The following is a 57671-nucleotide window of genomic DNA, read 5'->3' as shown; positions in this document are numbered from 1 at the left end:
CACCCAGCACCACAGGAGCTTCAGCATGCGCAACACCCGTTCCCTGACCCGCCGCACGGTCCTGGCGGCCGTCTCCGTCACCGCCGCGTTCACTCTCGTCGCCTGCGGGACCGACGGCGGCGACGGGTCCTCCTCGGCGGCCTCGTCGCCGGCCTCGTCGCCGGCGTCGTCCTCGTCCGCCGGCGCCCCCGACGCCGCCGGCGCGCACAACGGCCAGGACGTGTCCTTCGCGCAGGGCATGATCCCCCACCACCGGCAGGCCCTGGACATGGCGAAGCTCGCCGCCGGGCGGGCCGCCTCCGCTCAGGTCAAGGACCTCGCCTCGCGCATCGAGAAGGCCCAGGACCCGGAGATCAAGACCATGAGCGGCTGGCTGACCTCGTGGGGCGAGAAGGTCCCGGCGGCGTCCGACTCCATGGCCGGGTCGATGCCCGGCATGGACCACTCGGGCGAAAGCGCGATGCCCGGCATGGACCACTCGGGCGGGAGCGCGATGCCCGGCATGATGGGCGCCTCCGACATGGACGAGCTGTCGAAGGCGTCCGGCAAGGACTTCGACGCCATGTTCCTGGCCATGATGGTCCGTCACCACCAGGGCGCCGTCGACATGGCCGCCGTCGAGAAGAGCAAGGGCGCGTACGGTCCGGCCAAGTCCATGGCCGGCTCCGTCGTCACCGCGCAGACCGCCGAGATCGCGGAGATGAAGAAGCTGCTCGGCAAGAACTGACCCGCGCGGGCCGGGGAGGGAGCGGCGTGCGGCGCGGTGGTCCGCGCCGGTCCCTCCCCGGATGCGACCGGAAGGATAGCCTCGTCCCGAATGAGGGGATACGGGGGAATCGCCTGCCGAGTCGACGAGCCGAGGAGGTTCCCATCGCCGGGACGAAGCCGGAGGCGACCACCGCGTCCGCCCCGAGCCAGCCGCCGGAAGCCGACCTGCTGCGAACGATGCTGCGCCGGCCCGAATACCTCAAGGCGCTGGTCTTCTGCGGTCTGATCGGTGTTCCGGTGGCCCTGATCGCCTTCTGGTTCCTCGTGACGCTCGACCAGCTGGAGCGGCTGATCTGGACGGACTGGCCCAAGGACCTGGGCTGGAAGCAGGCTCCGTGGTGGTGGGGGTTCCCCCTGCTGCTGGTGGCCGGCTTGGTCGTAGGGCTGGTGGTCTCGCGGCTTCCCGGGCGGGGCGGGCACATCCCCGCGGGCGGTCTGCACTCGGGCGGGGTCACCAAGGAGGCGCTGCCCGGCGTGCTCGTCGCCGCGCTCGTGGGTCTGCCGCTCGGCGTCGTGCTCGGCCCCGAGGCGCCCCTGATCGCCCTGGGCGGCGGACTGGCGCTGCTCTTCGCGAGCTTCGTGCGGGCCCCGCAGACGGAGGCGAGCACCGCGCTGCTCGGGGCGGCCGGCGCCGCCGCGGCCATCTCCGCGCTCTTCGGCAATCCGCTGGTGGGCGCGGTCCTGCTGATGGAGGTGGCCGGGGTCGGCGGCCCGCAGCTGTTCGCGGTGATGCTGCCGGTGCTGCTGGCCAGCGGGGTCGGAGATCTGGTGTTCACCGGGTTCGTCCGCTGGACGGGCCTGCGGACGGGGAGCCTGGACATCGGCCTGCCCAAGCCGCCGCCGCTGGACTGGGCGGACATCCTGTGGGTGCTGCTGATCGCGCCGGCGCTCGCCTTCCTGATCCACTGGATCTTCGTGGGCGGGAGGTTCACCGCCGGTTGGGTGACGTCCTGGACGGTGCGCAACACCACGCTGTGCGCGCTCGGCGCGGCCGGCTGCATCGCCCTCTACGCCGTCTCCACCGGCCGCTCCCCCGCCGAGGCCGCGCTGTCCGGGGAGAGCGCCCTGGCCGATCTGGCGCAGAACGCGACCGCCTGGTCCGTGGGCGCGCTCGTGGCGGTGCTGGTGTTCAAGGGGCTCGCCTACTCACTCTGCCTGGGCAGCCTGCGCGGCGGTCCGGTCTTCCCTGCGCTGTTCCTCGGCGGGGCGGCCGGCGCCCTGCTGGCGCCGCTGCCCGGCTTCGGTCTGGTGCCGGCGATGGCGGCCGGGATGGCGGCGTCCGTGACGGCGGCCCTTCGGCTGCCCGTCAGCGGCGCGCTGCTGGTCGTCCTGCTGCTCGGCAACGTGGACACGGTGGCGCTCGTGGTGCTCGCGGCGGTGGTGTCCTTCGCCGTGACCCAGCTGCTGCCGCAGGGGCCGGGCATCCCGGCGTTCAGCGGGCCGCGAGCCGGTCGAGCGCCTCGTCGAGGGTCGTCGCCGCCATGATGAGCGACAGATGGGTGAAGGCCTGCGGGAAGTTGCCCAGTTGCTCCCCGCTGGGGCCGATCTCCTCCGCGAACAGCCCGACATGGTTGGCGTAGGTGTGCATCTTCTCGAAGGTGTAGCGGGCCTGCGGAAGGCGGTCTGCGCGCGCCAGGGCGTCCACGTACAGGAAGGTGCACAGGCTGAACGTGCCCTCCGAGCCGCGCAGTCCGTCGGGTGAGGCGGCCGGGTCGTAGCGGTAGACCAGGCTGTCCGAGACGAGCCGCTGGTCGATGGCGTCCAGGGTGGACAGCCAGCCGGGGCTGCGCGGGGCGATGAAACCCACCCGGGGCGCGAGCAGCAGCGAGGCGTCCAGGACGTCGCCGCCGTAGTGCTGGACCAGCGCCTGCTCCTTCTGGCTCCAGCCGCGCTCCATGACCTGTTCGAGGATCGCGTCGCGGGCCCGGATCCAGCGCTGGGTGTCACCCGGCCGCCGGAACTCCTCCACCAGCTTGAGGCAGTTGTCGAAGGCGGCCCAGCACATCACCCGGCTGTAGGTGAAGTCCTTGCGCCCGCCGCGGGTCTCCCAGATGCCCTCGTCGGGCCGGTCCCAGTGGTCCGAGAGCCAGTCCATCAGGCGGGCCAGGCCCCGCCAGCCGTGGTAGCCCACCTGCTGGCCGATCTGCTCGATCCCCTCCGACATCGCGTACAGGGCCTCGCCGTAGATGTCGAGCTGCAACTGCTCGGTGGCCGCGTTGCCGGCGCGCACCGGACGGGAGCCCCGGTAGCCCTCGAAGTGGTCGAGGGTCTCCTCCGTCAGATGGGGGTCCCCGTCGACCCGGTACATGATCTGCAGCGGTTCACCGGTGGCGCCCTCGCGGGCCGCCAGCCGCTCCCCGAGCCAGTGCACGAACTGGTCGGCCTCCTCGACGAAGCCGAGGTCCAGCAGGGCCCGCACCGACAGCGAGCCGTCGCGCACCCAGGTGTAGCGGTAGTCCCAGTTGCGTTCGCCGCCCACCTGCTCGGGCAGCCCCATCGTCGCCGCGGCGACCGGGGCGCCGCTCGGGGCGTAGGTGAGCAGCTTGAGGGTGATGGCCGAGCGGTTCACCATGTCCGGCCAGCGCCCGCGGTAGCGGGACGTGCGTACCCAGCGCTGCCAGTAGTCGATGTCGTCCCACATCTGCCGGGTGACCGAGTCGGCGGTCGGCGGGGGCGGCGCCTCGCCGTCGCGGTCGCAGACCGTGAACACGGCGGCAGCCTCCTGGCCCGCGTTCAGGGTGACCGTGCCCCGCACGTCGTTCCCGTCCTGTTCCAGTGGGAAGGTGGCCTGCAGGTACGCGGTCGTGCCCGGCGCCCGGAAGACCGCGCCGGCCGCCGTCCCGCCGGCCTCGCCGCTACCGCCGGTTCCGTTGGTTCCGTTCGTCAGGTCGAGGGTGTGGTCGCTGCGGGCGTAGTCGAAGCGCGGGCGGCACTCCAGGGCGAAGCGCACGGTGCCGCGCACGGTCCGCACGACCCGCACCACCGTGTGCCGGTCGGACGGCGTCCGGGTGCGGATGACGGGCATGTGGTCGATGACCTCGCCGACCCCGTCCGGGGAGAGGAACCGGGTCACCACCACGGCGCTGTCCGGGTAGTAGATCTGCCGGCGCGTCACCTCGGAGTGGGTGGGCGCGAACAGGAAGTGGCCGCCGCCGTCGTGGTCCAGCAGGGCCGCGAAGACGCTGGGCGAGTCGAAGCGCGGGGCCGCGAACCAGTCGATCACCCCCTCCGAGGTCACCAGGGCGGCGGTCTGGAGGTCCCCGATCAGCCCGTGTTCGGCGATGGGCGGGTAGCGGTCCATCTCATGGTCTCCCTCGGGTCGCTCGACGCCGTCTCACGCCGACTGGGCCTGGACGCGTCCCGCCTTGACGGCGTCGAGGAGGGCCTGGTGGTCCTTCTCGTTCTGGTCGGCGTACAGCTCGGCGAAGGTCGCGAGCGCGCGGTCGAAGACGTCGCCGCCCCCGAGATAGGCGGCGATCGCGATGCGGTCACCGGAGCGGGCGTGGGCGCGGGACAGAGTGGCGCCGCAGAGCCACGCGAACAGGGACATCCGTTTCGGCGACATGTTCTCCGTCACGGCGATGCCCTTCATGTCCCTGAGCTGGCGGACGTAGAAGTCGCGGCGCCGGCCGTCGATGCCGGTGGTGCGCTCCCAGCCGAGGAAGATGTCGCTGGTCGCCTGCATCAGCCGCTGGCCGGCGACGACCCGTTCGCCCTGGGTGCGGTACCCGCCGGGGCCCGCATAGGGGGCCAGCACGGACTCGTCGGCCTCCTTCGCCTGAAGGAACAGCGGGTCCTCGTCGTCCTTGCCGAGCAGCAGCACGATCCAGCAGCGGGTGCCGACGCTGCCCACGCCGACGACCTTGCGGGCGACGTCGGCGACGCGGTAGGTCTCCAGCAGGAAGCGGCGGTCTGACTGCAGGGACTGGCTGTACCGCTCGACGAGGCGGCTGATCTCGGTCTCCAGCGCGCCGCTCTCGGCCTTCGGCAGCAGGCTTTCGAGGCGGACCAGGAGCGGCGGGTCGTCGGCGATCCTGCGCTGTCCGCCGACGACGTGGGTGAGCTTGTCGAAGACCTGGAGCGTGTCGTGCGCGCGGGCCTTCTCGCGGGTCGCGTCCCAGCGTTCGCGGGTGTCGGCGTCGAGGTGGGGGGCGAACGCCTTCTGCAGTTCGTCCGCCTCGAAGCGGGTGTACCAGACGTCGAGATTGCCCAGGCCGGCGAACTCCCGCATCCGCTCGCGGTACGACCGTACGGCGGTCCGCACCACGGAGGCCCGCTCCTTGGCGCTGAAGCCGTTGGCGCGGCCCGCGATGACCAGGCTCGCCGCGAGCCGCTTGACGTCCCACTCCCACGGGCCGGGCAGGGTCTCGTCGAAGTCGTTGATGTCGAACATCAGCCGGCGTTCCGGGGAGGCCAGCAGCCGGAAGTTCAGCAGGTGCGCGTCGCCGCAGCACTGGACCCGGATGCCGGTGCGGGGCGTCTCGGCGAGGTCCGCGGCCATGATGGCGGCGGCTCCCCGGTAGAAGCGGAACGGCGACTCGCTCATCCGCCCGTACCGGATCGGCACGAGCTCGGGGACCCGCTTCGCCGACTGCGCGTCGATGACGTCCACCGGGTCGGTGCGCTTGGGCGGCGGCGAGAACTCGGCGTGCGCGGACCTCGGCACTGCGGACCGGGCGGCCCTGCCGCGCTCGGCGCGCTCCTTCGGGGTGCGGTGGCGCAGTTCGTGGCCGTTGGGGTGGTTCTCACTCATGGCAGACGCTCCTCGGTGTGGTCGCCGAGGAGCGTCCGGAGCGGTCGTCGCTGCGAACGCCGTGCGGCGGCAGCCGGCGGGTTCAGGCGCAGCCGGCGGATTCACGAAGGCCGGCGAACTCGTGCGCGGCCGGCGGGTTCAGGCGTCCCGAGGCGGTCGAGGACTCGACCGCTGTCCGTCTTCCAACGTATCTCCGGTGGCGGAGCCCGGCGACCCGGGTCCGCCCAGGCGCCGCGCCACCGCGGGTTCACGGGCGATCACCGCGCCGGCGGTGACGCAGAGGGTGACGGCCACGCAGAGCGCGATCAGCCAGGACAGCAGCGTGAAGACCGCGCCCAGCGAGCCGTACCTCTGGAGGCTGTGGTTGAGCGCCCTCGGCACGTACAGGTGCGCGGCCGACGTCAGCGCGGTCAGGGCGGCTCCCGTCATGAGCGCGCCCGGCAGCAGTGGCCGCCACGGCACGCGGGCGGCCAGCAGCAGGTGCTGCGTCCACCACCACAGCAGGGTGTCGGCGACGAACAGCAGCGGCACGCCCAGCCACGGCCCGACTCCGAAGCCGTCCCGCAGGACGCCCTGCACCACGATCAGGACCAGCCAGACGGGCAGCCACACGATCCAGCGCCAGGCGGCCGTACGCGCCGCCGCCTTCGGCAGGCTCCAGGCGCGCTGGCACAGACGTTGCATGGCACGGCTGCAGGCGGTGGCCGAGATCAGCACCATCAGCCCGCCGACGAGGCCGGTGGTCTGGCGCAGATCTTTCGTGTCCCCGTTGAAGACCTGCTCCAGCTGGCTCTTGGAGTCTCCGGTCAGTCCGAAGGCGTCGCTCAGGGAGTCGGCGAGATGATCGCGCACCGCCTGCGGTGCGACGGCCGCCACCACGAACAGCAGCGGTACGGCGGTGAGGAACGTCTGCGCGGCCAGGCGGGTCGCGGAGTCCAGCACGTTGACCGAGATCAGATGCGTCACGAGGTGTGTGATCACCGGAAACCGGCGCTCGGCCCCGGCCCGGAGACCGCGTGCTTCGGCCCCGACCGCCGCACCCCGTGCCCGCCACCGCTCGCGGCGCGACGGGGGCGCCGGGCGGTCCCGTCGGGGTCCTGCGCCGGGCTGCATGCTGCCAGCGTGCCCGCAGCGGGCCCTTCCGGCCCGTGGCGGGAGCACGGCGGGGGCCGAACGGGTGAGGCCCGCGAGCCGGGCGGGACGGCGGCGCCCCGCCCGCTGCGAGAAGTTGTGGGGGCCCGCACGGGCCGGTGACGATGAGGAGATGAGCGTGCGCGTCCTCAGGGTCGGCGATGGTCCTTGACCTGGTGGTCATCGCCCTGGCGATCGCCGTCTTCCCGCTGTCGGTGACCGCGTTCGTCCTGGTGCTGGCGGCGCGCCGGGGCCTGTGGAAGGGCCTGGCGTTCGTCCTCGCCTGGCTCGCCTGTTTCGTGGCCGTCCTCGCCGCGGTGCTGCTGACGACCGGCGGGAAGCCTCCGGCTCCCCGGTCCGCGCCCTCCACCGCCTCGACGGCCGTCAAGCTCGCCGTCGGCGTGGCGCTGGTCTGGTACGGGGTGCGCCGTCATCGCAGGGGGCCCCGGCCCAGGCCCGCGGGCGGGATGATGGCACGGCTCGACCGGATCTCGCTGTGGGAGGCCGCGGCGCTGGGACCGCTCCTGCAGCCGTGGGGGCTGGTCGCCGCGGGCGCTGCGACCGTGGTGGACGCCGACCTCTCCCACGCCGCCTCCTTCGCGGCTCTGTTCGGCTACTGCCTGCTGGCCACGAGCAGTCTGCTGGTGATGGAGGTCTACGCGGCGTTCGCCCCCGACGCCTCCCGGGTCCGGCTCGGGAAGCTGCGGGTCTGGCTGCAGACGCACCAGGACCACGCGCTCGTCGTGCTGCTGCTGGGCGTGGGGCTGTTCCTGGTGGGCCGGAGCATCTACCAGCTGACGTCCGCCGGTTGACGGCGAGGGGACGGAAGGGGCTTCGGGACGGAAGGGGCTTCGCCGGTGTCACGCCGGGCCGGTGTCCAGGAACTCGCGGAAGGCGAAGGCGACCAGCACGATCACCGCCGTCCACAGCACCACGGCCATGGTCGGATAGCTCCAGGTGAACAGGACCACCGCGGCCACCACCAGGATCGCCGCCCCGATCCACCCCTTGAAGCGGTGCACGAACCGGCCCACCGCGCCCAGCCGCAGACCCCCCGAAGTGGCCACCTCCCGCCCGGCGCCGATGCCCTTGGCGCAGAAGTGCCGGACGAACACGGCCGGGCGCGAGGGTCCGACGAGAAACGCGCCCAGGGCTGTGACCAGGGCCAGCGCCCCGACCGCCCGGATGCTGGAGCGCAGGAACCGCACCAGCGCGTCGAAGACCGCGCCCGCGGCGTCGGAGTTCGCCCCGGGCGGCAGATGGTCGAGGTACACCGCGCGGAACACGGCGAGGACCACGCCCAGCAGCACCATGGCCAGGAACACCCCGATGGCGGCCCCGATCAGCGCCCGCCGCCGGTGGGTGGCCAGGAACACGCCCGCGGCGGCGATCAGCACCGCGACGACCGGCAGCCAGTTGCCGACGATCTGCAGCACCCTCAGATACGACTTGATCTTGCCGATGTCCTTGCTCTGCACCACGACGAAGTCCGTGTGCACATCGGGGATCTTCGCCGCCACCGCGAGTCCGGAGTCGACGAGCCGCTGCTTCACCTGGGCGACGACGGGCGCGACGTCGATGGCGACCTGGCCGTCCTTCACCTGAACGGCGCCGCCGCCCGAGCCGGTCAGCGCCTTGTCGACGGCACTGTGGGCGCGGCGGTTGGCGTTCGTCCAGATCTTCTCGAAGGCGGGCCCGGAGACGACCCGCATCACGGTGCTGCTCACCAGCTCCTTCAGTCCGCTGTCGATGGGGCCGCTCAGGTTCTTGATGAGCTCCGAGGCCTTCGGCGGCACGCCCTGCTGCGACGCGGCCCGGCTCAACTGGTCGACCAGCGCGTCCACGTCGATCTGCCGGAGCACCACGTCGGTGACGCGGGTGGTGACGGCCCGCTGGACGTCGGGGTCGGAGGCCAGCGGTGCGACGGTCGCCACGTAGCGGTCGGTGTCACGGACGATGCTGTTCGCCCAGACCGCGACCACGGCGAGCAGGGACAGCAGGGACGCCACCAGGATCAGCAGGATCGACCCCAGCGCGCGCCACCAGTGCCTGTGCGGGTGCCGGGTGCTCTCCAACTCGCCCAGTCTGCGGCGCAGTTCTTCCAGCTCACCGACCTGTTGCGCGATCCGGGCCTCCTCCGGGGAGCCGCCGTAGGGGTCCTCGGGGCGGGGTGGGGGCGCGTCGCTGCCAGTCATGCCTTCGAGGAGACCGCCGGGGGGACACGTCGGCGAGCCGGGCGGTCCGCTCGGGTGAACGGGCACCGGGTGCGGGGGCCTCCGCCGGGTGATGCAATGGCAGTCAGGGGGCCGCCACCAGCACCAGAGGTGAAGCCGTGAGCGAGCAGAGCGACCTGACGCAGCAGACACCGCAGACCGAGCCGGACGAGCAGGGCGAGCCGATCGACGAGATGGGCCCCGTCGACTACGTGGTGGTGGAGTTTCCCGGCAACCGGATGACGGGCGAGGGCTTCCCGCTGCTGGTCGACCTGGTGGAGCGCGGCATCATCCGGATCCTGGACCTGACGTTCGTCGGGAAGGCCGCGGACGGCTCGGTGACCGCCCTGGAGATCGCCGACCTCACCGGCGACGGCCGGCTCGACCTCGCCGTCTTCGAGGGCGCGCAGTCCGGCCTGCTGGGCCAGGACGACCTGGAGGCGGCCGCGGCGGCCGTCGAACCGGGCAACTCCGCCGCGCTGCTGGTCTACGAGAACCGGTGGGCCGCGCCCTTCGCCGCCGCCCTGCGCCGCGGCGGGGCCCAGCTGGTCGCCTCCGGACGGCTGCCCGTCCAGGCGCTCCTCGCCGCTCTGGAGGCGACCGAAGCCGGTTCCTGAACGGCGAGCCCGGGGCGACCGCACCTCGGGCTCCGCATTTCGGGCTCCGCACCTCGGGCTCAGGCGCCTCCGCCGACGACGGAGTAGCTCAGCCACGGAGACTGGCCGGGCGTGAACGCGACGGACGCCTGGGTCCCGAGATAGAAGCTCTCTCCGCCGGTCCGACCGCTCTGGTCGTCGCCGGCCTTCGTCAGTTCGCAGTGCTCGTCGACGTAGAGCCGGATGTCGTCGACGGTGTAGTTGCGCACGCTGCGGGCGCCGCCCGGCAGGCGGTGGCATCCGTCGTCGTCCGGGCTCTCGATCTTCACGACCTGTCCGGCGGGGGTCGTGTACTGGATGGTGCCGAGGGCGGAACCGTTGCTGCAACCGGCGACGGCAAGCAGGAGAAGGACGCCTCCCGCCCGTCGGCGGGCACGACTGCGACAGATCATGGCGACGGGTCCTCGTCTGTGTGGGAGGCCGGCGAGGGGCCGGAGCCTCTTCGCACCAGGCTGCCGGGACGCGCGGCTGTCGGCATCCGGAGCGGGACCGGCCGACTGATCGCGGGCGGCCGCGTCGCGTGCGCAACCGACGACCGATGGCGACCGACGGCAGCGACCGCGGTCGCTCTGCCGTCGCCGGAATTCCATTTCCCGACCGATGCACAAATGCAGTGCACAGGCCGCCGACACGGGTTCCGGCCGCACCCGAGGGGGGTGCGGCCGGGGCCGGACGGCGTGATGCCCGCAGGGCGGAAAATCAGATCGCACGTTCCTTTCGCGGGCCGACGCACAGGGCCCAGATCACGAATCCGTCGATGACCATCAGCGTGATGGCCCAGAACGGATACCAGGGCAGCCAGACGAAATTGGCGATCAGGTTCAGGCCTGCCACGGTGATACCGACGACACGGGCCCACATCGCCCCGGTGAACAGGGCCATACCCGCCAGCACCACCACGATGCCGAGGGAGAGGTGCAGCCAGCCCCAGCTGGTCAGGCTCCACTGGAAGGTGAAATTGCGGGTGGAGACGAATACGTCGTCCTTCGCGATGGCGGATATTCCCTCGAATATCGCCAGGACACCGCCGAACATCATCATGATCGCGGCGAAGACCGTCCAACCGGACACCTCGCCCATTCCCCGGGCGGTGGTCCGGTGCATTCCGGTGCTCTGTGTGGCCATTTTGCGGGCTCCTTCAGCTGGGCCTCGACGCCGGGACGACCGCCCGGTCGTGGACACAACTCCAGCGTGCCACCAGTCGGCGTAATCGGCAGATCGGGCGGGAATTCGCGGAACATGGCGCACAGTGTTCCAATGGAATGACCTATGGACGAAAGGGGATGGGCCATGCCTGGTCTTCTTCGCGGAGTCGCGCGCACCGCGGTCGTCGCGGGTACGGCGACCGCCGTCTCCAACCGTGTGTCGCGCCGTCAGCAGGGACGCTGGGCGGCGCAGGAGGGTTACCGGGAGCCCCCGCCGCAGCCCTACGAGCAGCAGCCGGCCGCGCCGCAGACCGCGCCGCAGACCGGGCCGCAGCAGGCCGACGACCTCGGTGACAGGATCGAGCACCTCAGGCAGCTCGGGGAGCTCAAGGAACAGGGGGTGCTCACCGAGTCCGAGTTCGCGGAGCAGAAGCGCCGGCTCCTGGGCTGAGACGGGACCGGAACTGCCGTGGCCCCGCCCGTGGTTGGACGCCGACGAGGACATGCCAGGATGATGATCCGACAGTCACCCATCTCGGTTCATCCGGCGGCAGGACGCGAAGTCCAGGGCGGAGCCAGGCAGCATGACACCTCCTCGCGGCGGCGACGGCGTCGAAGGCGCCGTCGCCGGCACGTCACCGGCGATCGACACGAGCAAGCCCCACCCCGCCCGGATGTACGACTACTTCCTCGGCGGCAAGGACAACTACGAGGTCGACCAGGAAGCCGCCGAGAGGTTCATCCAGGCGGCGCCGGAGGTCCGGCTCGCCGTCCGGGCGAACCGGCGGTTCATGCACCGCGCCGTGCGGTACGTCGTCGCCGAAGGCGGGGTCCGGCAGATCCTCGACATCGGCACCGGCCTGCCGACCGAGCCCAACGTGCACCAGATAGCGCGCGCCGTCGCCCCCGGGACCCGCGTGGCCTACGTCGACAACGACCCGATCGTCAGCGCCCATTCGCGGAGCCTGCTGGACGACGACGACCAGACCTCCGTCGTCCTGGCCGACCTGCGCGACCCCCGGTCCGTCCTCGACCACCCCGACGTGCGCAGGGTCATCGACTTCGACCAGCCGGTGGCGCTGCTGCTGGTGGCCGTCCTGCACTTCGTGACCGAGGAGGAGGACCCGGACGCCGTCGTCGCCACCCTGCTGGACGCGCTGCCGGCCGGATCCCACCTCGTGCTGTCCCACGCGACGGTCGACATCCACGACGACGCCCGCGAGGACGCGGTGAACGTCTACAAGAACGCCACCGCCACCATGAACCCCCGCGGCCGCGCCCGCGTCCTGAGCTTCTTCGGCGATCTCGCGCTGGCCGAGCCGGGCCTGGTCCTCGTCCCGGACTGGCGGCCCGACGAGCCCGCGCCCCATGGCGCCCCGCCGATCGGCATCTACGGCGGCGTGGCCCGCAAGAACGGCTGATCCCCTTCCTGGTGAGGTGCGGTCAGCGCAGGGGCGTCGTCTCCAGGGCCGTGGCGGCCAGGCGTTCCGCCGGGGCCGCGGTCTGTTCCGCCACCCGGCGGAAGGTGACCTGGGCGGGCCGGGCCGGCCACTCCGGAGGGAGGTGGCGGGCGGGGAGCCTCGGGTCCGTGCGGATCGTCCAGAGCCATTCGCTCACCAGGCGCAGGCGGGTGCCGATCGGGTCGTCGCCCGGTCCGGCGTTCAGGTGGGCGGTCCAGCGCTTGTCGAAGGCGACGTAGCGGGCGGCGATGCTCTCCAGGTCCCAGGTCTCGCGGACCATGAGGCCGATGTCGACGGCAGGGTCGGCCGAGGCGTGGAAGATCTTGACGTGGTCGGTCAGGCCGAGTTCGGCGACCACGGCGGCGACGTCCACCCGGCCCGGCGCGATCCACAGCCCGCTGTACAGCGCGCCGAATCCGGACCAGACGAGCCGTGAGCGCAGGTCGTGGCGCTCGCGCTGGCGGGACTCGGGGAGCGAGAAGCCGAGCAGCGTCCAGTCGCCGTCCCAGTCGTCGTTGACCGCGCCCTTGCGCCAGATGCGGTCACGGCCGTCGCACAGGACGCGGGTGGCCTGCTCGGTCAGGCCGAAGTACATGCGGCGGCCCTCCCGTTGCCGGCGCAGCAGGCCCCGGCTGACCATGCGGGTCAGTGTGGACCGCACGGCCTGTTCGCCCACGCCCACCCGGCCGAGGACGTCGATGATGCTGCCCGAGTAGACGCACAGGTCGCCCTGTTCGAGGACGTGGTTGCCGAAGAAGGCGAGCATCAGCGACTGCGGGCGCAGTTGCGGGGCGCCGTCCGGTGCGTCCGGGATGTCGTCCGAGATGTCGTCGTCCTCCACGGGGGAAAGGGTACGACCGCCCGTCGGCGGCGCGGCGGGCGGTCGTGCACGTCAGCGGCGGTCGGCGGCCGGATGGGCGGCGGTGTGCGGGGGCGGGGGCGCCGCCGGCCGGTGGGGAGCCCGGCCGTCGGCGCCGCCCGTCATGCGGAGACCTCCTGCGTGTGCGGGACGTCGGAGCCGTCCGCGGCGTCGGCGAGGGAGTCCCGGCTGGTCTCGCGCACGAACAGGACGGTGACCGCCGTGATGACGGCCCCGCCGCACAGCAGCAGCGACACGGGGGTGCTGTCGCCGCTGCCGGCCACCAGGCTCCCGGCGATCATCGGGGAGAACCCGGCGCCGATGAGGGTGGCGCCCTGGTAGCCGAGCGAGGCGCCGGTGTAGCGGACCTTGGTGCCGAACATCTCGGTGAGCAGGGCGCCCAGCGGCCCGTACATCGTGGACTGGGCGATGCCGTGCCCGAGGACGACGGCGAGGATCAGCAGCCCCGGCGACTTCGAGTCGACCAGCGCGAGCACGGGGAAGGCGAGTGCGGCCGACGCGATCGCCCCGGCGAGGACCACCGGGCGGCGGCCGACCCGGTCGGAGAGCGCGGAGGCGCAGGGCAGCACGACGAGTGCGACGGAGGCGGAGACCGTGAGCGCGGTGAGCACCTGCGGGCGGGCGTAGCCGATGCCGGTGGCGTACGCGATCAGGTAGCCGGTCAGCAGCGACTGGGCGGTGAAGGCGCCGATGCCGACGCAGCAGGCCAGCAGGACGGGGCGGGGGCGCCGCAGCACGTCGAGGATCGGCAGCCGCGACTCGGCGCCGTCCTGCTTCACCTCGGCGAACAGCGGGCTCTCGACGACCTTGAGGCGGACGAACAGTCCGACGCCGAGCAGCACCACGCTCAGCAGGAACGGCACCCGCCAGCCCCAGGCGGCGAACTCGTCGTCGGGGAGGGCGACGACGAGCGTGACGACGGCGGTGGAGAGCAGGGAGCCGAGCGGGGCTCCCATCTGCGTGAAGCTGGACCACAGTCCGCGCCGCCGTTCGCCCGCGTGCTCGACGACCATGAGCGTGGCGCCGCCCCACTCGCCGCCGATGGCGATGCCCTGGACGACGCGCAGGGCGATGAGCAGCACCGGCGCCCACACACCGATCGTGTCGTAGGTGGGCAGCAGTCCGACGAGGAAGCTCGCGCCGCCCATCAGGCCCATGGTGAGCAGGAGCATCGACTTGCGGCCGAGCCGGTCGCCGAAGTGCCCGAAGAGGATGCCGCCGAGCGGACGGGCGACATAGCCGGCGGCGAAGGTGCCGAACGCGGCGACGGTGCCGACGGCCGGGTCGGCGCCGGGGAAGAAGAGCTCGCCGAAGACGAGGGCGGCGACGGTTCCGTAGACGAGGAAGTCGTAGAACTCCACGGCGGTGCCGAGCAGTCCGGAGGCGGCGACCACGCGCAGCTGCCGGTTTCGTTCGGTGGTCGTGGACGGTGATGCGACGGGGGACGGGGGCATCGCGGTCTCCCTTGACCGGGGGAATGACACCGCGAAGTTAGGCCTTCATCTGACTGCCGTCAATAAAGTGCACAACATTGCCGCAGCCCGCCCCCGCGGGCGGGCTGCACGGGCCGACTGCGCCGGGTGGGCCGTCGCGGAGGACTCAGAGCCACGAGCCGTCGGACGGCCCGCCGATGGTCTGCTCCGCCCAGATCGTCTTGCCCTTGGCCCCCGGACGGGTGCCCCAGCGCCGGCTCAGCTGCGCGACCAGGAGGAGACCGCGGCCGCCCTCGTCGTAGGTGCGGGCCCGACGCATGTGGGGGGCCGTGCCGCCGCCGTCGGAGACCTCGCAGATGAGCGTCCGGTCGCGGATGAGGCGCAGCTGCACGGGCGGTTCGCCGTGCCGGATGGCGTTGGTGACCAGCTCGCTGACGATCAGCTCGGTCACGAAGGCGGCGTCGGTCAGCCCCCAGGTCTCCAACCGGTCGACCGCGCGCTTGCGGGCCTCGGCGACCGCGGCGGGGTCCGACGCCACCTCCCAGGTGGCGATCCGGGAGGCTTCGAGCGCCCGGGTGCGGGCGACCAGGAGCGCCACGTCGTCGGAGGGCAGCCGGGGAAGCAGGTCGGCGAGGACCGTGTCGCAGACCGCGTCCAGCGAGGCGGCGGGCGCGGCCAGGGCCCGGCACAGCCGGGAGGCGCCCTCGTCGACGTCGCTGTCGCGGGAGCGGGAGTCGATCAGCCCGTCGGTGTAGAGGGCGAGCAGGCTGCCCTCGGGCAGGTCGATCTCCAGCGACTCGAAGGGCAGCCCGCCCAGGCCGAGCGGCGGGCCGGCCGGCAGGGCCAGCAGCTTCACCTCGCCGTCGGGGGTGACCACCGCCGGCAGCGGATGACCGGCCCTGGCCAGGGTGCAGCGCCGGGCGAGCGGGTCGTACACGGCGTACAGACACGTCGCCCCGACGTCCCCTGCCGCCTCCTGATCGCCCAGCGCGTCGGTCTCGGTGGCCAGCAGGCCCACCAGATCGTCCAGGTGGGTGAGCAGTTCGTCGGGGGGCAGGTCGATGTCGGCGAGGGTGCGGACGGCCGTGCGCAGCCGCCCCATCGACGCCGAGGCGTGGATGCCGTGCCCCACGACGTCGCCGACGACCAGCGCGACCCTGGCCCCGGACAGCGGGATGACGTCGAACCAGTCGCCGCCCACCCCGGCCCGCACATCGGCCGGGAGATAGCGGGAGGCCACCTCCACCGCGGACTGCTCGGGCAGCCGCTGCGGCAGCAGGCTGCGCTGCAGGGCGACCGACGTCGCACGTTCGCGGGTGTAGCGGCGGGCGTTGTCGATGCAGACCGCCGCCCTGGCCGCCAGCTCCTCGGCGAGGACGAGGTCGTCCGCCTCGAAGGGGTCCGGGCGCCGGTGGCGCGCGAAGACGACGACGCCCAGCGTGGTGCCGCGCGCCGACAGGGGCACGGCCATCAGCGAGTGGAAGCCGTAGTCACGGATGCGGGCGACGCGCAGCGGGTCCCCGGAGACCCACTCCGGCACCGCGTCCCGGTCGATCCGGCGCCGCACGGAACGCCCCGAGCGCAGGGTCTCCACCGGCGGCGAGCCCTCCGGGTACGCGTCCACGTCGCCGAGCGCGAGGACGGCCTCGGGGGCGCCCGGCAGCACCGACTGGTGGGCGACGCGCCGCAGCAGCAGCGGGCCGCCGGCCACCGGCTCCTCCCGCCCCTGCTCGAACGAGGTCAGCAGGTCCACGCTGAGGAAGTCGGCCAGGCCCGGCACCGCCACGTCCGCCAGCTCCTGCGCCGTCCGCGTCACATCGAGCGTGCTGCCGATCCGGGTGCTGGCCTCCGCGATCAGCTGCAGGCGCTCCCGGGCCCGGTGCTGCTCCGTCATGTCGTGCCCGGTGGCGGCCACGCCGAGCACCCGGCCGTCCGGGTCCTCCACCCGGTAGAGGTGGACCGACCAGGCGTGCTCACGGGATTCGCCGGGCGCCTGGGCGTGGTTCTCCACGTACTGCGGCTCACCGGTCTCCAGGGCCTGCCGCATCCGCCGCTCGACCTCCTGCGACAGCGGTGTGGGGAGGACGTCCGTCATCCGCAGCCCGCGCAGCTCCTCCTCGCTCAGGCCCAGCGCGGCCTGCGCGGCCCCGTTGGAGCAGCGGAAGCGCAGGTCGGTGTCGTACACGGAGGTCGCGCAGGAGGGCGACTGCAGAAAGCCCCAGCGCATGAGCGCGTCGTCCTCCGGCCGGAGCGGGTCGGACGGGGCGCCCACCAGGAGCCAGTCGCGGACCCCGTCGCCCTCCGTCCGGCGGTGCGCGACGACCCTGATCTGCAGGCGGCGGCCGTCCCGGTGGCGCAGGGCGAGCGTGCCCCGCCATCTGGGCAGTCCCGCCGACTGCCGAAGGTCCGCCGCGCCGGACTCCCCGGCGAGCAGCGTCGCCGCCGGCCGGCCGAGGATCTCCTGCGGGGCGTATCCCAGCAGCCGTGCGGCTCCCTCGTTCCAGCCGGTCACGATGCCCTGTTCGTCGACGGTGACGCGCGCGGTGAGCGGCTCACCGACGGCGTCCGATGCCTCACTCACATACTCATCTCGCTCTCCCGCGTAAACACGTATTTCGTATTATTCCCACCACCTCACGCCTCAAGCCCACCGCCCCCGTCCGACAGCAGAGCCGTGCGTCGGACGGGGAGAGTCGTGCGTCGGACGTGCGTCAGGGGCGCAGACGGCTGCGGTGCTCGTGGGGGCGTTCGTCGTCCTGGAGGCGGTCCGGAAGGCCGCCGCCCGCGGTGAAGCCGATCACCGTGCCGCCGCCCGCGCGGCGGAAGGCGAAGGGCGCTCCGCCGTGAGCCAGGGCCACCTCGCGGACGATCGACAGGCCGAGGCCGGAGCCCGGCAGGGAGCGGGCGTCCGCGGCCCGGTAGAAGCGGTCGAAGACACGGGTCAGATCGGACTCGGCGATACCGGGCCCGCGGTCGCGGACCTCGACGCGGACGACCCCCGGCCGGGCCGGCCCGGTGACGGCGATCTCGACGGGCGCGCGGCCGTCGCGGTCGAACTTGGTCGCGTTCTCCACCAGATTGGACACGGCGCGCTGCAGCATCCCCGGCCGCCCGTGGACGCTGGTGTCGCCGCTCGCCAAAATCAGGATCTGCCTCCCGGTGCGGCGCCGGGCCAAACCCGCGACCTCCTCCGCGACGTCGGCGAGGTCCAGGCTGCGCGGGGGCTCGGCGTCGGACTGGCCGGCCGCGAGATCGACGAGCTCGTTGACCAGGTCGGTCAGCTCGCGGGCCTCCTGGGTGAGGTCCGCGACCAGTTCGTCACGGGTGTCCGGCGGCAGTTCGTCGATACGGCGCAGCAGGGAGATGTTCGTCCGCAGCGACGTCAGCGGGGTGCGCAGCTCGTGCCCCGCGTCCTGGACGAGCCGCCGCTGGTCCTCCTCCGACTGCGCGAGCCGGCCCAACATGCGGTCGAAGGCACGGCCGAGGCGGCCCACCTCGTCATGTCCGGTGACCGGCACCTGGACGCCCAGGCGGCGGGTGCGGGCGACGTCCTCGGCGGCGGTGGTCAGGATGACCAGCCGGTGGGTGATGCGCCGGGCCAGCCACCAGCCGAACAGCCCGGCGGCCGTCACGACGGCGATCATCAGGACCAGGGTGCGCTGCTGGAGCGCTCGCAGCAGGTCCTCGGTGTCACTGAACTCCTGCGCCACCTGCACCGCACCCCGGCCCCCGCCCAGGGAGACGGTCGCGATGCGGTAGACGTCGCTGCCGACGTCCACGTCCTTGTGGACGGTCATCCCCCCGGCCGTCGAGGCGGCCGCGACCGCGCGGTCCGCGGCCACCACCGGCAGCCCGGGACTGCCGCTGTCCACGACGGAGCCGTCCGCTCCGAGGACCTGCACGTCCGTGCGGGCCGGCCGCACGATGTCGTGGCCGGGCGCGGCCGAGGAGAAGTCCTGCGGCGCCATCCGGTGGTCGCGCACCTCGTCCCGCAGGTCCTGCACGACCTCGTCGAAGACCGACTCCTGGTCGACCCGCACCAGCCGGGCGGCCGCCGAGTACGACAGGACGCCGACGAGGACGGTGACGGCGGCGGTCACGGCCGCGAAGGACACCGCGAACGTGGTGCGCAGCGACACCAGCTTCGGCCGCGGCCGGGACAGCAGCCGGCGCAGCCGACGCAGACGGCTCACGCCCGCGGCCCTCAGTCCTCCCGCAGCACGTAACCCACGCCGCGCACGGTGTGGATCAGCTGCGGGGCTCCCGGCTGGTCGAGCTTGCGGCGCAGATAACCGACGTAGACGGCGAGGTTCTTGGAACCGGGACCGAAGTCGTAGCCCCAGATGCGGTCGTAGATCGTGGAGTGGTCCAGCACGATCCCGGCGTTGCGCACCAGCAGCTCGAGCAGCTCGAACTCGGTCCGGGTCAGCTCCAGCTCCCGCGCGCCCCGCCACACCCGCCGCGCCTGCGGGTCCATCCGCAGCCCGGCCGCCTCCACATACCGCTCGGGCGACTGCCTCGGGGGCTCCGGCGGCGCGGGCGGCGCGGTCTCGGCGCCGGTCCGGCGCAGCAGCGCCCGCAACCGGGCGAAGACCTCCTCGACGTCGAACGGCTTGACGACGTAGTCGTCGGCGCCCGCGTCCAGTCCCGCGATCCGGTCGGCGGTCTCCACCAGCGCGGTCAGCATCAGGATCGGCGTGCGGTCGCCCTCGGCGCGCAGCACCCGGCAGACCTGCAGCCCGTCGATCCCGGGCATCATCACATCGAGGACGAGCACGTCCGGCGGGTTCCTGTGGGCCTGCGCCAGCGCCTCGACCCCGTCGGCGACCGCGGTGACCCGGTAGCCCTCCAGGGCCAGGGCGCGCTCCAGGGCGTGGCGGATGGCGCGGTCGTCTTCGGCGAGCAGAACGGTGGGAGGCACCCGCCCAGTCTGCCCTGGTCCCTGCCGGTCGGGGCGGTGGGGACGGTCCTACGATCACCCTTCTTACTCGGCTCTCACCGATCTGCCGGGCGGGTCGTGCGCACCCGCCCGGCGCTCGGTCCTCACCGTCCGGCCAGCGCCGCCAGCTGCTCGGCGAAGGGCACCACGGTGAACTCGGTCTTGCCGGTGTCGGCGGTCTTGCCGGCGTTGCCGGCGTTGCCGGCGTTCGCCGGTCCGGGCGGCGGTGCGGGCGCGGACAGACCGGCCGTCAGCGAGACCAGCTCCCCCGCCGCCCGCTCGATCCGCTCGGGCAGGCCCTGCGCACCCCAGTCCTCCGAGGCCGCGTAGACGGCGGTCGGGACGACCACCGCACGCAGATAGGAGAAGAGCGGCCGCAGCGCGTGCTCCAGCACGAGCGAGTGGCGCGCGCTGCCGCCGGTCGCGGCGATCAGCACCGGCTTGCCCGCCAGCGCCTCCTGGTCCAGCACGTCGAAGAACGACTTGAACAGACCGCTGTAGGAGGCGGAGAACACCGGCGTCACGACGATCAGCCCGTCCGCGTCCGTCACCGCCTCCAGGGCGGCGGCCAGCTTCCCGCCGGGAAAGCCGTTGGTGAGGTTGTGGGCGATCTCGACGGCGAGGTCGCGCAGTTCCACGACCTGGACGTCGACGGTCGTCTTCCGCTGCACCGCCTGGGCCAGCCGGTCGGCCAGCAACCGGGTCGACGACGGGACGCTCAGCCCCGCCGAGACGACGACGAGCTTCATGCCACGACCTCCTTGGCTTCCTTCTGCGCGAGCAGCGACGGGTGGGTGGGCGCGTCCGGCACATCGGCCGGCCGTCCCACGGCGAACTCCTTGCGCAGCACCGGCACGACCTCCTCGCCGAGCAGGTCGAGCTGCTCCAGCACGGTCTTCAGCGGCAGCCCCGCGTGGTCGAGCAGGAACAGCTGGCGCTGGTAGTCGCCCGCGTACTCGCGGAACTTCAGCGTCTTCTCGATGACCTGCTCGGGTGTGCCGACGGTCAGCGGGGTCTGGTCGGTGAAGTCCTCCAGGGACGGCCCGTGCCCGTAGACCGGCGCGTTGTCGAAGTACGGCCGGAACTCGCGGACGGCGTCCTGCGAGTTCTTCCGCATGAACACCTGCCCGCCGAGGCCGACGATGGCCTGCTCGGGCGTGCCGTGTCCGTAGTGCGCGTACCTGGCCCGGTACAGCTCGACCATCCTCTTGGTGTGGTCGGCGGGCCAGAAGATGTTGTTGTGGAAGAAGCCGTCGCCGTAGTAGGCGGCCTGCTCGGCTATCTCGGGCGAGCGGATGGAGCCGTGCCAGACGAACGGCGGCACGTCGTCCAGCGGGCGGGGCGTGGAGGTGAAGCCCTGCAGCGCGGTGCGGAACTTCCCCTCCCAGTCGACGACGTCCTCGCGCCACAGCCTGCGCAGCAGGGCGTAGTTCTCGATGGCGAGGTTGATGCCCTCGCGGATGTCCTGCCCGAACCAGGGGTAGACCGGCCCGGTGTTGCCGCGGCCCATCATGAGGTCCACGCGCCCGTCGGCCAGGTGCTGGAGCATCGCGAAGTCCTCCGCGATCTTCACCGGGTCGTTGGTGGTGATGAGGGTGGTGGAGGTGGAGAGGATCAGCTTCTGCGTCTGCGCGGCGATGTACCCGAGCATCGTCGTCGGGGACGAGGGCACGAACGGCGGGTTGTGGTGCTCGCCGGTCGCGAAGACGTCGAGGCCGACCTCCTCGGCCTTCAGCGCGATGGCGACCATGGCCTTGATCCGCTCGGCCTCGGTCGGCGTACGGCCCGTCGTCGGGTCCGGCGTGACATCGCCCACCGTGAAGATCCCGAACTGCATGGTCGCTCACCCTCCAAAGTTGTTGACCGTTAAACTATACGGGCCAACAGCGACCCCGCCACCCCTATTCCCTAGGAGGTGAGCGGCACGGCGTCCATGTACGCGTTGGACGGCTTGTCCACCTTCGTCACCTCGCGCGCGTCCACCGCCACCCCTGCCGACGACGTCCCCAACGCCCCGCCCGGATGCCAGGTCCCGTCGACCGTCACCCACGTGTCGGCCTTCGGCGCCGTCGTCCCGTACACCCGCACCTTCAGCGTCGTCGAGTCCGCCGCACAGCAGCTGATGACGATCCGGGTGAGATACCAGCCGTCCCCGTCGGCGGACGTCACGAACCCGGTCATCCGGACCGTGCGCCCCCTGATCGCCCGCGAACGGTCCTGCTGCACGCGCTGGGTGAACTCGGTGAGCGTGATCGGAAGCGGCGAGGTCGCCGGCAGCGGATCGAAGTCGTCCTCCTGCACCGCGACGGCCTTGGCCGGCTCCCGGGACGCGGTGTACGAGCCGAGGGCGGGCGGGGCGTAGAACAGCAGGCTCAGCACCGGCAGGAACAGCAGCCAGGCGACCCGCGGCACCCGGGAGTGGTCATGCCCATGGCCGTGACCCCCCTCGCCGTCGCCGTCCCCCGCCTTCTGGCCGCCGTCGCCGTGGCCGCCGTCGCCGTGGCCGCCGGCCTGGCCTTGCGCGTCGGCACGGCCGTGATCGTGATCGTCTCCGGGGCCGCTGTGATCGTCTCCGTGGGCGTGCGTGCCGCCGCCGAGGCGGCGGCCGGGCCAGGCCTCCGCCGCTCCCAGCCCGATCAGCAGCACGCCCGAGGCGATCAGCAACGGCCGCATCCCCGCCTTCACGAACCGCAGGTACTCGTCCGTGAAAAGCGAGGTGTGCAGCAACCCGAGACCCGCGAGGAGCAACAGCCCCACCTGCGCGAACCGCTTCACAGCAGCACCCCTCCGATCACCGCGCTGCACACCACCGCGACCACCGCCGTGGCCGCCGAGAACCGCACCGCGAAGGCCCGCCCGAACGTCCCCGCCTGCAAGGCGATCAGCTTCAGGTCGACCATCGGGCCCACCACCATGAACGCCAGCCGCGCCACCGGCGAGAACCCGCTGAGCGACGCCGCCACGAACGCGTCCGCCTCACTGCACACCGCCAGCACGATCGCCAGCGCCGCCAGGAACAGCACCGACAGCCACGGCGAACCGGAGAACGCGTCCAGCACCGACCGCGGCACCGCCACGTTGAAGGTCGCCGCCGCCATCGCCCCCACCACCAGAAAGCCCCCGGCATGCAGGAAGTCGTGCTGGAAACCGCGCCGGAACTCCGTCCAGCGGCTGTGCCCCGGCCGGTGCCCGGAATGCCGCACCACCGGCCGCAACCACTCCTCCCGGCCCAGCCACAACCACAGCCAGCCCATCGCCGCCGCCGTCACCAACGAGGCCACGAGCCGGGCCAGCACCATCTCCGGGCTGCCGGGAAACGCCACCGCCGTCGCCGTCAGCACCACCGGGTTCACGGCGGGCGCGGACAGCAGGAACGCGAACGCCGCGGCAGGGGTCACCCCCCGCCCGATCAGGCTGCTCGCCACCGGCACCGACGCGCACTCGCACCCCGGCAGCACCACCCCCGCCACCCCCGCCACCGGCACCGCCAGCGCCGCCCGCTTCGGCAGCAGCCGGCTGAAGACGCTCGCCGGCACGAACGCGTTGATCGCCCCCGACAGAGCCGTGCCCAGCAACAGGAACGGCAGCGCCTGCACGGTCACCGCCAGACACACCGTCCGCCACGCCTGTACCGCGGGCTCCTCCAGCGTCCGCCCGACGAGCACCAGCACCGCGCCCGGCGCCAACGCCGCGCCCAGCAGCAGCAGCGGCCAGTGCCGCGGCAACCCGCGCCCCGCTCGGGCGCCCCGCGCCCCTTCGGCCGCCGTCGCGGACGGCCGTATCTCCGTCTCCTGCATCCGCCCCTAGACCCGGCCTTCCCGCAACCGCACGACCTGCTCCGCCCCGAACTCCACCGTCCGCCGCATATGCCGGACGATCACCGCGAGTTCGGCGTCCGCGAGATCCTCGAAGAGCGGCATCCAGTCGCCGCCCAGCCGCCCCCACATCCGCTTGAACTCCGCGGCCCGCTCCGGCACCGTCGCCACCAGCACCCGGCGCCGGTCCGCGGCGTCCCGCTCCCGGACCACATAGCCCGCCTTCTCCAGCCGGTCCACCAGCCGGGTCGCCGACCCGGTGGTCAGCCCCGTCAGTTCGGCGACCCGGCCCGTCGTCACCGGCTCGCGCTCCAGCACCAGCAGGTTCAGGCACTGCAGGTCCGTGGGATGCAGCCCGAGACGGTCGGCGAGCGCCTGGTTGAACAGGGCGTAGGCGGCCATGTACCGGCGGGAGACCACGGACAGCTCGTCCAGCAGCCGCGACCGCACGTTCCCGGACATCGCACCCCTTCGTGGCGTCTCCGTCGACGCCGTCCGCGCATCGTACGACGCACCGGCAGGACGACGGTCAGAAGAAGTAGGCGTCCCCGGTGTCCAGCACCAGCACCTGCCGCCGGTCGTTGGACCGGTTACGGTCCACCGCCCCGCCGCCCCACACCGTGTCCACGTCCATCGTCACCTCGGCCGGCCGCCCCCGCAGCCGCACCCCCAACACGATCCGCTCCCCCAGCCCGTCCGCGGCCAGCGCCCCCGTCCGGCACACCACCTCCTGCCGCCCCGTCCGCGCACACCCCTGCGCGAGCCGCTGCTCCCCCGCCGCCAACGGCGCCGACCACCGCAGCCGCACGGTCGAGTCGGGGACGTCCCCCGGCCCGTGGTTGCGCGGAGTCAGCCGCACGTCGACCCGGCCCCCTGCCAGCACGGCAGACCCGTGATACGACAGGTCGGCCTCGGGCGCCTCCCCCGCGGCCCGCGCCGGCGAGACCCCCGCGCCCAGCGCCAGCAGCACGGCACCCCACACCGCGAGACCCCGCAACCTGCGCATGCCATCACTCCTCGATCAGAAACCGCGGCCCCGTGCAGGGGATGTATCCCACGGCCGCCGCCCCACGAGCACCCCCCATCAGGTGACAACCCCCAGGGCACGGACGACCTCCGAGGAAGGGGCCCCCGTCACCCGCGCCCACAGGACGAGACCACCGGTCGGGCCGTCGCCCGGCCCGCCTATCCTGGCGGCACCGACCCGCACCGTCCGAGGAGCAGCACATGGCCACCGCCGCACCGTCCGCCGCCTCCCGCATCGCCGTCGTCACCGGTGCGAGCAGCGGGATCGGCGCCGCCACCGCCCGGCAGCTCGCCGCAGCCGGCTACCGGGTCGTCCTCACGGCCCGCCGCAAGGACCGCATCGAGGCCCTCGCCGAGGAGATCACGCAGACGGGCGGCTCGGCGGCCGCCTACCAGCTGGACGTGACGGACCGTGCCGCGGTCGACGAGTTCGCGACGGCCTTCAAGACGATCGGCGTGCTGGTCAACAACGCGGGCGGCGCGCTCGGCGCCGACCCCGTCGCCACCGGCGACCCCGCCGACTGGCGCACCATGTACGAGACGAACGTCCTCGGCACCCTCAACGTCACCCAGGCCCTCCTGCCCAAGCTCGACGCGAGCGGCGACGGCACCGTCGTCGTCGTCTCCTCCACCGCCGGTCACGGCACGTACGAGGGCGGCGCGGGCTACGTCGCCGCCAAGCACGGCGCGCACGTCCTGGCCGAGACGCTCCGCCTGGAGATCGTCGGCCGCCCGGTCCGCGTCATCGAGATCGCCCCCGGCATGGTCAAGACCGACGAGTTCGCCCTCACCCGCTTCGGCGGCGACGAGGACCGGGCGGCCAAGGTCTACGAAGGCGTCGCCGAACCCCTCACCGCCTGCGACGTGGCCGAGACCATCGCCTGGGCCGTCACCCGCCCCAGCCACGTCAACGTCGACCTCCTGGTCCTGCGCCCCCGCGCCCAGGCGTCGAACACCAAGATCCACCGGGAACGGTGAGGAACGGCCCGCCCAGGGCCCCGCGCAGCCCGGGTCGCCGCAAGCCCCGCTGTCCGGGCCCGACGCACCTCGTGGCGAGGTTCCCGAAGCCGTCGGGCATGTCGATCACCTCGGCGGGAGTGTCGTCCCCCGCCCTCCCGCCACGGGGCGTCGGCCTTCGCCCGCTCGTCGTAGCACTTCCGCGGAAGCGACTCGACCGCCCAGCTGACGACAGCGCAACGGCCCGACGGTTCCCGCTCCCTCTCCCCTAAGGTCCTGCCCGTGGACAGACACATACCGTTCGAGACCCTGCACAACTTCCGCGACCTGGGCGGATACCCGACCGGAACCGGCCACCGGATCCGCCCGCGCCTCCTGTTCCGCGCGGGATCCCTCGGCAGACTCAGACCGGGCACACCCGACTGGGACCGCTTCCTCGCCCTGGGCATCGGCACGGTCGTGGACCTGCGCCACCCCTGGGAGGCGGAGTCCGCGGGCCGGATCCCGCCGCACGACTCCTTCGCCTACCACAACCTCAGCATCGAGCACCGCCCGTACGACCAGGCCGCCGCGACGCCGGACGTCGAGCCCGGCCCCTACCTCTGCGCCCGCTACCTGGAAGTGGCCGAGGACGGCACGAAGGAGATCGCGGCGGCGCTGCGCCTGGTGGCCGAGGCGGACGGCGGCCTGGTGTTCCACTGCGCCTCCGGCAAGGACCGCACCGGTCAGCTCGCAGCCCTGGTCCTCGCCCTTCTCGGCGTCCCGGACGAGACGATCATCGAGGACTTCAGCCTGACCGAACTGGCGACCCGGTCCCTGCTGGAGGACTGGAGAGCCCGCAACGACGGCCGCTCCCCGGCCTGGCCGGCCTTCGGCCGCGCCCCCGAGGCGGCGATGCGCCTGTTCCTGCGGGCCCTGCGCGCCCGCCACGGCTCCGTCGAGGCGTATGTCACGCACGCCCTGGGCCTCGACGCCGAAGCCCTGGCCGCCGCCCTGCGCGCCCGGCTCCTGGAACCCCTCCCCACCGTCTGGCCGGAGCCGGTCTACCGCAGAGCCGCTCCCGAGGACGCACCACTCCTGGTCCGCCTGCGCGACACGGCGGCCCTGTGGCAGCTGGCCCGGGGCATCGAGCAGTGGCTGCCCGGCGAGAAGGACGAGGCCCACTTCGTCGACCGGATGCGCGAGGGAGAGGTCTGGCTGGCTCACACGGACGGGGCGCTGACCGGCGCCTTCGAACTCTGGTGGGACGACCCGGCGGCCTGGGGCCCGCGCCCGCCGGACGCCGGCTACATCCACCGCCTGATGACGACCCCGCACACCGCCCCGCCCGGCACGGGCCGCAGAATGCTGGCCCGGGCCGAGTCCCGCATCGCCGCGACCGGCCGCCCCTACGCCCGCCTGGACTGCCTCTCCAGCAACCCCCGCCTGCGCGCCTACTACGAGTCGGCGGGCTACACGGTCGCCGGCGAGCAACGAGCCAAGAAGGGCGGCCCGGGCAGCCCGTACGCGGTGACCCTGCTGGAGAAACGACTCGGCTGAACTCCGCGCGGGCCCCCGGCTTTCGGAGGCCCGCCCGTCGGACACCCGCCCGACGGGGCGGCCTCAGCCCTTCACGCAGACGACCTGCTTCAGCTTCGCCACGACCTCCACCAGGTCCCGCTGCCGGTCGATGACCTGCTCGATCGGCTTGTAGGCCGCCGGAATCTCGTCCACCACGCCGGAGTCCTTGCGGCACTCCACGCCCCGCGTCTGGTCCTCCAGGTCCTTCGTGGAGAAACGACGCTTGGCGGCACTGCGGCTCATGCGCCGACCCGCGCCGTGCGAGGCCGAGTTGAACGCCTTCTCGTTGCCCAGGCCCTTGACGATGTACGACCCCGTGCCCATCGACCCCGGGATGATGCCGTACTCGCCGGAGCCCGCGCGGATCGCGCCCTTGCGGGTGACGAGCAGGTCCATTCCCTCGTAGCGCTCCTCGGCCACGTAGTTGTGGTGCGCGCTGATCTCCTGCTCGAAGACCGGCTTCGCCTTCCTGAACTCCTTGCGGACCACGTCCTTCAGAAGCGCCATCATCAGGGTGCGGTTGTACTTGGCGTACTCCTGCGCCCAGAACAGGTCGTTGCGGTAGGCCGCCATCTGCGGCGTGTCCGCGACGAAGACGGCGAGGTCGCGGTCGACCAGACCCTGGTTGTGCGGCAGCTTCTGCGCCACCCCGATGTGGAACTCGGCGAGTTCCTTGCCGATGTTCCGGGAACCGGAGTGCAGCATCAACCAAACAGAACCGGTCGTATCCGTGCACACCTCGACGAAGTGATTGCCGGATCCGAGCGTTCCCATCTGTTTTGCGGCGCGTTCTGCACGGAATTTGACCGCTTCGGCGATCCCGTCGAACCGCCCCCAGAAGTCGTCCCACCCCCCGGTGGCCAGCCCGTGGAAGCCGCCCGGCTCGACGGGGGCGTCGTGCATGCCCCGCCCCACCGGGATCGCCTGCTCGATCTTCGAGCGCAGCCGGGACAGGTCGCCGGGCAGGTCGTTCGCGGTCAGCGACGTCTTCACCGCCGACATCCCGCACCCGATGTCGACCCCCACCGCCGCGGGACACACCGCTCCCTGCATCGCGATGACCGAGCCGACCGTCGCACCCTTGCCGTAGTGGACGTCCGGCATGACCGCCAGACCCCTGATCCAGGGCAGGGTCGCGACGTTGCGCAGCTGCTGCAGCGCCCCCTCCTCGACCGACCCCGGGTCGGCCCACATACGGATGGGCACCTTCGCGCCCGGCATCTCCACGTACGACATAACGTCCTCATTCCCCCGGAACCACTACAGAAGTATCAAGTCGCAAAACCGGTGCCAAGGTCGATGAAAAGGGACGACGGACCGGCATCCACGGTGTCGCGTGCGATACACATTGTCTGCAGGGGCCGCACCCGTCCGGCAAGCGAATAACCAGCGCGGACACCGGCCCGAAGATCCAGAAGTGACCGTCGAGAGGAGCCGACCGTGCAGCGGAAGGCGTACGTACCCGGCGTCGTGGCCCTCCTCGCCGCGCTGCTGGCCGGCTGCACCGGCGCTTCGGACGACGGCGGTTCGACGGACGACTCCAATCCGGGCGACGCCGGCACGGCCTCCGCCGCCGCACAGCCCGGCCGGTACACCACGCTGCCGGAGGCGTGCGGCGTAGTGAGCCGGTCCACCCTCGACTCGCTCCTCCCCGGCGTCAAACAGCTTCCCGACGAGACCCAGCGCGACACGGCCTACGCGGGCGAGGCGACGCTGACGTACGACACGGACCGCAAGGTGGGCTGCCGTTGGAAGGTGGAGTCCGCGGACGCCACCGACCATCTCCTCGTCGACTTCGAGCGCGTCGTCTCCTACGACAACGCGGTGAGCGACGACAACCAGGCCGAGGCGCTGTTCGCCAGGAAGGTGACGGCGGCCGACCTGCCGGCGCCGGCCGTGTCGCCGACGGCCGGGGCCGCCACGGGATCCGCCGCCCCGTCCACGGGCGCGAGCCCCTCGGCCTCGGCGTCGGGCTCTCCCTCCGCTCCCGCCTCCTCCCCTTCGGCCTCCGGCTCGGCTTCGGCGTCGGCTTCGTCCACCGCGGCGCCGGCCGATCTGCAGCCCCGCCTGCTGGACGACCTGGGCGACGAGGCGTTCGTCGACGACGTGGTCGGCAATTCGGGTTCGACGGCCAAGCAGCGCACGGTGACTGTGGCGTTCCGCACGTCCAACGTCATCGTGACCATCGAGTACGAGGAGCAGTCGACGACCGTCGGTGTGACGCCGGACAGCGAGGAAATGCAGGACAAGGCCCGGAAACTGGCCGCGCAGCTGGTCGACTCCCTGTCCGCCTGAGGCCACTTCGGCCTCGTTCGTGCCCGGTCCGCGAAGGCCTCGAAGGGGAGCCGCACAGCTTCTTCACCGCGTACCGTGGCCCCTCGGACCCGATCCGACCGCAGGAACCACGAGCGTCATGAGTGAAGGAACCATGCAGCGACGAGCCCAGCGAGACGGCCAGTTTGACCAGCGTGAGCAGCGTGACGAGCGAGCGAGGCGTGCCGGAGGTCTGAACCGCCTCCTCGCCGCGGCGGTTGCCGTCCCGGTGATGCTGATCGCCGCGGGCTGCTCCTCGGACTCCGGCTCGGACTCCGGCTCCGGGGACAAGGCGCAGGACGCCGCCGCGACCGGCGGCACGGGCACGGATTCGACGGCGAGCGCCGCGCCGACCGTGCAGGCGGCGGCGTACAAGACGCTGCCGGAGGCCTGTGCGGCGGTGTCCAAGAAGACACTGACCGAGTTGGTGCCGAAGGCCGCGGGCAAGAAGGGCACGTCGAGCGACGCGGGCGAGCGGGCGAGCTGCTCGTGGTCGAGCCTGGCCAACAACGGCGTGAAGGGCTCGCAGTTCCGCTGGCTGAACGTGTCGCTGCTGCGTTTCGAGTCGGACGCGACCACGGGCGACGGCGAGTCGCAGGCGAAGACGTACTACGCGAAGCAGGTCAAGGACGCGCAGGCGGTGGCCGGCGCGAAGGACACGAAGGCGACCCCGGCCGCGGGGACGGGCGACGAGGCGACGCTGGTCCGGTACGACCTGAAGAAGGCGGAAGGCGCTTTCAGGCAGCAGACGGTCGTGGCGCGGGTGGAGAACGTCGTCGTCACGCTGGACTACAACGGCGCCGGCCTGGCGGGCGACAAGACGCCCACCTCGGACACTCTGACGAAGGCCGCGGAGAAGGCGGCCAAGGAGGCGGTGGCCGCGGTGCGGTCGGCCAACGGCGCGGGCGGCGGCGGCAGTTCGGACTCGGGCTCCGACCCGGCCCCCTCGGCGTCTCCCTCGTCGACGGGGAAGGCGAAGCCTTCCGCCTCGCCGTCGGCGGCCCCGTCGGCGGCCCCGTCGGCGTCGGCGTCCAAGGCGGCCGCGGCAGCTCCGAAGGCTTCCGCGTCCGCGAAGAGCTGACGGTCCGGCACAGCGTGCGCCGCACACATGTGCCACCCTGTTGCGCGCAAGAACACGCAAGGGGAGGGGAGTACGGGTGGCCGCGCCAATACAGCTGACCCGGATGCACCGCGTTCTCATCGGCGTGGTCGTGACCGGCGCCGTGATCATCGCCGGTATCGGCTTCGCCGGTTCGTACGCGGCCGTCCGGGAGCTGGCCATCGAGAAGGGCTTCGGGAACTTCTCCTATGTGTTCCCGATCGGCATCGACGCGGGCATCTGCGTCCTGCTGGCCCTGGATCTGCTGCTGACGTGGATCCGCATCCCCTTCCCGTTGCTGCGGCAGACGGCATGGCTGCTGACGGCCGCGACGATCGCCTTCAACGGCGCGGCGGCCTGGCCGGACCCGCTGGGCACGGGCATGCACGCGGTGATCCCGATCCTGTTCGTGGTGGCCGTCGAGGCCGCCCGGCACGCGATCGGCCGGATCGCCGACATCACGGCCGACAAGCACATGGAGGGCGTGCGCATCACGCGCTGGCTGCTCTCGCCGCTGCCCACGTTCCTGCTCTGGCGCCGGATGAAGCTGTGGGAGCTGCGCTCGTACGACCAGGTGATCAAGCTGGAGCAGGAACGTCTCGTCTACCAGGCGAGGCTGCGTTCCCGCTTCGGCCGGGCGTGGCGTCGTAAGGCTCCGGTGGAGTCGCTGATGCCGCTGCGGCTGGCCCGCTACGGCGTCCCGCTGGCGGAGACGGCCCCGGCGGGTCTGGCGGCGGCGGGCATAGAACCGGCCCTGCTGCCCCCCGTGCCGCTGCAGGCACAGGCACAGGACCGGTCGGCCCTCGCGCCTCACCAGGAGCTGCAGGAGCTGGCTGCGGGACCCGTGCCGCGACAGCCGCAGCAGCCGGAGCCCCAGCAGGGCGGGCAGGTGCAGCAAGGGCCGCAGGGCCAGGGGATGCGGAGCGCACAGCAGGCGCAGCAGATACCGCAGGCCGGGCAGCAGTCCATGCCCCCAGAGGACGACCAGAACCCGTGGTTCCAGTCGCCGCACGAAGTGCAGTACCAGGGCGGCTACGACCCCACCTACGACCCCTCGGAGCAGTACGCCCAGTGGTACGAGGAGCAGCAGCGGGCCGAGCAGTACGCGGACCAGTACCAGGAGGAACCGCCGGCGCAGGAGCCGTCGCCGGAGGAGACCGGTTCGTTCCCCATCCCCGTGGTGCCGGGCCGCAGCCGTGAGCTCGGCGAGGGCGGCGGCAGCCCGGAGCCGACCGAGGACGACTACTACCTGGTCTTCAAGAAGTCGATAGACGGCAGCTACCCCACGTCGGGCCAGCTCAGGAACGACGTCGAGGCGACGTACGGCGTGATGCTCCCGCAGCGCGAGGCCGATCGCATGGTCAACCGCTTCACCAACCGCCACACGGCGGAACTGCAGGACGACCACATCGCTTAGAGGTCCTGACAGAAGTTGTTGATCGAGTAACAATCTGCTTGCCGACGATCGCCTCGGCCCCGCTGCGGGTGCGGTCTCCCTTGGAATGGCTGTGCGGGGGGCCCGCTTCCCGCCGTGTGTCCGTCCCGGACGGGACCGCACCCGTACACCGTGGACGGTGTGTCAAGTGACTGTGGACGGTGTGGTTACGGTGCCGAGGGATGGAGTTGACGGCGTTTTCGCCGCCGCGATCCGCCCGGTCGCGTATTCACCGATTCGCTGACGACGGCTGACCCCGCGGCCGCCCGCTCCGCCCCGCCGCCTGCCTCAGCACCCACCGCCACGTCCGACGCCTTTGTCAGGACGTCGTAGACGGACCGGAACACGCGGAGGCGGAACCGGAACGCGCCAGGCGGACCCGACCCCGCCGCGGACCGGAACGCGCGAGGGCCCGCGCACCGGCCACCGGTGCGCGGGCCCCTTCGTGTGCGTCCTGCCTACTCCCCGAGCAGGGCCCGCACCCGGTCCTGTCCCACCGCGAGCAGCAGCGTGGGCAGGCGCGGGCCGGTGTCACGGCCGACGAGCAGGTGGTAGAGCAGCGCGAAGAACGTCCGCTGGGCGGTCTTGATCTCCGGCGGCAGCTCCTTGGGCGTGGCGTCCGCCGAGAACCCTGCCTGCACCTTCGGGACGCCGTAGACCAGGTGGGTCAGCCCGTCCAGCGACCAGTTGTCGGCGAGTCCGTCGAGCAGCAGCCGCAGGGACTGCTGGGAGGCCTCGTCGAGGGACTTCAGCAGGTCGGCGTCCGGCTCCGCCCGCACGATGGTGCGCTGGTCGGCGGGGACGTGGTTGTTGATCCACGCCTCGGCCTTGTCGTACCGGGGCCGGGCCTCGTCCAGCGCCCCGATCGGGTTCTCGGGGTCGAGTTCGCTGAGGATCCGCAGCGCCTGCTGCTGCTCCCCGGCGGTGATGTCGGCGACGGAGGCGAGGGTGCGGTACGGCAGCGGCCGCGGCGTGCGCGGCAGCTCACCGCCGGCGGTGCCCACCGCGCGGGAGTGCGCGGCGACGTCGGCCGGGAGCGCCGAGCCCTCGCCGACCTTGGCGTCCAGCTTGTCCCACTCGTCGTAGAGCCGCTGGATCTCCTGGTCGAAGGCGATCTTGAAGGACTGGTTCGGGCGGCGGCGGGCGTAGAGCCAGCGCAGGATCTGCGGCTCCATGATCTTCAGCGCGTCGCCGGGGGTGGGCACCCCGCCCTTGGAGGAGGACATCTTCGCCATGCCGCTGATGCCGACGAAGGCGTACATCGGCCCGATGGGCTGCTCGCCGCCGAAGATGCCGACGATCTGTCCGCCGACCTGGAAGCTGGACCCGGGGGACGAGTGGTCGACGCCGGACGGCTCGAAGACGACGCCCTCGTACGCCCAGCGCATCGGCCAGTCGACCTTCCAGACCAGCTTGCCGCGGTTGAACTCGTTCAGCCGGACGGTCTCGGCGAAGCCGCACGCGGTGCACGTGTAGGACAGCTCGGTGCTGTCGTCGACGTACGAGGTGACCGTGGTGAGGTCCTTCTCGCAGTTGCCGCAGTAGGGCTTGTACGGGAAGTAGCCGGCGGTGCCGGACGAGCCGTCGTCCTCGGCGGCTGCGCCCGAGCCCTCGGCGGCCTCCAGCTCGGCCTCGTCGAGGGGCTTCTGCTGCTGCTTCTTCGCCGGGGCCTTCTTGGTGCGGTACTGGTCGAGGATGGCGTCGATGTCGCCGCGGTGCCTGACCGCGTGCAGGATCTGCTCGCGGTAGACGCCGGAGGTGTACTGCGCGGTCTGGCTGATGCCGTCGAACTCCACGCCGAGCTCGGCCAGCGACTCGACCATCGCGGCCTTGAAGTGCTCGGCCCAGTTCGGGTGCGCCGAGCCCCGCGGGGCCGGGACGGACGTCAGCGGCTTGCCGATGTGCTCGGCCCAGGACTCGTCGACGCCGGCGATGCCCTGGGGGACCTTGCGGTAGCGGTCGTAGTCGTCCCAGGAGATCAGGTGGCGGACCTGGCGGCCGCGGCGGCGGATCTCGTCGGCGACGAGGTGCGGCGTCATCACCTCGCGCAGGTTGCCGAGGTGGATGGGGCCGGAGGGGGAGAGGCCGGAGGCGACGACGACCGGTTTCCCGGGGGCCCGACGCTCCGACTCCTCGATGACCTCGTCCGCGAAACGGGAGACCCAGTCGGTGGTCTCGGTGCTCTGCCCCACGATCGGCACGTCCTCTTGTTCTGAAGGCTTCCGGGTTTGAAGTGCGCTTCATTGTCCCAGACGGCCCCGCACCCGGGAAAACCGCTTTACCCCCCATGGGATACTGGTGGTGCCCATCCCACCCACGAGGAGAACGGCACCCACTCCTATGGCCTCGGTCACGTCCCTCAGTCACTCCGTCGAGCAGCACCTGTCGTCCGCCATCTCCGCCACCCTGCCGGAGGCCTCCGCGGACCCGCTGCTGCGACGAAGCGACCGGGCCGACTTCCAGGCCAACGGCATCCTCGCGCTGGCCAAGAAGGCGAAGGCGAACCCGCGGGAGCTGGCGACGCAGGTCGTGGCGAACGTGGTGGCCGGTGACGTGATCAAGGAGATCGAGGTCTCGGGCCCCGGCTTCCTGAACGTGACGATCACCGACCGGGCGATCACCGAGAACCTTGCGGCGCGGTACGCGGACGCGGAGCGGCTGGGCGTGCCCCGGTCGCCGCAGCCGGGCACGACGGTCATCGACTACGCCCAGCCGAACGTGGCGAAGGAGATGCACGTCGGCCATCTGCGGTCGGCGGTCATCGGCGACGCGACGGTGCGGATGCTGGAGTTCACCGGCGAGAGCGTGGTCCGTCGTCACCACATCGGCGACTGGGGCACCCAGTTCGGCATGCTCATCCAGTACCTGGACGAGCACCCGCACGAACTGGACCACAAGGACGCCCAGGTCAGCGGCGAGGAGGCGATGTCCAACCTGGACCGCCTCTACAAGGACGCCCGCAAGCTGTTCGACGCGGACGAGGAGTTCAAGACCCGGGCCCGTCGCCGGGTGGTCGACCTCCAGGCGGGCGAACCGCGCACCCTCGCCATCTGGCAGAAGTTCGTCGACGAGTCGAAGATCTATTTCTTCTCCGTCTTCGAGAAGCTGGACATGGAGATCCGCGACGCGGACATCGTCGGCGAGTCGGGTTACAACGACATGCTGGCGGAGACCTGCCGGCTGCTGGAGGAGTCGGGCGTCGCGGTCCGCTCGGAGGGCGCGCTCTGCGTGTTCTTCGACGACGTCAAGGGCCCGGACGGCAACCCGGTCCCGCTGATCGTGCAGAAGTCCGACGGCGGTTACGGCTACGCGGCGACGGACCTCTCGGCGATCCGCGACCGTGTCTTCGACATCAAGGCGAGCACGCTCCTCTACGTCGTCGACGCCCGGCAGTCGCTGCACTTCAAGATGGTCTTCGAGACGGCGCGGCGGGCCGGCTGGCTGAACGACCAGGTGAAGGCGCACCAGCTCGCCTTCGGCACGGTCCTCGGCAAGGACGGCAAGCCGTTCAAGACGCGTGAGGGCGAGACCGTCAAGCTGGTCGACCTCCTCGACGAGGCGGTGGACCGGGCGACGGCCGTGGTCCGCGACAAGGCGGAGAAGGTCGGCCTGTCCGAGCAGGAGATCGAGGAGAACGGCAGGTACGTGGGCATCGGCGCGGTGAAGTACGCCGACCTGTCGACGTCCGCGGTCCGGGACTACAAGTTCGACCTGGACCAGATGGTGTCGCTGAACGGCGACACGTCCGTCTACCTGCAGTACGCGTACGCGCGTGTCCAGTCGATCCTGCGCAAGGCCGGCGAGGCCCGTCCGGTCGCCCACCCGGAGCTGGAACTGGCCCCGGCGGAGCGGGCGTTGGGCCTGCACCTGGATCAGTTCGGCGAGACGGTGGCGGAGGCGGCGGCGGAGTACGCGCCGCACAAGCTGGCGGCCTACCTGTACCAGCTGGCCTCGCACCTGACGACGTTCTACGACCAGTGCCACGTGCTGTCGCCCGACAACGCGCCCGAGGTCGTGGAGAACCGGCTGCTCCTGGTCGACCTCACGGCCCGGACGCTGCGGCGGGGCATGGCGCTGCTGGGCATCCGGACGCCCGAGCGGCTCTGAGCGCCCGAGCGGCTCCGAGCGTCCGACGACGCGTGCGGCCCGTTCTCTCCCCCCGCGGGAGCGGACGGGCCGCGGCGTTCGTCCGGTCGGCAGAGCAGGTCGGCGCAACGGCTCAGCGGTCGTGCCGGCACCGCCCGGCAAGGGTAGTGCGGGGCCCGTCCGACGGCCGGGGACGGCAGCCCCCCGGGCGCGATTGCGTCACGAGCCGGTGCGCCGGTCGGCCGCATGTCCGCGGAACCGACTCCTCACCGGCGTGCGTCCCCCACCGGGGCACACGTTCGACGAGGAGGGCCGGGTGGAGCACGAGTCGCCGGGTGATGCCCTGTTGGGGTTCCTGGTCGTCGGGGTGCTCGGGGTGCTCGTCCCGGCGTCGGTCGTCCTTCCGGCGATCGGCGCGGGCATCTGGCTGACGCACCGCGTGCGGGCGCGGAGGGCGGCCGGAGCCGCCGATCCCCACCGCCCCCTGTCCGGCGGCCCGTTGTCAGTGGCTGCCCGTACAGTCACCGGCATGGCGACTCTTCCCAACCCGCTGCCCAAACTCGCGTCCGACCCGAGCGGGCGCTCCCTGGGGCTGCAGCTTCCGCCCGGGCGGCTGATCGACACGACCGTCGAGGGGCCGTGGCACGAGCCCCTGCTCTGGCATGCGCAGCGGTCGGCCGCGCCGGGCAACTGGAGTGCGCTCGGGGGCTCTTCGGCACGGGCGGGGCTCCTCCCCGTCCTCGTCGACCTGGGCGGCGCCCAAGGCGGCCCGGGCGAGTGGGAGTTGATGCCCGACGCGATGTCGTACCCGGGCGACCACGACGCCGAGGACGTGCTCGCGCAGTACTGGGAGGAGTGCGCGGCCGAGGGCGAGGAGTGGCCCGGCCCGGCCGCCGCGCTCACCCTCGCCTCCGATCCGGGCGCGCGCGCCGCACAGGTCGCCGACTCCCTGGCCGACGAGGGCGGTTCCTGCTTCTCCGCTCCTCACCTCGCCCTGGTCCCGGCGCGGCGCAGCGCGGACATCCCCGCCGCCGTCGGCTGGACGGGCCCGGCCAACCACGAGAGCGACACGGCCCGCCTCTGCGCGGTGCTGCGCTCCTGGGAGGACCGCTTCGGCATACGGGTCGTCGGGCTCGGCTTCGACGTGCTCGTGGTCTCCGTCGCCGCCCCGCCCGCCACGCTCACCGAGGCGACGGCCGTGGCCGCCGAGCACTTCGCGTTCTGCCCGGACAACGTCCTGCAGGGCGCGGGAGACCTGGCGGCCTACGCCGAGCAGCTCGTAGGCGAGCACGCCTGGTCCTTCTGGTGGGACTGACGGGACCGACGGGATCGACGGGATCGACGGGATCGCCTCCCGGTCACGCCTTGAGCCCCCGCCCCAGCCTGTTCAGCCCCTCCGCGATCTCCTGCGGCGTCTGCGTCACGAAGCACAGCCGCAGCGCCCGGCGGTCGGGCTCGCCGGCGTAGAAGGGCGCGCCGGGGACGTACGCCACGTCCTGGGCGACGACCTGCGGGAGAAGGGCCGTGGTGTCGTACCGCTCGGGGAGGCGGGCCCAGAGGAACATGCCGCCCTCCGGCCGGTTCCACACCGACCCGTCCGGCAGCGCCTGCTCCAGCCCGGCCAGCATGGCGTCCCGTCGCTCCCGGTAGACGGCCGCCACCCGCGTCACGTGCGCGTCGAGGTCCTGGACGGCGAGGTAGCGGGCGGCGGCGAGCTGATTGACGGTGGGCGTGTGCAGGTCGGCGGCCTGTTTGGCGATCGCGCAGGCCCGTCGCAGCGGGGCGGGAGCCCGCAGCCAGCCCAGCCGGAGACCGGGGGCCATGACCTTGGAGAAGGAGCCGAGCAGCACCGTGCGGTCACGGGCGTCGGGGTGGGCGGCGATCCAGGGAACGCGTCCGCCCTCGTAGCGGAGTTCGCCGTAGGGGTCGTCCTCGACGATCCACAGGCCGTGCCGGGCGGCGACCGAGGCGACGGCGGCGCGGCGCTCGGCGGGGAGGGTGCGGCCGGTGGGGTTCTGGAAGGTGGGGACGGTGTACAGGAGCTTGGGTCGCTCACGGGCCACGAGGTCGGCGAGCGCCTCGGGGTCCGGGCCGTCCGCGTCTGCGGGCACCGAGAGGATCCTCGCTCCCGCCAGCCCGAAGACCTGCAGGGCGGCCAGGTAGCAGGGCTCCTCGACGAGGACGGTGTCCCCGGGGTCGAGGAGAGCCGTCGCCAGCAGGGACAGCGCCTGCTGGGAACCCGTGGTGACGAGCAGGTCGTCGGCGGAGGTGGGCAGTCCGCGGGCCGTCGTCCGCGCGGCCAGCCGCTCCCGCAGATCCGGCTCGCCCTCGGTGGTGGAGTACTGCAGGGCCCGGGCCGGGGCCTCCTCCAGCACGTGGCGGAACGCGGCGGCGACTCCCTCGCGGTCGAACAGCTCGGGTGCGGGCAGCCCGCCCGCGAAGTTGATCACCTCGGGACGGGCGGTGACGGCGAGGATGTCCCGCACGGGCGAGCCGCCGACCGTCCGGGCGCGGGCGGCGAGCGGCGGAGGCGCGGGTGAGGGTGCGGGTGCGGGTGCGGGTGCGCCTGCGGACGGGGAGGCGGCTGCGGGCGGGGGTGCGGAAGCGGGCGTCATGACCGCACCCTAGAGATATGGATGGCGTCTACACCGGCCTTTTCGGCATGTGGACGGCGCTCCGGCGGCCGGCTCCCGGCCGGGCGGCCGTCCCGTACCGCGTCCCACACCGCGTCCCACGAGGGAACGGTTTCCGCAGGTCAGATGGGCTTGGATCGGCCCGTCGTCCCGAGTTCGCCGAGGACTGTGGAAGCAGGACGGCCCCACGGCACAGGCTTGCCCCATGTCCACGCGCCCCACTCCCCCCGCTCTCCCCGCCCGCCGCGGTGTCCGACGCCGCGTCCGGCTGCTCGCGGGGGCCTCGCTGACCCTCGTCGCGGCACTCGCCCTCACCGCGTGCCACGACGGCCAGGGCCTGCGCGACGAGGGCCCGTCGGGCGCCGGTACCCCGACCGGCGCCGCCGCGAAGCCCGCGCACGGGCGGTAGCAGGGCGGCCGGCCGTCGCCACCCGTGCGGGACGGTGTCGGCGTGAGCGTCGGCGTCGGGCCGCGTGCTACCGCAGTTTCCGGGCCGCCTCGACGGCCCAGTAGGTGAGGATGTTCCGCGCCCCGGCCCGCTTGATGCCGGTCAGCGTCTCGAAGATCGCCCGGTCCCGGTCGACCCAGCCCTTCTCGGCGGCGGCCTCGACCATCGAGTACTCGCCGGAGATCTGGTACGCGACGACCGGCACGTCCACGACGTCGGCGACCCGGGCCAGGATGTCGAGATAGGGGCCGGCCGGCTTGACCATGACCATGTCCGCGCCCTCCTCCAGATCGAGCGCGAGCTCGCGCATCGACTCACGGAGGTTGGCCGGGTCCTGCTGGTAGGTCTTGCGGTCGCCCTTGAGCGAGGACCCGACGGCCTCGCGGAACGGCCCGTAGAAGGCGGAGGAGTACTTGACGGTGTAGGCGAGGATCGACACGTCCTCGCGCCCGATCTGGTCGAGCGCGTCGCGGATGACCCCGATCTGCCCGTCCATCATCCCGCTGGGGCCCACCACATGGGCTCCGGCGTCGGCCTGCACCTGCGCCATCTCCGCGTACCGCTCCAGAGTGGCGTCGTTGTCGACGCGGCCTTCCCCGTCCAGCACCCCGCAGTGCCCGTGATCGATGGTCTCGTCCAGACACAGGTCGGACATGACGAGGAGGTCGTCGCCCACTTCGGCGCGCACGTCCCGGAGGGCGACCTGCAGGATCCCGTCCGGGTCGGTCCCCGGCGTCCCGAGCGCGTCCTTCTTGGACTCCTCGGGCACGCCGAACAGCATGATCCCGGAGATACCGGCCTCGACGGCCTCCAGCGCGGCCTTCTTCAGACTGTCCCGCGTGTGCTGGACGACGCCCGGCATGGCCTGGATCGGCACCGGCTCGCTCACGCCCTCCCGCACGAACGCGGGGAGGATGAAGTCGGCCGGATGCAGCCGGGTCTCCGCGACCATGCGCCGCATGACGGGGGTGGTGCGCAGCCGCCGAGGACGCGTACCGGGAAAGGATCCGTACTTCGACATGGCTCCTACGCTACGCCCGCCCCGGCGCCCCCTTTGCCGACGCCCCGTCGGCCCTCCTAGCCGCCGACCCGCCGACCCGCAGGCCCCTCACCCCTCACGGAAACGGAGCGGCCCGCCCCCACCCGGGGACGGGCCGCTCCGTTCTCGCTGTCAGGGCTCAGGTGGCGCGCCGCCGTCGTGCCCCCGGCCGCCGCTCGCTCGGCCGGGTCACCGGGTCTCCGGCCTCCTGCGCGGCCGCCCGGCGGCGCAGACCGAAGTCGGCCAGCGCCTCGGCCAGCTTGAGCACGGACGGCTCGGGCGCCATGACGTCGACCCGCAGCCCGTGCTCCTCCGCCGTCTTCGCGGTCGCCGGGCCGATGCAGGCGATCACTGTCACGTTGTGCGGCTTGCCGGCGATGCCGACCAGGTTGCGCACCGTCGACGACGACGTGAAGAGCACGGCGTCGAAGCCGCCGCCCTTGATCGCCTCCCGCGTCTCGGCCGGCGGCGGCGAGGCCCGCACCGTCCGGTAGGCGGTGACGTCGTCGACCTCCCAGCCCAGCTCGATGAGCCCGGCGACCAGGGTCTCGGTGGCGATGTCGGCGCGCGGCAGGAACACCCGGTCGATCGGGTCGAAGACGGGGTCGTAGGGCGGCCAGTCCTCCAGCAGCCCGGCGGCCGACTGCTCGCCGCTCGGCACGAGGTCGGGCTTCACGCCGAAGGCGACCAGCGCCTTCGCCGTCTGCTCGCCCACCGCCGCGACCTTGATGCCGGCGAAGGCGCGCGCGTCGAGCCCGTACTCCTCGAACTTCTCCCGCACCGCCTTGACGGCGTTGACGGACGTGAAGGCGATCCACTCGTAGCGGCCCGTCACCAGGCCCTTGACCGCGCGCTCCATCTGCTGGGGCGTGCGCGGCGGCTCGACGGCGATCGTCGGCACCTCGTGCGGCACGGCGCCGTAGGACCGCAGCTGGTCGGAGAGCGACACCGCCTGCTCCTTCGTGCGCGGCACGAGCACCTTCCAGCCGAACAGCGGCTTGGACTCGAACCACGCCAGCTGGTCGCGCTGGGCGGGGGCGGAACGCTCGCCGACCACGACTATCACCGGCCGGCCGCCCTCGGGCGAGGGCAGCACCTTCGCCTGCTTCAGCGTCTGCGCGATGGTGCCGAGGGTCGCCGACCAGGTCCGCTGCCGGGTCGTCGTGCCGGCCACGGTGACCGTCATCGGAGTGTCGGGCTTGCGGCCCGCCGAGACCAGTTCTCCGGCGGCCGAGGCCACCGAGTCGAGGGTCGTCGACACCACGACCGTCCCGTCGGACGCGCCGACCTCGGTCCAGCAGCGGTCCGAGGCGGTGCGCGCGTCGACGAAGCGGACGTCGGCGCCCTGCGCGTCGCGCAGCGGCACACCGGCGTAGGCGGGCACGCCGACGGCGGCCGCGACACCGGGGACGACCTCGAAGGGAACGCCGGCGGCGGCGCACGCGAGCATCTCCTCGGCCGCGTACGCGTCGAGGCCGGGGTCCCCGGACACCGCACGGACGACCCGCCTGCCGCCCCGCGCGGCCTCCATGACAAGATGTGCGGCATCGCGCACAGCGGGTGCCTCAGCGGTTGTTGACGTGCCGTCAACGACCGTCGGGAAAGGCGTGCCCGTGCCCGGGAGAGGGTCCGACGAAGGACCCGCTTCCGCGTTCACGACGGCGACGCCGGGCCTGGCGTGCGTCCGCACGACGTCGAGCACATCGTGCTCGGCGACGAGGACGTCCGCGTGCGCCAGCGCCTCCACGGCGCGAAGAGTCAGCAGTCCCGGATCCCCGGGTCCGGCACCCAGGAAGGTGACGTGCCCGTGTTCGAGGCCAGCGGCTGGAAGGGCGGTGGGGCTCACTGTGCTTGCTCCCCCATCAGACCGGCCGCGCCCTGGGCGAGCATCTCGGCGGCGAGTTCGCGACCGAGCGCCATTGCCCCGTCGTGCGTCTCGGGCACGGGACCGGTGGTGGACAGCTGCACCATGCGAGAGCCGTCGGTGGTCCCGACGACGCCCCGCAGGCGCATTTCGTTGACAATCTGCCCGCCGGCCTGGGGGTCCCCGCGCTCGAGCGGAGCCGAGAGCGGGGGAAGGTCGGCCAGCGCGCCCACAGGGGCGCTGCAGCCGGCCTCCAGGGCGGCGAGCAGGGACCGTTCGGCGGTCACGGCGACCCGGGTGAACGGGTCGTCGAGCTCACCGAGCGCGGCGATCAGCGCTGCGTCGTCCGCGGCGCATTCGATCGCGAGTGCTCCCTGGCCGGGAGCGGGCAGAACCGTGTCTATCGACAGGAAGTCGGTGACCTCGTCGAGGCGGCCGATGCGGCTCAGGCCGGCCGCGGCCAGCACCACCGCGTCCAGCTCGCCGTCGTGCACGTACCGGATGCGGGTGTCGACGTTCCCGCGTATCGGCACGGCGTGTATGTCCAGCCCGTGGCTGCGCGCGTACGCGTTCAGCTGCGCCATGCGGCGCGGCGAACCCGTGCCGATGCGCGCTCCGCGCGGCAGGTCGGCGAACTTCAGCGCGTCCCGGGCGACGATCACGTCGCGGGGGTCCTCGCGCACCGGTATGGCGGCCAGGACCAGGTCCTCGGACTGCGTGGTGGGAAGGTCCTTCAGCGAGTGAACCGCGAAGTCGACCTCGCCCCTGGCCAGCGCGTCGCGCAGCGCGGTCACGAAGACGCCCGTGCCTCCGATCTGCGCGAGGTGCTCACGGGACACGTCGCCGTAGGTGGTGATCTCGACGAGCTCCACGGGCCGTCCGGTCACCTGGCTCACGGCCTCCGCGACCTGCCCGGACTGGGCCATGGCGAGCTTGCTCCGCCTGGTCCCCAGTCTCAGTGGCTTCGTACTCATGCCGCTCATGCCGGCCCTCGGTTCTCTGATGTCTTCTCGGTGCTGTCCTCGGCCCGGGACACGGCGGCCACCGTCTCCTGGTCGAGGTCGAACAGAGTCCGCAGCGCGTCCGCGTACCCGGCGCCGCCGGGTTCGGCCGCGAGCTGCTTCACCCGCACGGTCGGTGCGTGCAGCAGCTTGTCGACGACGCGCTTCACGGTCTGCGTGATCTCGGCGCGGTGCTTGTCGTCCAGGCCGGGCAGCCGCCCGTCGAGCCGGGCGATCTCGCCGGCCACGACGTCGGCGGCCATGGCACGCAGCGCGACCACGGTCGGCGTGATGTGCGCGGCCCGCTGTGCCGCGCCGAAGGCCGCGACCTCGTCGGCGACGATCCGCCGGACCTGGTCGACGTCGGCGGCCATGGGCGCGTCGGCGGAGGCCTCGGAGAGCGATTCGATGTCGACCAGCCGCACCCCGGCCAGCCGGTGGGCGGCCGCGTCGACGTCCCGCGGCATCGCGAGGTCGAGCAGGAAGAGCACGGGCTGCGGCCGCACGAGCGGGGCGACCTGCTCGGGCCTGCGCCGCTCGGGGATGCGCCCGACGGTCGCGGCGGTCGCGGCGAGCGCGACGATCAGCTCGGCGTCCGCCTCGGGGCCGCGCCGGCCGGCGAGTCGCCGGTCGACGGTGGCGTTGTCGACCCACGCGGCGTGCTGCTCCAGCGTGGCCGCGTCCATGCCGGCGACGGCGGCCTCCCCGATCACGGAGAACCCCGTCTGCTGCACCCCGGACTGCTGTACCGCGGCCAGGTCGAGGGGACAGTTGTCGTCGCCGCCGAGGGAGGTGGACGGCAGCGGCCGTGCCTGCGTCGGCGCGTCCTCCTCGTCGAAGGCGGCGGGAGCGCCGGTGCGGCCCTCGACCGCCGCCGCGACCGACTCCGCCGTCAGCACCAGGCCTGTCGCCCCGGTACAGGAGACGGCCACGTCGGCACGTGTCAGCTCGGCCGGCACCGACTCCATCGGTACCGCGCGGGCCGACACGTGCCCACCGTCGGCCTCGGCCAGTATCTGGGCGAGCCGCTCGGCGCGGTCGAGGGTGCGGTTGGCGACGACGACCTCGGCGACCCCGGCGCGCGCCAGGGTGGCGGCGGCCAGCGAGGACATGGATCCCGCGCCGATCACGAGGGCGCGCTTGTCCCGCGCCCAGCCCTGCACGTCCTCGCCCGCGGCCAGCTGCTCCAGGCCGAAGGTGACCAGGGACTGCCCGGCGCGGTCGATGCCGGTCTCGGAGTGGGCGCGCTTGCCGACCCGCAGGGCCTGCTGGAAGAGGTCGTTCAGCAGCCGTCCGGCGGTGTGCAGCTCCTGCGCCCGCGCCAGCGAGTCCTTGATCTGGCCGAGGATCTGGCCCTCGCCGACGACCATGGAGTCGAGCCCGCAGGCCACCGAGAAGAAGTGGTGGACGGCGCGGTCCTCGTAGTGCACGTAGAGATAGGGAGTGAGCTCTTCCAGGCCGACCCCGCTGTGCTGGGCGAGCAGCGTGGACAGCTCGGCGACGCCCGCGTGGAACTTGTCCACGTCGGCGTACAGCTCGATCCGGTTGCAGGTGGCCAGGACGGCGGCCTCGGCGGCCGGTTCGGCGGCGACGGTGTCCTGGAGCAGCTTGGACTGGGCGTCCGTGGACAGCGACGCCCGCTCCAGCACGCTCACGGGGGCGCTGCGGTGGCTCAGCCCGACGACGAGGAGGCTCATGCCGGCATCACGGCGGGCACGTCCCCGTCGGGTCCCTGGTCGGTGGAGTCGCCGCGGCCTGCCGACGCGGCGAGGGCGGCCTCGTTCAGGGCGGCCTCCTCGCCGGCCTTGCGCTGCTCGTGGAAGGCGAGGATCTGCAGCTCGATGGAGAGGTCGACCTTGCGCACGTCGACGCCGTCGGGCACGGACAGCACGGTCGGCGCGAAGTTCAGGATGGAGGTGACGCCGGCGGCCACGAGCCGGTCGCAGACCTGCTGGGCGACGGACGGCGGGGTGGTGATGACGCCGATGGAGACGCCGTTGTCGGAGATGATCTTCTCCAGGCCGTCACTGTGCTGGACGGCGATCCCGGCGACCTGCTTGCCGGCCATGGCCGGGTCGGCGTCGATGAGCGCCGCGACGCGGAAGCCGCGCGAGGCGAACCCGCCGTAGTTGGCGAGCGCCGCGCCGAGGTTTCCGATGCCGACGATCACTACCGGCCAGTCCTGGGTGAGCCCCAGCTCACGGGAGATCTGGTAGACGAGATACTCGACGTCGTAGCCGACGCCCCGCGTCCCGTAGGAACCCAGGTAGGAGAAGTCCTTGCGCAGCTTGGCGGAGTTGACCCCCGCCGCGGCCGCGAGCTCCTCGGAGGAGACCGTGGGCACCGAGCGCTCCGACAGTGCGGTCAGCGCGCGAAGGTACAGCGGAAGGCGGGCGACGGTGGCCTCGGGAATCCCTCGGCTACGGGTCGCCGGTCGGTGAGTTCGGCCAGTTGCCACGGTGCTCCTGCGGGTAGAGCGGGGCTGTGGGCGGTCGTACGTTCCCAGACCGCCCCGTCGACAGCAGGCTATGTCTTTGTGAACGCGTGCACAAAGATGGTGTCCGATTTGCCCGGCCAACGTGACCGGGGTCACGCGCGTCATTCCAGGGGGCAAAACCGCCACTCTCCTCGTGAATCCCGCCCCCGAGACCGAACCGCCATCGATCCTAAGCGACGTTCGGCGTGTCCTTGTACTGCTCGGTCAGTTCCTCAGCCGGCCAGCTCTCTGCGCAGCCGGTCCTCGTCCACCCGCCAGAAGGTGTGCTGCCTGCCGTCGACGAGGACGACGGGGATCTGCTCCCAGTAACGGTCGTACAGTTCCCGGTCGTCGGCGATGTCCTTCTGCTCCCAGGGCACGCCGAGTTCCCCGCAGACCTTGTCGACGACACGCTCCGCGTCGTCGCACAGATGGCAGCCGGACTTGCGGATCAGCGTGACCGCCCGCCCGCCCGGGCCGGCCTTACGTCGAAAGAGGGGACTCATGCCGCCATTGTCGCCCTTCTTTCACGGCGGAGCCGCGGAGAGTTCACACCCTTCGAACCTCTCGGATCCGGAACCACCGAACAAGATGGCTATGCTCACGCCATGGCCGCTCTAGGATGGCTCACCCCCCGTAGGCGCTCCGCCACGGCGCGGAGCGTGTTGGCAGGCGAGGCCTCGGCGGAGGCAGCCCGCAAGTCCACCCAGGCCCTGGACTCCCAGGACGCCCTGGACGTTTCCCCCCGGGAACCGCAGTTCCCGGTGCACGGCGACGCGATGGCCGCCGCCTTCTTCGACCTCGACAACACCGTCATGCAGGGCGCGGCGCTCTTCCACTTCGGCCGCGGCCTCTACAAACGGAAGTTCTTCGAGACCCGCGACCTCGTCCGCTTCGCCTGGCAGCAGGCCTGGTTCCGACTGGCCGGCGTCGAGGACCCCGAGCACATGCAGGAGGCCCGCGACTCGGCGTTGTCCATCGTGCAGGGCCACCGCGTCTCCGAGCTGATGTCGATCGGCGAGGAGATCTACGACGAGTACATGGCCGAGCGCATCTGGCCGGGCACCCGCGCCCTCGCCCAGGCCCACCTCGACGCCGGCCAGAAGGTGTGGCTGGTCACGGCCGCGCCGGTGGAGATCGCCCAGGTGATCGCCCGCCGCCTCGGCCTCACCGGCGCGCTGGGCACGGTCGCCGAGTCGGTCGACGGCGTCTACACCGGCAAGCTGGTCGGCGAGCCGCTGCACGGGCCCGCGAAGGCGGAGGCGGTGCGCGCGCTGGCGGCCGCGGAGAACCTGGACCTCTCCCGCTGCGCCGCCTACAGCGACTCCCACAACGACATTCCGATGCTCTCCCTGGTCGGCCACCCCTACGCCATCAACCCGGACGCCAAGCTGCGCAAGCACGCCCACACCCTCGACTGGCGGCTGCGCGACTACCGCACGGGGCGCAAGGCGGCGAAGGTCGGCATCCCGGCGGCGGCGGGCGTGGGAGCGGTCGCGGGCGGCACCGCGGCGGCCATCGCCCTGCACCGGCGCCGGCGGTAGGGCCGGCCCCACGCAGGACACAGGCACACAGGCACACAGGCACGACCACACCGAAGGCGCCTCCTGAGCGGCCGCGGCGGTACGACAATCGCCCGGCCGCTCCGTCATGCCGCCCGACAACACTCCACACCCACGAGCAAACCCGGCCAATCCAACGGTCGTACCCCCGTAACCCCACACGCAGTCCTGTTGTCCGCGGACAGCCACAACACGCCCCGGACCGACCCGAAACCCGAACCCTTCCGATCAACAATCGGTCATCATGCGTAACTTGATCGAGCGTCAATAGGCCACAGAAGCGACGTAATCGATGATTTGAGCAACTCGGTGTAGCAGGGCCTGTACGAAGCGTTATTCTCCTCAGACGCAATCCGGCACCCCTCCCGTCGCTACGACGGGTGAAAGGTTCCGCACTGCACGTGATGGAAGCTCTGCCTCTGGGAGTCCCGTGTACCCACACGTCGGGGTTGACACCTCGGGCCTGGCTACGCTGCGCGCAACGGTCGCTACGGTCCAGGACCTGTTGCGCGGCTTCGTCCCCACCGCGTACGCCGTCCCCGCCTTCGCCGCCGCCACACCGGCGGGCCCGTGCTATGCACTGGCCGAAGGCAGCGCCGCGGTCGGCAGAAGAGGACGCTCGACCGGCGCGACCACCGCCACCCGCCGACCGGCCGCCGACAGCGACAGCGCCCGGATGATGGATCTCGTCGAACGCGCACAGGCCGGCGAGGCCGACGCCTTCGGGCGGCTGTACGACCAGTACAGCGACACCGTGTACCGCTATATCTACTACCGAGTGGGCGGCAAGGCGACAGCCGAGGACCTCACCAGCGAGACGTTCCTGCGCGCCCTGCGCCGCATCGGGACGTTCACCTGGCAGGGCCGCGACTTCGGCGCCTGGCTCGTCACCATCGCCCGCAACCTCGTCGCCGACCACTTCAAGTCGAGCCGTTTCCGGCTGGAAGTGACCACCGGCGAGATGCTCGACGCCAACGAGGTCGAGCGCTCACCCGAGGACTCCGTCCTGGAGTCCCTCTCCAACGCCGCACTGCTGGACGCGGTGCGCCGACTCAACCCCCAGCAGCAGGAGTGCGTGACACTCCGGTTCCTGCAGGGCCTCTCCGTCGCCGAGACCGCTCGCGTGATGGGCAAGAACGAGGGTGCCATCAAGACGCTCCAGTACCGGGCCGTCCGCACCCTCGCCCGCCTCCTGCCGGAAGACGCCCGCTGACCCCACCCGTCGGCAGACTACCGTCGGCCATCCCCAACTCACGTTCAGTGAAAGTCCGTTGACTTCCCGATCCCATCATCCGCCGTCCGTAACCCAAGTGCCGCGCCAGTCGTTGTGCGGGATACAGGCTCCCTGTGGTCACGTCCCGGCCGACCCCGATCACCCGATCGTGTGGAACCGGCCGAGGGCGTGCAACCCCCAGGACCCCCGGGGAGTCGACCGTCATGACGAGAGGAGGTGCCGCCTGTGATCGCGAACGTATCGGCACACCGGCGGGCGAACGCCTTCGCCCAGGCCCTGGAGGAGCATTCCGACCAGGGCACGGCGGCCGAGCAGACCGAAGGATCACCGCCGGCGCCGGCCGCTGCGGACCAGACCGAGCAGGGCCGCATTCTGGCCCTTGCCACGAGTCTCGCCGAGCTGCCCAAGCCGGAAATGGACCCCGAGGTCAAGGTCGTCCAGCGGGCCCAGTTGGTCGCCGCCATGGAGGCCATGCTGCAGGCGGGCACCGCGGGAGGCGAAGCGGCGGAACCCTCGGTGCCGGAGCAACGCTCCCACCGGGCGAAGGGCACACACCGGGCCGGTCCCCTGGGCAAACTGCGACCGCGTTCCCGTCTGGCCAAGGGCCTCACCGCGGGCGGCCTCAGCGTCGGCGTCGCGGCCGGCGCCTTCGGCGGAGTCGCCGCGGCCAGCTCCGACGCCCTTCCCGGCGACGGGCTCTACGGGCTGAAGCGCGGCATCGAGGACTTCAAACTCAACTACCTGGCCGACGGTGACGACGAACGCGGTCGCACCTACCTCGACCAGGCATCCACCCGGCTCAGCGAAGCCCGCCGCCTCATGGAACGGGGCCGCAGCGGCGACCTCGACCACGAGTCCCTCGGCGAGATCCGCCGCGCCCTGAACGGCATGCAGCACGACGCGACGGAAGGCCACCGCCTCCTCCACGAGGCGTATGAACGCGACCCCCACTCCCTGGGCCCCATCCAGGCTCTCGACGCGTTCACCCGCTCGCACCGCGAGGCCTGGGGCGCCCTGCGCGACCGCCTGCCGGTCCAGCTGGGGGACGTCAGCCAGCAGGTCTCGTCGGTCTTCGAAGCCATAGACGAAGAGGTCGCGCCGCTGCAGTCCCTGCTGCCGCAGCCGCCCGCCCCGAGCGGCGGCGCCCGCCACGGCACCGGCCCGGCGTCCACCGGCGCCTCGGAGACCGGCCGCTCGACCACCCCCGGCGCCGGACCGGGCAGGGAATCGTCCGCCGGCGGCGGCAACACGCCCGGCACCCCCGGCAAGTCGTCCTCCGGCGCCACCGGAGACGACGACGGCCTGCTCGGCGGCAACACCGGCGGCCTGCTCGACCCCCCGAAGGACAACGGCAGCACCGCCCCGAACACCACCACGCCCAGCACCCGGCCGGACGTCACCCTCCCGCCCCTCCTGCCCGGCCTGCTCCCGGGCCTGGGCATCGACAGCGAGGACGCGGACTGACGAGCTCCATGGCGGTGGGGGCGTTCCTCCTGAGGAGGAACGCCCCCACCGCCATGCGTCAGAATCACCCCAGAAGTGCTGGAACAGCCCTCAGAAGAACACCGACCGCCGCTGCACCAGCAGCTTGTACAGCGTGTGTTGGATCTGTTCGCGGACCTGGTCCGTCAGGTTGAACATCAGCATCGGGTCCTCGGCCGCCTCCGGAGGGAAGCCGTCCGTCGGGATCGGCTCGCCGAACTGGATCGTCCACTTGGTCGGGAGCGGGATCGCACCCAGCGGGCCCAGCCAGGGGAACGTCGGCGTCAGCGGGAAGTACGGGAACCCGAGCACCCGCGCCAGGGTCTTGGCGTTGCCGATCATCGGGTAGATCTCCTCCGCCCCGACGATCGAGCAGGGGATGATCGGAGCGCCCTGGCGCAGCGCCGTGGAGACGAAGCCGCCCCGGCCGAACCGCTGCAGCTTGTACCGCTCGCTGAACGGCTTCCCGATGCCCTTGAAGCCCTCCGGCATCACCCCGACCAGCTCGCCCTGGCCCAGCAGCCGTTCGGCGTCCTCGGCGCAGGCGAGGGTGTGACCGAGCTTGCGGGCCAGTTCGTTGACCACCGGCAGCACGAAGACGAGGTCGGCGGCCAGCAGCCGCAGATGCCGGCCCGCCGGGTGGTGGTCGTGGACGGCGACCTGCATCATCAGCCCGTCCAGCGGCAGCGTTCCGGAGTGGTTCGCGACGATCAGCGCGCCGCCCTCGGCCGGGATGTTCTCGACGCCCTTCACCTCGACCCGGAAGTACTTCTCGTACACCGGCCGCAGCAGGGACATCAGGACCTGGTCGGTCAGCTCCTCGTCGTAGCCGAAGTCGTCGACCTCGTAGTCGCCCGTGAGGCGCCGGCGCAGGAAGGACAGGCCGCCCGCGATCCGCCGCTCCAGGCCACCGCCGCCACCGTCCTCACGGCGGCCCTGATCCTCACCCGTCACAAGAACATCATCCTGCCCCGCCGCCCTGGTGGGCAGGGGCTGGACCTCCCCGACCTCGCCGATCTCCCGGACCGGCGCGGGCTCGCCGTTCTTGCGCCGGCCTCCCACGCCCCGGCGCCGGGGCGGGCGCGTCACAGCGCTCCCCCGGGACCGGTCGTCGTCGAACGGAATGACCTTGGCGTCCGCCATCGTTGATGCGCTCCTCAGTTGGCGCTCGGCGTCGGGGGGTGGGCCGGGGCGTGGCCGCCGCCCGGCAGCGGCAGCGCGGCGATCCGGTCGACGGCCCCGGCGACGGCCTCGGGCGGCAGCAGCCCGGGCCCGTGGCTGCGCGCGAAGTCCTCGAACGCCCCTGCCGTGGTGTAGCGCGGCAGGAACCCCAGCGTCTCGCGCATCTGGACCGTCGACACGACCCGGCCATGGGTGAGCAGCCGGATCTGCTCGGGCGAGAAGTCCGTCATGCCCAGCGTACGCACCAAGGAGCCCGCCCAGGTGACGGCGGGCAGCAGCAGCGGCACGGTGGGCCGCCCGAGCCGCCGCGAGCACTGCGACAGCAACAGCACCCCGTCCCCGGCGATGTTGAACGTGCCGCTGTTGAGCGTGCCCCGCTCCGGTTCGTGCGAGCCGATCCTCAGCACCTCGATGACGTCGTCCTCGTGCACGAACTGCAGCCGCGGGTCGTAACCGAACACGGTGGGCAGCACGGGCAGCGAGAAGTACGCGGCGAGGGGCGTCTCGGCGGTGGGCCCGAGGATGTTGGCGAACCGCAGCACGCACACGGCGACATCGGGCCGCCGCCGGGCGAACCCGCGCACATAGCCCTCCACCTCGACGGCGTCCTTGGCGAAGCCCCCACTGGGCAGCGACTTGGCGGAGGTGGTCTCGGTGAACACGGCGGGATCACGCGGCGCGGACCCGTAGACGTTGGTGCTGGACTTGACGACCAGCCGCTTCACGTTCGGCGACTTCTGGCATGCGCCGAGCAGCTGCATGGTGCCGATGACGTTGGTCTCCTTGACCGTGGTCCGGCTGCCGCTGCCCAACGCGGTGCCCGTCACGTCCAAATGGACGACCGTGTCGGCGCCGGTCTCGGCGAGCACCCGCGCGATCGTCGGCTGACGGATGTCCGCCTGGATGAAGTCGGCGCCGCCCAGATGGTGCTCGGGGGGCACGGCGTCCACGGCGACGACCCGGTCGACCTGTGGGTCACGCTGGATCCGTCGTACGAACCGACCCCCGAGTTGACGGGCCACTCCGGTAACGAGCACGACCTTTCCCAAGATCAGCGCCTTCCTTCCGTCCTGGAACCGCCTGGATACCCTGCCGCGTTCCCCGTCTGCGGGCCAACTTAGCGGGTCGATATTGCGCTGTGGTGACCGCCGATGCCCTGAGTGACGGGAACCGTCGGTCGTACGACGGGATCAGCCACGATGCACGTCCAGGCATACGCACGGCGTTCAGCCGAGCGCACACGGCCCGGACATGCGTGTGGCCCCCCACCGATAACACGGTGGGGGGCCACACGACGCCTACGCGGCTCGCGTCGCGAAGAAGTAAGTACGTTCGCTTACTTCTTGTTGCGACGCTGAACGCGCGTGCGCTTGAGCAGCTTGCGGTGCTTCTTCTTGGCCATCCGCTTGCGCCGCTTCTTGATAACAGAGCCCACGACTACCCTCGCTCACTTCTCATCACTCGGTGCTGGGCGCCATGGGCCCATACGACCTACGAGGGGCTAGCCTACCCGCCTCAGCGCTGAGGTCGTAATCGAGGGGCTCGAGGGGTCCGGGACGGCCCTGCGGCCGGACCCCTCCGCCCTGCGGCCTGCCCTGCGGACAGGCCCGGCCGTCAGGCGGTTTCCACCCCCACATAGCTCTCGCGGAGGTACTCGTGAACCGCTTGCTCGGGGACGCGGAAGGACCGCCCCACCCGGATCGCGGGCAGATGACCGCTGTGCACCAGTCGGTACACGGTCATCTTCGACACTCGCATCACCGAGGCGACTTCCGCCACGGTAAGGAACTGAACCTCGTTCAGAGGCCTCTCGCCAGCTGCAGCCATGACACACCTGAACCTTCCGCACTCGACTCGACGGCCACCGGCTTCCCCTTCCGGTGACTCTTCGTCGCTGCGTGCTCACTCCCCAATGTAGGGGCGGGTGATGCGAGTGGGGAAGAGGTGCACCCATCAGCGGCCTACTGTGACAGACACGCTCGATTGAGTACGTAGCGGGTCAGCGGCCTGTAGTAAGCGGATCGCACGGCGTCATCAAGTGGAACGACCACGGAGACGGTCCCCTCCGCCTCCGCGACGAAGGGCGCGGGGTCGTCGGTGTCAGCCAGCCCGATGGCGTCGAACCCCAGCTGACCTGCCCCGCAGACCCACCCGTGGTCGCCGATCACGAGGTCCGGGAGCCGTCCGCCGTCGTCCGCCGCCGCCGCGAGCGCCACCCGAACCGGCAGCGGGGAATGGCTGTGCACACCGGTCGCACAACCGGCGCGTTCGGCACCGGCCTCCCGGACGACAGCGACGCCCCGTACGTACGCGAGGCGGTGGGTGCGTAGACCGAACCGGGTCGTTATGTCGACACAGTGACCCTGCGCCGGGGTGAGGACATCACATCCCGCCGTCGACAAAGCGTCCGCGAGAGCGGCGTAGAACCCCAGCAGCCGATGCGGGTGCCCGGTGCCGAGGAGCACGCGGGCGCCACGCTGGGCTACCGAGGCGAGTCGATCCGCGAAAGCGTCCAGGGCGGCCAGCGTCCGTTCCGGATCGATCACATCATGCCCCGAGACGCATTCCGGATCGGCCGAAACCCCGCACCTGTCCGCCATCAACGCGAGCAGTTCCCGCTGTCCCCAACTCCGTTCGGGATCAAGCCCGAGCAGCACCCGCGGGTCCCGAGCGACGAAGAGCCGGTAGCTCCGCAGGCTCTCCTCCCGGGTGGTGGCCACCACCCCGGCCAGCCCCGCAGCAAGCAGATGCGCCCGAAGGGCCGCGGTACTCCACACGGAGCGATGCTGACGGACGAAGGGCGGGCCAGGGGCCCGAACAGGGCCGACACCGCACGGTTGGCGTAAGCACTCCTACGCCAGCAGCCCCCGCAGGGGGAACACCGCCCGCCGCGTGGCCAGCACGGCCTGGTCCAGCCGGTCGGCCGGGTCGTACCCGGCCTCCCATTCCGCCCACCGCACCGGCCACCGCCCGTCGGTCATCCGCATCGGCCCCAACTGCCGCGTACGAGCGAAGACCTCCTGCCGCCATCCCTCCGGGATCACCGTCTCCGGCGCGACCGGCGTACCCGCCGCCACCGCCACCAGATGCGCCCAGGACCGCGGCACCACCTCCACCACCGCGTAGCCGCCCCCGCCCAGCGCGACCCACTTCCCCCCGGCGTACTCGTGCGCCAGCTCGTGGCAGGCCACCTGCACAGCCCGCTGCGCGTCGAGGGACACCGCGAGATGAGCCAGCGGATCCTCGAAATGCGTGTCGGCCCCGTGCTGCGACACCAGCACGTCCGGCCGGAAATCGGCGATCAGCTCCGGCACCACCGAGTGGAACGCCCGCAGCCACCCCGCGTCCCCGGTCCCCGCCGGCAGCGCGACGTTCACCGCCGACCCCTGCGCCGCGTCCCCGCCCGTCTCCTCCGGCCAACCGGTCTGCGGGAACAGCGTCCGAGGATGCTCATGCAACGAGATCGTCAGCACCCGCGGATCGTCCCAGAACGCCGCCTGCACCCCGTCCCCGTGATGCACGTCCACGTCCACGTACGCGACCCGCTCGGCACCCAGCTCCAGCAACCGGGCGATCGCCAGTGAGGCGTCGTTGTAGACGCAGAACCCCGACGCACCACCCGGCATCGCGTGGTGCAGCCCGCCCGAGAAGTTCACCGCGTGGAGCACGTCCCCACGCCACACGGACTCCGCCGCGCCCACCGACAGCCCGGCGATCAGAGCGGACACCTCGTGCATCCCCGCGAATGCCGGATCGTCCATCGTCCCCAGCCCGTACGCCTGGTCGGCCGACCCCGGATCCGCCGACGCCGCCTTCACGGCCTCGACGTAGTCCTCCCGGTGCACGAGCCGCAGCGTCGACTCCCCGGCGGGCTTCGCCGCGACGACGTCCAGCGCCCGGTCGAGCCCCAGGGCGCCCACGAGCCTCCGGGTCAGATCCAGCCTGACCGGATCCATCGGATGCTCGGGCCCGAAGTCATAGCCCGTTACTGCCTCGTCCCACATCAGCTGTGCGCGGCCGCTCATGCCCGCCACCGTATCGGTCCGGTTGAGCGGCGAACGACCGGGCGTACACCAACGTCACCAGCACCAACACCATCGGCACCACCATCGCCCCCCGATAGCTCCACGCGTCCCCCAGCGCCCCCACCAACGGCGAACCGACCAGGAACCCGACGTAGTTGAAGATGTTCAGCCGAGCGATCGCCGCATCCGAGGCCCCCGGGAACAACCGGCCCGCCGCCGCGAACGTCTGCGGCACCAGCACACACAGCCCCAGCCCCACGAGCGTGAACCCCAGCATCCCCACCCACGCCCCCGGCGCGCCCGCCACCACCGCGAACCCGCCCGCAGCCACCAGCGCCCCCACCCGCACCACGGCCGCCGCCCCGAACCTCCGCACCCCGAAGTCGCCGATGGCCCGCCCGAGCAGCGTGGTCACCATGTACACGTTGAACGGGACGGTCGCCAGCTGCTCCGAACTCCCCAGCACGTCCTGCAGATACTTCGCGCTCCAGTTGGAGACCGTCGAGTCCCCGATGTACGCGAAGGTCATCACCAGGCACAGCGGCAGCAACATCTTGAAGACGACACCCGAGCCGCCGCTCCCCGTCTCCTCTCCCTCTCCCCCGCCCCCGCCGGCCCCGGCCCCGGTGCCCCCGTCACCGTCGACGTACCAACGGCTCCCCACCGCGGCGGCCGGCAGCAGGACCGCCACCACCGGCAGATACGACACCCACAGCGCGAGATGCCAGTGCGCCCCCACCCACGCCAGCGAGGCCCCCACGATGCCGCCCAGGCTGTACACGGCATGGAAACTGAGCATGATGCTGCGCCCGTACGCTCGCTGCAGACTCACCCCGAGCATGTTCATCGAGGCGTCCAGCGCCCCCACGGCCAGCCCGAACACCGCCAGGGCGACTCCCAGCTCCACCATCCCGCGTCCGGCCCCGACCCCCACCAGGGCCAGCAGCACCACCGGCTGGGACCAGCGCAGCAGCAGACTGGGCGGTACCCGCTTCACCAGTTGCTCGGTCGTCACGCTCCCCACCCCGGCCAGCACGGGCACGGCCGCGAGGAAGACGGGCAACAGCGCGTCCGAAACGCCGTACCGGTTTTGGATGGCCGGGATCCGGGTCACCAGCAGAGCGAACGCGGCCCCCTGCGCGAAGAAGCTGAACGCCAAAGAGGCCCTACCGCGCCGCAGCACATCTGTCATGGCGGCGAGCGTAGGGCCCCGGCGTACTCGTGGGTAGATCCAGCCAAAGATGAGTTCTCCTCAGCTTTGTCGGGCGTCACCGGGCGAGGGCGACCTCCAGCACCTCGGACTCGGCCTCCACCGGCTCCCCGGCCTTCGCCTCGGCGGAGACCATCGCCTCCATCGGACCGGCGCCCAGCGCCCCGCCGACCACGATGCCCAGTCCGATCGCCATCACCATGACGACCGACCCCAGCCACACCATGGTGTCCACCGGCACGGTGTACGCGCCGACGATCCGCACCACGCACTCGGCGAGCAGAACCGCGCCCCACACCAGCGAGAAGGCCCGCTCGCGCCTGCGGAAGTCCGCCGACGCGGCCGCCGCCCCACTCTCCAGCCGTGCCCAGGCCGCCTCGCGGACCGTGTCGCTCTTCACCAGGAACGGCTTCAGCCCGGCGGTCATCATCGGCCGCCCCAGCACCACGGACACCAGGATCCCGATCCCGACGGTGCTGCTGACCCCGCTGTCCTTGGCCAGCATCAACCGCGGGTCGCCGGAGACGAAGCTCAGCACCAGGCCCACCACGTTGACGACGAGGATGAGCCCGGCGAGTCCGTTGACCGCCCTCTCCCTCAGCGCGCTCCACAGGGTGCGCCCGGCCGGCACCACGCTGCTCCAGGCGAGAGCGGCGAACGTGCTCATCCCGAACGCGTCCCTGAACAGGTAGTACGACCCGAGCGGCACCGCCACGTCCACGATGAGCGGGGCGAACGCGTTCTGCTTCTTGTGCTGGTTCGTCGTCATGCCCATAGCTTCGCCGCCGGGCGGGGACCCTCACTAGAAACGATCGTCCGGAGCTATGCATGACAAATGTCAGGCCGCGGGGGTACCGGTCGTCAGACCAGCAGGTCAGCCAACTGCCCCAGCTCCGAGAAGAGTTGGGTGGTCCCCACCAGCCTCTCGGCAGGCGTCATCGCGGTGAACCCGTACACGTCCATTCCCGCCGCTACAGCCGCCCGCACCCCCAGCGGACTGTCCTCGACGACCACGCAGCGCTCCGGCGAGGCTCCCATCCGCTCAGCCGCGTACAGGAACAGATCGGGGGCCGGCTTGCCCTTCCCCACGTCCTGCGAGCTGTAGACCCGGTCCTCGCCGAACCAGCGGTCCAGCCCGGTCTTCCGATGCCCCACCCGGATCCGCTCATGGCTCCCCGAGGACGCCACGCAGTACGGCACACCGTCCGCGGCCAGCTTCGCGAGGAGGTCCACCGCCCCGGGCACGGGCTCCAGCTCCCGTTCGAAGGCCGCGAACACCCGCCGGTGGAAGACGTCGTCGAACTCCGCCGGCAGTCGCTGTCCGGTGCGCTCCTGGACCAGATCGTGGATCCGGTGCATCGCGGATCCCATGTAGTCCCGGATCGAGTCCTCGTAGGACGTCGGATGCCCCAGCTCGGTCAGATAGGCGGCCAGGAGCCTGTTGGAGATCGGCTCGCTGTCCACGAGGACACCGTCGTTGTCGAAGATCACCAGGTCGTAGCGCATGCCTGAACCCTAAACGACCCCGGAATACGGCCCCTTTTTTCCAGAGCGAGGCATAACGCAGAAAACCCCCGCACCATAGGTGCGGGGGTTTCCCGTAAAATTTGTTCGGCGGTGTCCTACTCTCCCACAGGGTCCCCCCTGCAGTACCATCGGCGCTGTAAGGCTTAGCTTCCGGGTTCGGAATGTAACCGGGCGTTTCCCTCACGCTATGACCACCGAAACACTATGAAACTGTCAGCCGCACCACACCGTGACCATGGCATGGGGCTGTTCGTGGTTTCAGAACCAACACAGTGGACGCGAGCAACTGAGGACAAGCCCTCGGCCTATTAGTACCAGT

Annotated in this window: 52 protein-coding genes and 1 rRNA gene; 17 read left to right on the top strand and 36 right to left on the bottom strand. The window is 71.9% G+C overall.

The window, feature by feature from the left end:
- The first annotated feature begins 25 nt into the window (after positions 1 to 25).
- Together BG482_RS12910 and BG482_RS12905 are read left to right on the top strand one after the other, a co-directional pair.
- Positions 26 to 727, top strand: a complete 702-nt coding sequence (locus tag BG482_RS12910; RefSeq protein ID WP_069769130.1) for a DUF305 domain-containing protein — start codon at positions 26 to 28, stop codon at positions 725 to 727.
- 218 nt (positions 728 to 945) lie between these two features.
- On the top strand, positions 946 to 2253 hold the full coding sequence (locus BG482_RS12905) for a chloride channel protein (RefSeq protein ID WP_069769129.1): 1308 nt from the start codon (positions 946 to 948) through the stop codon (positions 2251 to 2253).
- Here BG482_RS12905 and BG482_RS12900 read toward each other — a convergent pair.
- The 3 genes from BG482_RS12900 to BG482_RS12890 form a co-directional block, all read right to left on the bottom strand.
- Complete coding sequence (locus BG482_RS12900) at positions 2201 to 4069, bottom strand: glycoside hydrolase family 15 protein (protein ID WP_069769128.1); 1869 nt, start codon at positions 4067 to 4069, stop codon at positions 2201 to 2203. The genes BG482_RS12905 and BG482_RS12900 overlap by 53 nt on opposite strands.
- Before the next feature lie 33 nt (positions 4070 to 4102).
- Complete coding sequence (locus tag BG482_RS12895; RefSeq protein WP_069769127.1) at positions 4103 to 5521, bottom strand: DUF2252 domain-containing protein; 1419 nt, start codon at positions 5519 to 5521, stop codon at positions 4103 to 4105.
- Between the two features lie 138 nt (positions 5522 to 5659).
- The gene (locus tag BG482_RS12890) at positions 5660 to 6487 is read right to left on the bottom strand and encodes a YhjD/YihY/BrkB family envelope integrity protein (protein WP_256096343.1); all 828 of its coding nucleotides are present in this window, start codon (positions 6485 to 6487) and stop codon (positions 5660 to 5662) included.
- 326 nt (positions 6488 to 6813) lie between these two features.
- Here BG482_RS12890 and BG482_RS12885 point away from each other — a divergent pair, with 326 nt between their 5' ends.
- Positions 6814 to 7464, top strand: a complete 651-nt coding sequence (locus BG482_RS12885) for a GAP family protein (protein WP_069769125.1) — start codon at positions 6814 to 6816, stop codon at positions 7462 to 7464.
- Positions 7465 to 7512: 48 nt separating this feature from the next.
- Here the strand turns inward: BG482_RS12885 and BG482_RS12880 are convergent, their stop codons facing one another.
- Positions 7513 to 8847, bottom strand: coding sequence for a hypothetical protein (locus BG482_RS12880; RefSeq protein ID WP_256096342.1), 1335 nt, complete (start codon positions 8845 to 8847; stop codon positions 7513 to 7515).
- Between the two features lie 212 nt (positions 8848 to 9059).
- Between BG482_RS12880 and BG482_RS12875 the strand changes: the two genes are divergently transcribed.
- On the top strand, positions 9060 to 9482 hold the full coding sequence (locus BG482_RS12875; RefSeq protein WP_069769209.1) for a DUF6325 family protein: 423 nt from the start codon (positions 9060 to 9062) through the stop codon (positions 9480 to 9482).
- 59 nt (positions 9483 to 9541) lie between these two features.
- Here the strand turns inward: BG482_RS12875 and BG482_RS12870 are convergent, their stop codons facing one another.
- Positions 9542 to 9913: a hypothetical protein gene (locus BG482_RS12870; protein WP_069769124.1), complete on the bottom strand. Its 372-nt coding sequence runs from the start codon at positions 9911 to 9913 to the stop codon at positions 9542 to 9544.
- Positions 9914 to 10220: 307 nt separating this feature from the next.
- Positions 10221 to 10646, bottom strand: a complete 426-nt coding sequence (locus BG482_RS12865; RefSeq protein WP_069769123.1) for a hypothetical protein — start codon at positions 10644 to 10646, stop codon at positions 10221 to 10223.
- Positions 10647 to 10811: 165 nt separating this feature from the next.
- Here BG482_RS12865 and BG482_RS12860 point away from each other — a divergent pair, with 165 nt between their 5' ends.
- A complete protein-coding gene (locus BG482_RS12860) occupies positions 10812 to 11117 on the top strand; it encodes an SHOCT domain-containing protein (protein WP_069769208.1) in 306 nt (101 codons plus the stop codon).
- Between the two features lie 133 nt (positions 11118 to 11250).
- Positions 11251 to 12087 (top strand): SAM-dependent methyltransferase, encoded by an 837-nt coding sequence (locus BG482_RS12855; RefSeq protein WP_069769122.1) that lies wholly within the window; start codon positions 11251 to 11253, stop codon positions 12085 to 12087.
- A gap of 22 nt (positions 12088 to 12109) precedes the next feature.
- Here the strand turns inward: BG482_RS12855 and BG482_RS12850 are convergent, their stop codons facing one another.
- The 11 genes from BG482_RS12850 to BG482_RS12800 form a co-directional block, all read right to left on the bottom strand.
- Entirely contained in the window at positions 12110 to 12967 is an 858-nt protein-coding gene (locus tag BG482_RS12850) for a PaaX family transcriptional regulator C-terminal domain-containing protein (protein ID WP_079141774.1), read from the bottom strand.
- Positions 12968 to 13107: 140 nt separating this feature from the next.
- On the bottom strand, positions 13108 to 14460 hold the full coding sequence (locus BG482_RS12845) for an MFS transporter (protein ID WP_069769121.1): 1353 nt from the start codon (positions 14458 to 14460) through the stop codon (positions 13108 to 13110).
- A 145-nt stretch (positions 14461 to 14605) separates the two neighbouring features.
- Positions 14606 to 17020: a SpoIIE family protein phosphatase gene (locus BG482_RS12840; protein WP_069769120.1), complete on the bottom strand. Its 2415-nt coding sequence runs from the start codon at positions 17018 to 17020 to the stop codon at positions 14606 to 14608.
- Between the two features lie 130 nt (positions 17021 to 17150).
- Positions 17151 to 18623 carry a HAMP domain-containing sensor histidine kinase gene (locus BG482_RS12835; RefSeq protein ID WP_069769206.1) on the bottom strand — a complete coding sequence of 491 codons (1473 nt, stop codon included), beginning with the start codon at positions 18621 to 18623 and terminating at the stop codon, positions 17151 to 17153.
- Between the two features lie 20 nt (positions 18624 to 18643).
- Positions 18644 to 19360 carry a response regulator transcription factor gene (locus tag BG482_RS12830; protein WP_069769119.1) on the bottom strand — a complete coding sequence of 239 codons (717 nt, stop codon included), beginning with the start codon at positions 19358 to 19360 and terminating at the stop codon, positions 18644 to 18646.
- Positions 19361 to 19482: 122 nt separating this feature from the next.
- A complete protein-coding gene (locus BG482_RS12825) occupies positions 19483 to 20127 on the bottom strand; it encodes an FMN reductase (protein ID WP_069769118.1) in 645 nt (214 codons plus the stop codon).
- Positions 20124 to 21215, bottom strand: a complete 1092-nt coding sequence (locus BG482_RS12820; RefSeq protein WP_069769117.1) for an LLM class flavin-dependent oxidoreductase — start codon at positions 21213 to 21215, stop codon at positions 20124 to 20126. Before BG482_RS12820 ends, BG482_RS12825 begins: the two co-directional genes overlap by 4 nt.
- A gap of 71 nt (positions 21216 to 21286) precedes the next feature.
- Positions 21287 to 22153, bottom strand: a complete 867-nt coding sequence (locus BG482_RS12815; protein WP_069769116.1) for a TIGR03943 family protein — start codon at positions 22151 to 22153, stop codon at positions 21287 to 21289.
- Entirely contained in the window at positions 22150 to 23175 is a 1026-nt protein-coding gene (locus tag BG482_RS12810) for a permease (RefSeq protein WP_069769115.1), read from the bottom strand. Before BG482_RS12810 ends, BG482_RS12815 begins: the two co-directional genes overlap by 4 nt.
- 6 nt (positions 23176 to 23181) lie before the next feature.
- Positions 23182 to 23655 carry a MarR family winged helix-turn-helix transcriptional regulator gene (locus tag BG482_RS12805; RefSeq protein WP_069769114.1) on the bottom strand — a complete coding sequence of 158 codons (474 nt, stop codon included), beginning with the start codon at positions 23653 to 23655 and terminating at the stop codon, positions 23182 to 23184.
- 67 nt (positions 23656 to 23722) lie between these two features.
- Complete coding sequence (locus BG482_RS12800) at positions 23723 to 24199, bottom strand: hypothetical protein (protein WP_069769113.1); 477 nt, start codon at positions 24197 to 24199, stop codon at positions 23723 to 23725.
- 221 nt (positions 24200 to 24420) lie between these two features.
- Between BG482_RS12800 and BG482_RS12795 the strand changes: the two genes are divergently transcribed.
- Together BG482_RS12795 and BG482_RS12790 are read left to right on the top strand one after the other, a co-directional pair.
- Positions 24421 to 25197: an SDR family NAD(P)-dependent oxidoreductase gene (locus BG482_RS12795; protein ID WP_069769112.1), complete on the top strand. Its 777-nt coding sequence runs from the start codon at positions 24421 to 24423 to the stop codon at positions 25195 to 25197.
- A gap of 261 nt (positions 25198 to 25458) precedes the next feature.
- Positions 25459 to 26715, top strand: coding sequence for a tyrosine-protein phosphatase (locus BG482_RS12790; RefSeq protein ID WP_069769111.1), 1257 nt, complete (start codon positions 25459 to 25461; stop codon positions 26713 to 26715).
- Positions 26716 to 26778: 63 nt separating this feature from the next.
- Here BG482_RS12790 and BG482_RS12785 read toward each other — a convergent pair whose 3' ends face one another.
- A complete protein-coding gene (locus tag BG482_RS12785) occupies positions 26779 to 27972 on the bottom strand; it encodes an RtcB family protein (protein WP_069769110.1) in 1194 nt (397 codons plus the stop codon).
- A 204-nt stretch (positions 27973 to 28176) separates the two neighbouring features.
- Between BG482_RS12785 and BG482_RS43890 the strand changes: the two genes are divergently transcribed.
- The 3 genes from BG482_RS43890 (at position 28177) to BG482_RS12770 (ending at position 31565) form a co-directional block, all read left to right on the top strand.
- Positions 28177 to 29031 carry a hypothetical protein gene (locus BG482_RS43890; RefSeq protein WP_069769109.1) on the top strand — a complete coding sequence of 285 codons (855 nt, stop codon included), beginning with the start codon at positions 28177 to 28179 and terminating at the stop codon, positions 29029 to 29031.
- 118 nt (positions 29032 to 29149) lie between these two features.
- Positions 29150 to 30130, top strand: a complete 981-nt coding sequence (locus tag BG482_RS12775) for a DUF3558 domain-containing protein (protein ID WP_079141772.1) — start codon at positions 29150 to 29152, stop codon at positions 30128 to 30130.
- Between the two features lie 76 nt (positions 30131 to 30206).
- A complete protein-coding gene (locus BG482_RS12770; protein WP_069769107.1) occupies positions 30207 to 31565 on the top strand; it encodes a DUF2637 domain-containing protein in 1359 nt (452 codons plus the stop codon).
- Between the two features lie 476 nt (positions 31566 to 32041).
- Here BG482_RS12770 and lysS read toward each other — a convergent pair whose 3' ends face one another.
- Entirely contained in the window at positions 32042 to 33784 is a 1743-nt protein-coding gene (gene lysS / locus BG482_RS12765; RefSeq protein WP_069769106.1) for a lysine--tRNA ligase, read from the bottom strand.
- Between the two features lie 139 nt (positions 33785 to 33923).
- On the opposite strand from lysS, the gene argS reads away from it, so the two are divergent.
- Both argS and BG482_RS12755 read left to right on the top strand, forming a co-directional pair.
- Complete coding sequence (argS, locus tag BG482_RS12760; protein ID WP_069769105.1) at positions 33924 to 35690, top strand: arginine--tRNA ligase; 1767 nt, start codon at positions 33924 to 33926, stop codon at positions 35688 to 35690.
- 508 nt (positions 35691 to 36198) lie between these two features.
- On the top strand, positions 36199 to 36984 hold the full coding sequence (locus BG482_RS12755; protein WP_069769205.1) for a DUF4253 domain-containing protein: 786 nt from the start codon (positions 36199 to 36201) through the stop codon (positions 36982 to 36984).
- A gap of 43 nt (positions 36985 to 37027) precedes the next feature.
- Here BG482_RS12755 and BG482_RS12750 read toward each other — a convergent pair whose 3' ends face one another.
- A complete protein-coding gene (locus BG482_RS12750) occupies positions 37028 to 38284 on the bottom strand; it encodes a PLP-dependent aminotransferase family protein (protein ID WP_069769104.1) in 1257 nt (418 codons plus the stop codon).
- 223 nt (positions 38285 to 38507) lie between these two features.
- Between BG482_RS12750 and BG482_RS12745 the strand changes: the two genes are divergently transcribed.
- Positions 38508 to 38711 carry a hypothetical protein gene (locus BG482_RS12745; protein WP_069769103.1) on the top strand — a complete coding sequence of 68 codons (204 nt, stop codon included), beginning with the start codon at positions 38508 to 38510 and terminating at the stop codon, positions 38709 to 38711.
- Positions 38712 to 38778: 67 nt separating this feature from the next.
- On the opposite strand, the gene hemB is transcribed toward BG482_RS12745, so the two are convergent.
- The 6 genes from hemB to BG482_RS12715 form a co-directional block, all read right to left on the bottom strand.
- Positions 38779 to 39771, bottom strand: coding sequence for a porphobilinogen synthase (hemB, locus tag BG482_RS12740; RefSeq protein WP_069769102.1), 993 nt, complete (start codon positions 39769 to 39771; stop codon positions 38779 to 38781).
- 157 nt (positions 39772 to 39928) lie between these two features.
- Positions 39929 to 41635, bottom strand: coding sequence for a bifunctional uroporphyrinogen-III C-methyltransferase/uroporphyrinogen-III synthase (locus tag BG482_RS12735; protein WP_069769101.1), 1707 nt, complete (start codon positions 41633 to 41635; stop codon positions 39929 to 39931).
- Complete coding sequence (hemC, locus tag BG482_RS12730; protein WP_069769100.1) at positions 41632 to 42627, bottom strand: hydroxymethylbilane synthase; 996 nt, start codon at positions 42625 to 42627, stop codon at positions 41632 to 41634. Before hemC ends, BG482_RS12735 begins: the two co-directional genes overlap by 4 nt.
- Positions 42628 to 42632: 5 nt before the next feature.
- Positions 42633 to 44351, bottom strand: coding sequence for a glutamyl-tRNA reductase (locus BG482_RS12725; protein ID WP_069769099.1), 1719 nt, complete (start codon positions 44349 to 44351; stop codon positions 42633 to 42635).
- On the bottom strand, positions 44348 to 45112 hold the full coding sequence (locus tag BG482_RS12720; protein ID WP_069769098.1) for a redox-sensing transcriptional repressor Rex: 765 nt from the start codon (positions 45110 to 45112) through the stop codon (positions 44348 to 44350). Before BG482_RS12720 ends, BG482_RS12725 begins: the two co-directional genes overlap by 4 nt.
- Before the next feature lie 251 nt (positions 45113 to 45363).
- Entirely contained in the window at positions 45364 to 45636 is a 273-nt protein-coding gene (locus BG482_RS12715) for a glutaredoxin family protein (RefSeq protein WP_069769097.1), read from the bottom strand.
- A 102-nt stretch (positions 45637 to 45738) separates the two neighbouring features.
- On the opposite strand from BG482_RS12715, the gene BG482_RS12710 reads away from it, so the two are divergent.
- The 3 genes from BG482_RS12710 (at position 45739) to BG482_RS12700 (ending at position 49390) form a co-directional block, all read left to right on the top strand.
- Positions 45739 to 46674 (top strand): HAD family phosphatase, encoded by a 936-nt coding sequence (locus tag BG482_RS12710; RefSeq protein WP_069769096.1) that lies wholly within the window; start codon positions 45739 to 45741, stop codon positions 46672 to 46674.
- A 448-nt stretch (positions 46675 to 47122) separates the two neighbouring features.
- Entirely contained in the window at positions 47123 to 47905 is a 783-nt protein-coding gene (locus BG482_RS12705) for an ECF subfamily RNA polymerase sigma factor, BldN family (protein ID WP_069769095.1), read from the top strand.
- Positions 47906 to 48151: 246 nt separating this feature from the next.
- Positions 48152 to 49390: a DUF5667 domain-containing protein gene (locus BG482_RS12700; protein ID WP_069769094.1), complete on the top strand. Its 1239-nt coding sequence runs from the start codon at positions 48152 to 48154 to the stop codon at positions 49388 to 49390.
- 90 nt (positions 49391 to 49480) lie between these two features.
- Here BG482_RS12700 and BG482_RS12695 read toward each other — a convergent pair whose 3' ends face one another.
- From BG482_RS12695 to rrf, 10 genes are all read right to left on the bottom strand, one after another.
- Positions 49481 to 50551 (bottom strand): lysophospholipid acyltransferase family protein, encoded by a 1071-nt coding sequence (locus tag BG482_RS12695; protein ID WP_069769093.1) that lies wholly within the window; start codon positions 50549 to 50551, stop codon positions 49481 to 49483.
- A 14-nt stretch (positions 50552 to 50565) separates the two neighbouring features.
- Positions 50566 to 51639: an NAD-dependent epimerase/dehydratase family protein gene (locus tag BG482_RS12690; protein WP_069769092.1), complete on the bottom strand. Its 1074-nt coding sequence runs from the start codon at positions 51637 to 51639 to the stop codon at positions 50566 to 50568.
- Positions 51640 to 51926: 287 nt separating this feature from the next.
- A complete protein-coding gene (locus BG482_RS40865) occupies positions 51927 to 52025 on the bottom strand; it encodes a 30S ribosomal protein bS22 (RefSeq protein ID WP_003948845.1) in 99 nt (32 codons plus the stop codon).
- 179 nt (positions 52026 to 52204) lie between these two features.
- Positions 52205 to 52417: a helix-turn-helix domain-containing protein gene (locus BG482_RS12685; protein ID WP_004984898.1), complete on the bottom strand. Its 213-nt coding sequence runs from the start codon at positions 52415 to 52417 to the stop codon at positions 52205 to 52207.
- Between the two features lie 134 nt (positions 52418 to 52551).
- On the bottom strand, positions 52552 to 53367 hold the full coding sequence (locus BG482_RS12680) for a phosphatase (RefSeq protein ID WP_069769091.1): 816 nt from the start codon (positions 53365 to 53367) through the stop codon (positions 52552 to 52554).
- Between the two features lie 75 nt (positions 53368 to 53442).
- A complete protein-coding gene (locus BG482_RS12675; protein ID WP_069769090.1) occupies positions 53443 to 54615 on the bottom strand; it encodes an acetoin utilization protein AcuC in 1173 nt (390 codons plus the stop codon).
- A complete protein-coding gene (locus tag BG482_RS12670; RefSeq protein WP_069769089.1) occupies positions 54566 to 55807 on the bottom strand; it encodes an MFS transporter in 1242 nt (413 codons plus the stop codon). The genes BG482_RS12675 and BG482_RS12670 overlap by 50 nt, the downstream gene beginning before the upstream one ends.
- 76 nt (positions 55808 to 55883) lie before the next feature.
- Positions 55884 to 56594 carry a VC0807 family protein gene (locus tag BG482_RS12665; protein ID WP_069769204.1) on the bottom strand — a complete coding sequence of 237 codons (711 nt, stop codon included), beginning with the start codon at positions 56592 to 56594 and terminating at the stop codon, positions 55884 to 55886.
- 92 nt (positions 56595 to 56686) lie between these two features.
- A complete protein-coding gene (locus BG482_RS12660) occupies positions 56687 to 57331 on the bottom strand; it encodes an HAD family phosphatase (RefSeq protein WP_069769088.1) in 645 nt (214 codons plus the stop codon).
- A gap of 103 nt (positions 57332 to 57434) precedes the next feature.
- A 5S ribosomal RNA gene (gene rrf, locus BG482_RS12655) occupies positions 57435 to 57551 on the bottom strand.
- Between the last annotated feature and the right edge of the window lie 120 nt (positions 57552 to 57671).

Source organism: Streptomyces sp. LUP30, from assembly GCF_001746365.1.
GTDB lineage: Bacteria > Actinomycetota > Actinomycetes > Streptomycetales > Streptomycetaceae > Streptomyces.
This window is presented reverse-complemented; position numbering and strand designations above follow the sequence as displayed.

Bases quoted from the DNA above. Each gene is read 5' to 3' on its own strand.
- BG482_RS12670 (WP_069769089.1), bottom strand. From the start codon at position 55,807: ATGACAGATGTGCTGCGGCGCGGTAGGGCCTCTTTGGCGTTCAGCTTC.
- BG482_RS12715 (WP_069769097.1), bottom strand. From the start codon at position 45,636: ATGAGTCCCCTCTTTCGACGTAAGGCCGGCCCGGGCGGGCGGGCGGTC.
- BG482_RS12870 (WP_069769124.1), bottom strand. From the start codon at position 9,913: ATGATCTGTCGCAGTCGTGCCCGCCGACGGGCGGGAGGCGTCCTTCTC.
- BG482_RS12810 (WP_069769115.1), bottom strand. From the start codon at position 23,175: ATGCAGGAGACGGAGATACGGCCGTCCGCGACGGCGGCCGAAGGGGCG.
- BG482_RS12855 (WP_069769122.1), top strand. From the start codon at position 11,251: ATGACACCTCCTCGCGGCGGCGACGGCGTCGAAGGCGCCGTCGCCGGC.
- hemC (WP_069769100.1), bottom strand. From the start codon at position 42,627: ATGAGTACGAAGCCACTGAGACTGGGGACCAGGCGGAGCAAGCTCGCC.
- BG482_RS12660 (WP_069769088.1), bottom strand. From the start codon at position 57,331: ATGCGCTACGACCTGGTGATCTTCGACAACGACGGTGTCCTCGTGGAC.
- BG482_RS12755 (WP_069769205.1), top strand. From the start codon at position 36,199: ATGGCGACTCTTCCCAACCCGCTGCCCAAACTCGCGTCCGACCCGAGC.
- BG482_RS12895 (WP_069769127.1), bottom strand. From the start codon at position 5,521: ATGAGTGAGAACCACCCCAACGGCCACGAACTGCGCCACCGCACCCCG.
- BG482_RS12845 (WP_069769121.1), bottom strand. From the start codon at position 14,460: ATGCCCCCGTCCCCCGTCGCATCACCGTCCACGACCACCGAACGAAAC.
- BG482_RS12665 (WP_069769204.1), bottom strand. From the start codon at position 56,594: ATGACGACGAACCAGCACAAGAAGCAGAACGCGTTCGCCCCGCTCATC.
- BG482_RS12880 (WP_256096342.1), bottom strand. From the start codon at position 8,847: ATGACTGGCAGCGACGCGCCCCCACCCCGCCCCGAGGACCCCTACGGC.
- BG482_RS12745 (WP_069769103.1), top strand. From the start codon at position 38,508: ATGTCCACGCGCCCCACTCCCCCCGCTCTCCCCGCCCGCCGCGGTGTC.
- BG482_RS12825 (WP_069769118.1), bottom strand. From the start codon at position 20,127: ATGAAGCTCGTCGTCGTCTCGGCGGGGCTGAGCGTCCCGTCGTCGACC.
- BG482_RS12905 (WP_069769129.1), top strand. From the start codon at position 946: ATGCTGCGCCGGCCCGAATACCTCAAGGCGCTGGTCTTCTGCGGTCTG.
- BG482_RS12875 (WP_069769209.1), top strand. From the start codon at position 9,060: ATGGGCCCCGTCGACTACGTGGTGGTGGAGTTTCCCGGCAACCGGATG.
- BG482_RS12785 (WP_069769110.1), bottom strand. From the start codon at position 27,972: ATGTCGTACGTGGAGATGCCGGGCGCGAAGGTGCCCATCCGTATGTGG.
- BG482_RS12860 (WP_069769208.1), top strand. From the start codon at position 10,812: ATGCCTGGTCTTCTTCGCGGAGTCGCGCGCACCGCGGTCGTCGCGGGT.
- BG482_RS12710 (WP_069769096.1), top strand. From the start codon at position 45,739: ATGGCCGCTCTAGGATGGCTCACCCCCCGTAGGCGCTCCGCCACGGCG.
- BG482_RS12820 (WP_069769117.1), bottom strand. From the start codon at position 21,215: ATGCAGTTCGGGATCTTCACGGTGGGCGATGTCACGCCGGACCCGACG.
- BG482_RS12725 (WP_069769099.1), bottom strand. From the start codon at position 44,351: ATGAGCCTCCTCGTCGTCGGGCTGAGCCACCGCAGCGCCCCCGTGAGC.
- BG482_RS12885 (WP_069769125.1), top strand. From the start codon at position 6,814: ATGGTCCTTGACCTGGTGGTCATCGCCCTGGCGATCGCCGTCTTCCCG.
- BG482_RS12695 (WP_069769093.1), bottom strand. From the start codon at position 50,551: ATGGCGGACGCCAAGGTCATTCCGTTCGACGACGACCGGTCCCGGGGG.
- BG482_RS12865 (WP_069769123.1), bottom strand. From the start codon at position 10,646: ATGGCCACACAGAGCACCGGAATGCACCGGACCACCGCCCGGGGAATG.
- argS (WP_069769105.1), top strand. From the start codon at position 33,924: ATGGCCTCGGTCACGTCCCTCAGTCACTCCGTCGAGCAGCACCTGTCG.
- BG482_RS12800 (WP_069769113.1), bottom strand. From the start codon at position 24,199: ATGCGCAGGTTGCGGGGTCTCGCGGTGTGGGGTGCCGTGCTGCTGGCG.
- BG482_RS12675 (WP_069769090.1), bottom strand. From the start codon at position 54,615: ATGAGCGGCCGCGCACAGCTGATGTGGGACGAGGCAGTAACGGGCTAT.
- BG482_RS12805 (WP_069769114.1), bottom strand. From the start codon at position 23,655: ATGTCCGGGAACGTGCGGTCGCGGCTGCTGGACGAGCTGTCCGTGGTC.
- BG482_RS12910 (WP_069769130.1), top strand. From the start codon at position 26: ATGCGCAACACCCGTTCCCTGACCCGCCGCACGGTCCTGGCGGCCGTC.
- BG482_RS12685 (WP_004984898.1), bottom strand. From the start codon at position 52,417: ATGGCTGCAGCTGGCGAGAGGCCTCTGAACGAGGTTCAGTTCCTTACC.
- hemB (WP_069769102.1), bottom strand. From the start codon at position 39,771: ATGTCGAAGTACGGATCCTTTCCCGGTACGCGTCCTCGGCGGCTGCGC.
- BG482_RS12900 (WP_069769128.1), bottom strand. From the start codon at position 4,069: ATGGACCGCTACCCGCCCATCGCCGAACACGGGCTGATCGGGGACCTC.
- BG482_RS12750 (WP_069769104.1), bottom strand. From the start codon at position 38,284: ATGACGCCCGCTTCCGCACCCCCGCCCGCAGCCGCCTCCCCGTCCGCA.
- BG482_RS12795 (WP_069769112.1), top strand. From the start codon at position 24,421: ATGGCCACCGCCGCACCGTCCGCCGCCTCCCGCATCGCCGTCGTCACC.
- BG482_RS12775 (WP_079141772.1), top strand. From the start codon at position 29,150: ATGAGTGAAGGAACCATGCAGCGACGAGCCCAGCGAGACGGCCAGTTT.